Origin of the sequence: Lacrimispora amygdalina (assembly GCF_003432035.1) — a bacterium.
In the GTDB taxonomy this organism is placed as follows: domain Bacteria; phylum Bacillota; class Clostridia; order Lachnospirales; family Lachnospiraceae; genus Lacrimispora; species Lacrimispora amygdalina.
In genome coordinates this window covers 1-46,263 of the sequence record NZ_QOHO01000006.1, presented here as the reverse complement: position 1 = coordinate 46,263, position 46,263 = coordinate 1, and the positions used below count along the sequence as shown (strand labels likewise).

The 46,263-nt window shown below is 40.6% G+C and carries 44 protein-coding genes and 1 pseudogene; 40 read left to right on the top strand and 5 right to left on the bottom strand.

Annotated elements, in window-relative coordinates; genetic code table 11:
* Window positions 1-50 precede the first annotated feature (50 nt).
* Window positions 51-626, bottom strand: coding sequence for a TetR/AcrR family transcriptional regulator (locus tag DS742_RS01760; RefSeq protein WP_170313333.1), 576 nt, complete (start codon window positions 624-626; stop codon window positions 51-53).
* A 186-nt stretch (window positions 627-812) separates the two neighbouring features.
* On the opposite strand from DS742_RS01760, the gene DS742_RS01755 reads away from it, so the two are divergent.
* The 10 genes from DS742_RS01755 (at window position 813) to DS742_RS01710 (ending at window position 8,880) form a co-directional block, all read left to right on the top strand.
* Window positions 813-2,810 (top strand): oxidoreductase, encoded by a 1,998-nt coding sequence (locus DS742_RS01755; RefSeq protein WP_117415323.1) that lies wholly within the window; start codon window positions 813-815, stop codon window positions 2,808-2,810.
* Window positions 2,811-3,019: 209 nt separating this feature from the next.
* Window positions 3,020-3,790 (top strand): 4,5-DOPA-extradiol-dioxygenase, encoded by a 771-nt coding sequence (gene ygiD / locus DS742_RS01750; RefSeq protein WP_117415322.1) that lies wholly within the window; start codon window positions 3,020-3,022, stop codon window positions 3,788-3,790.
* 67 nt (window positions 3,791-3,857) lie between these two features.
* The gene (locus DS742_RS01745) at window positions 3,858-4,751 is read left to right on the top strand and encodes an EamA family transporter (protein ID WP_117415321.1); all 894 of its coding nucleotides are present in this window, start codon (window positions 3,858-3,860) and stop codon (window positions 4,749-4,751) included.
* A gap of 38 nt (window positions 4,752-4,789) precedes the next feature.
* A complete protein-coding gene (locus DS742_RS01740; protein ID WP_117415320.1) occupies window positions 4,790-5,053 on the top strand; it encodes a hypothetical protein in 264 nt (87 codons plus the stop codon).
* 132 nt (window positions 5,054-5,185) lie between these two features.
* Window positions 5,186-5,956: a flavodoxin family protein gene (locus DS742_RS01735; RefSeq protein ID WP_117415319.1), complete on the top strand. Its 771-nt coding sequence runs from the start codon at window positions 5,186-5,188 to the stop codon at window positions 5,954-5,956.
* Between the two features lie 44 nt (window positions 5,957-6,000).
* The gene (locus DS742_RS01730; RefSeq protein WP_117415318.1) at window positions 6,001-6,579 is read left to right on the top strand and encodes a TetR/AcrR family transcriptional regulator; all 579 of its coding nucleotides are present in this window, start codon (window positions 6,001-6,003) and stop codon (window positions 6,577-6,579) included.
* A gap of 58 nt (window positions 6,580-6,637) precedes the next feature.
* Complete coding sequence (locus DS742_RS01725; protein WP_170313332.1) at window positions 6,638-7,108, top strand: flavodoxin domain-containing protein; 471 nt, start codon at window positions 6,638-6,640, stop codon at window positions 7,106-7,108.
* Window positions 7,109-7,118: 10 nt separating this feature from the next.
* On the top strand, window positions 7,119-7,586 hold the full coding sequence (locus DS742_RS01720; protein WP_117415316.1) for a metallophosphoesterase family protein: 468 nt from the start codon (window positions 7,119-7,121) through the stop codon (window positions 7,584-7,586).
* Between the two features lie 80 nt (window positions 7,587-7,666).
* The gene (locus DS742_RS01715; RefSeq protein WP_117415315.1) at window positions 7,667-8,155 is read left to right on the top strand and encodes a MarR family transcriptional regulator; all 489 of its coding nucleotides are present in this window, start codon (window positions 7,667-7,669) and stop codon (window positions 8,153-8,155) included.
* 140 nt (window positions 8,156-8,295) lie between these two features.
* Window positions 8,296-8,880 (top strand): flavodoxin family protein, encoded by a 585-nt coding sequence (locus DS742_RS01710; protein ID WP_117415314.1) that lies wholly within the window; start codon window positions 8,296-8,298, stop codon window positions 8,878-8,880.
* Between the two features lie 32 nt (window positions 8,881-8,912).
* Here DS742_RS01710 and DS742_RS01705 read toward each other — a convergent pair whose 3' ends face one another.
* Complete coding sequence (locus DS742_RS01705) at window positions 8,913-9,932, bottom strand: LacI family DNA-binding transcriptional regulator (protein WP_117415313.1); 1,020 nt, start codon at window positions 9,930-9,932, stop codon at window positions 8,913-8,915.
* Window positions 9,933-10,307: 375 nt separating this feature from the next.
* On the opposite strand from DS742_RS01705, the gene DS742_RS01700 reads away from it, so the two are divergent.
* The 8 genes from DS742_RS01700 to DS742_RS01665 all read left to right on the top strand — a co-directional run bounded on the left by DS742_RS01700 (window position 10,308) and on the right by DS742_RS01665 (window position 20,978).
* A complete protein-coding gene (locus DS742_RS01700) occupies window positions 10,308-12,713 on the top strand; it encodes a glycyl radical protein (protein ID WP_117415312.1) in 2,406 nt (801 codons plus the stop codon).
* Window positions 12,714-12,739: 26 nt separating this feature from the next.
* Complete coding sequence (locus tag DS742_RS01695; RefSeq protein ID WP_117415325.1) at window positions 12,740-13,648, top strand: glycyl-radical enzyme activating protein; 909 nt, start codon at window positions 12,740-12,742, stop codon at window positions 13,646-13,648.
* Window positions 13,649-13,661: 13 nt separating this feature from the next.
* The gene (locus DS742_RS01690) at window positions 13,662-15,143 is read left to right on the top strand and encodes a rhamnulokinase (protein WP_117415311.1); all 1,482 of its coding nucleotides are present in this window, start codon (window positions 13,662-13,664) and stop codon (window positions 15,141-15,143) included.
* A gap of 6 nt (window positions 15,144-15,149) precedes the next feature.
* Window positions 15,150-16,643, top strand: a complete 1,494-nt coding sequence (locus tag DS742_RS01685) for a sugar ABC transporter ATP-binding protein (RefSeq protein WP_117415310.1) — start codon at window positions 15,150-15,152, stop codon at window positions 16,641-16,643.
* A gap of 1 nt (window position 16,644) precedes the next feature.
* Window positions 16,645-17,607, top strand: coding sequence for an ABC transporter permease (locus tag DS742_RS01680; protein WP_117415309.1), 963 nt, complete (start codon window positions 16,645-16,647; stop codon window positions 17,605-17,607).
* 69 nt (window positions 17,608-17,676) lie between these two features.
* Window positions 17,677-18,729, top strand: coding sequence for a sugar ABC transporter substrate-binding protein (locus DS742_RS01675; protein WP_117415308.1), 1,053 nt, complete (start codon window positions 17,677-17,679; stop codon window positions 18,727-18,729).
* 25 nt (window positions 18,730-18,754) lie between these two features.
* The gene (locus DS742_RS01670; RefSeq protein WP_117415307.1) at window positions 18,755-19,402 is read left to right on the top strand and encodes a class II aldolase/adducin family protein; all 648 of its coding nucleotides are present in this window, start codon (window positions 18,755-18,757) and stop codon (window positions 19,400-19,402) included.
* A 139-nt stretch (window positions 19,403-19,541) separates the two neighbouring features.
* On the top strand, window positions 19,542-20,978 hold the full coding sequence (locus tag DS742_RS01665; RefSeq protein WP_117415306.1) for a serine hydrolase domain-containing protein: 1,437 nt from the start codon (window positions 19,542-19,544) through the stop codon (window positions 20,976-20,978).
* On the opposite strand, the gene DS742_RS01660 is transcribed toward DS742_RS01665, so the two are convergent.
* The gene (locus DS742_RS01660) at window positions 20,975-21,574 is read right to left on the bottom strand and encodes a DUF421 domain-containing protein (protein ID WP_117415305.1); all 600 of its coding nucleotides are present in this window, start codon (window positions 21,572-21,574) and stop codon (window positions 20,975-20,977) included. The two genes, DS742_RS01665 and DS742_RS01660, sit on opposite strands and share 4 nt — an antisense overlap.
* A gap of 129 nt (window positions 21,575-21,703) precedes the next feature.
* Between DS742_RS01660 and DS742_RS01655 the strand changes: the two genes are divergently transcribed.
* From DS742_RS01655 to DS742_RS01615, 9 genes are all read left to right on the top strand, one after another.
* The gene (locus DS742_RS01655; protein WP_117415304.1) at window positions 21,704-21,904 is read left to right on the top strand and encodes a YwbE family protein; all 201 of its coding nucleotides are present in this window, start codon (window positions 21,704-21,706) and stop codon (window positions 21,902-21,904) included.
* Window positions 21,905-21,913: 9 nt separating this feature from the next.
* Window positions 21,914-23,146, top strand: coding sequence for an MFS transporter (locus DS742_RS01650; protein WP_117415303.1), 1,233 nt, complete (start codon window positions 21,914-21,916; stop codon window positions 23,144-23,146).
* A gap of 23 nt (window positions 23,147-23,169) precedes the next feature.
* A complete protein-coding gene (locus tag DS742_RS01645; RefSeq protein ID WP_117415302.1) occupies window positions 23,170-24,459 on the top strand; it encodes an alkaline phosphatase family protein in 1,290 nt (429 codons plus the stop codon).
* A gap of 152 nt (window positions 24,460-24,611) precedes the next feature.
* Window positions 24,612-25,118: a hypothetical protein gene (locus DS742_RS01640; RefSeq protein ID WP_117415301.1), complete on the top strand. Its 507-nt coding sequence runs from the start codon at window positions 24,612-24,614 to the stop codon at window positions 25,116-25,118.
* Between the two features lie 101 nt (window positions 25,119-25,219).
* Window positions 25,220-25,816, top strand: a complete 597-nt coding sequence (locus DS742_RS01635) for a hypothetical protein (protein ID WP_117415300.1) — start codon at window positions 25,220-25,222, stop codon at window positions 25,814-25,816.
* 5 nt (window positions 25,817-25,821) lie between these two features.
* On the top strand, window positions 25,822-26,694 hold the full coding sequence (locus DS742_RS01630) for a phosphotransferase (RefSeq protein ID WP_117415299.1): 873 nt from the start codon (window positions 25,822-25,824) through the stop codon (window positions 26,692-26,694).
* 128 nt (window positions 26,695-26,822) lie between these two features.
* Window positions 26,823-27,422 carry an acetate uptake transporter gene (locus DS742_RS01625; protein ID WP_117415298.1) on the top strand — a complete coding sequence of 200 codons (600 nt, stop codon included), beginning with the start codon at window positions 26,823-26,825 and terminating at the stop codon, window positions 27,420-27,422.
* Window positions 27,423-27,508: 86 nt separating this feature from the next.
* A complete protein-coding gene (locus DS742_RS01620) occupies window positions 27,509-27,961 on the top strand; it encodes a YaiI/YqxD family protein (RefSeq protein ID WP_117415297.1) in 453 nt (150 codons plus the stop codon).
* 75 nt (window positions 27,962-28,036) lie between these two features.
* The gene (locus DS742_RS01615; protein ID WP_117415296.1) at window positions 28,037-29,887 is read left to right on the top strand and encodes a glycoside hydrolase family 3 protein; all 1,851 of its coding nucleotides are present in this window, start codon (window positions 28,037-28,039) and stop codon (window positions 29,885-29,887) included.
* Window positions 29,888-30,073: 186 nt separating this feature from the next.
* Here DS742_RS01615 and DS742_RS01605 read toward each other — a convergent pair whose 3' ends face one another.
* Together DS742_RS01605 and DS742_RS01600 are read right to left on the bottom strand one after the other, a co-directional pair.
* The gene (locus tag DS742_RS01605; RefSeq protein WP_117415295.1) at window positions 30,074-31,813 is read right to left on the bottom strand and encodes an ABC-F family ATP-binding cassette domain-containing protein; all 1,740 of its coding nucleotides are present in this window, start codon (window positions 31,811-31,813) and stop codon (window positions 30,074-30,076) included.
* A 52-nt stretch (window positions 31,814-31,865) separates the two neighbouring features.
* Window positions 31,866-31,979 (bottom strand): annotated as a pseudogene (locus DS742_RS01600) (winged helix-turn-helix transcriptional regulator); the annotation flags it as partial.
* 146 nt (window positions 31,980-32,125) lie between these two features.
* Between DS742_RS01600 and DS742_RS01595 the strand changes: the two are divergent.
* The 13 genes from DS742_RS01595 (at window position 32,126) to DS742_RS01530 (ending at window position 46,204) form a co-directional block, all read left to right on the top strand.
* Complete coding sequence (locus DS742_RS01595; protein WP_117415294.1) at window positions 32,126-33,064, top strand: ABC transporter ATP-binding protein; 939 nt, start codon at window positions 32,126-32,128, stop codon at window positions 33,062-33,064.
* Window positions 33,065-33,080: 16 nt separating this feature from the next.
* Entirely contained in the window at window positions 33,081-33,821 is a 741-nt protein-coding gene (locus tag DS742_RS01590) for an ABC transporter permease (RefSeq protein ID WP_117415293.1), read from the top strand.
* Window positions 33,818-34,798 carry an ABC transporter permease gene (locus DS742_RS01585; RefSeq protein WP_117415292.1) on the top strand — a complete coding sequence of 327 codons (981 nt, stop codon included), beginning with the start codon at window positions 33,818-33,820 and terminating at the stop codon, window positions 34,796-34,798. The genes DS742_RS01590 and DS742_RS01585 overlap by 4 nt, the downstream gene beginning before the upstream one ends.
* Before the next feature lie 76 nt (window positions 34,799-34,874).
* Entirely contained in the window at window positions 34,875-37,496 is a 2,622-nt protein-coding gene (locus DS742_RS01580; RefSeq protein ID WP_117415291.1) for a winged helix-turn-helix domain-containing protein, read from the top strand.
* Window positions 37,497-37,534: 38 nt separating this feature from the next.
* On the top strand, window positions 37,535-38,797 hold the full coding sequence (locus tag DS742_RS01575) for a hypothetical protein (protein WP_117415290.1): 1,263 nt from the start codon (window positions 37,535-37,537) through the stop codon (window positions 38,795-38,797).
* A gap of 51 nt (window positions 38,798-38,848) precedes the next feature.
* Window positions 38,849-39,322 carry a MarR family winged helix-turn-helix transcriptional regulator gene (locus tag DS742_RS01570; protein ID WP_117415289.1) on the top strand — a complete coding sequence of 158 codons (474 nt, stop codon included), beginning with the start codon at window positions 38,849-38,851 and terminating at the stop codon, window positions 39,320-39,322.
* A 343-nt stretch (window positions 39,323-39,665) separates the two neighbouring features.
* Window positions 39,666-40,067 (top strand): metal-dependent transcriptional regulator, encoded by a 402-nt coding sequence (locus DS742_RS01560; protein ID WP_117415287.1) that lies wholly within the window; start codon window positions 39,666-39,668, stop codon window positions 40,065-40,067.
* 86 nt (window positions 40,068-40,153) lie between these two features.
* Entirely contained in the window at window positions 40,154-41,890 is a 1,737-nt protein-coding gene (locus DS742_RS01555; RefSeq protein WP_117415286.1) for an RICIN domain-containing protein, read from the top strand.
* Window positions 41,891-42,041: 151 nt separating this feature from the next.
* Window positions 42,042-42,482, top strand: coding sequence for a LytTR family DNA-binding domain-containing protein (locus DS742_RS01550; RefSeq protein WP_117415285.1), 441 nt, complete (start codon window positions 42,042-42,044; stop codon window positions 42,480-42,482).
* Window positions 42,483-42,959, top strand: coding sequence for a cation diffusion facilitator family transporter (locus DS742_RS01545; protein WP_117415284.1), 477 nt, complete (start codon window positions 42,483-42,485; stop codon window positions 42,957-42,959). It begins immediately after the preceding gene.
* A 129-nt stretch (window positions 42,960-43,088) separates the two neighbouring features.
* The gene (locus DS742_RS01540; RefSeq protein ID WP_117415283.1) at window positions 43,089-44,540 is read left to right on the top strand and encodes a DEAD/DEAH box helicase; all 1,452 of its coding nucleotides are present in this window, start codon (window positions 43,089-43,091) and stop codon (window positions 44,538-44,540) included.
* Between the two features lie 50 nt (window positions 44,541-44,590).
* Window positions 44,591-45,112 carry a YehS family protein gene (locus DS742_RS01535; protein ID WP_117415282.1) on the top strand — a complete coding sequence of 174 codons (522 nt, stop codon included), beginning with the start codon at window positions 44,591-44,593 and terminating at the stop codon, window positions 45,110-45,112.
* 45 nt (window positions 45,113-45,157) lie between these two features.
* Entirely contained in the window at window positions 45,158-46,204 is a 1,047-nt protein-coding gene (locus DS742_RS01530; RefSeq protein ID WP_117415281.1) for a LacI family DNA-binding transcriptional regulator, read from the top strand.
* Window positions 46,205-46,263: the final 59 nt, after the last annotated feature.

Here is a 46,263-nt window from a genome sequence, read left to right as displayed (position 1 = left end):
ATTACTGTTTTTTTCTACCATTATCCGTACCCTGATTTAAGATTTGTAAATTATTTATATATTTGATAAAAGTATTTTTTTGCCGCTTCTACCAGGTCATATTGTCCTCCTGTTGAACTCCAGTTTACAGCAAGACCTAAGAATGCAGAAGCAAAACAATAAGATAATTCTTCAGCTGAAGCATTGGTGTCAATCTCCCCTGCTTCCTGTGCCTTATGTGTATATTCGATAACCATCTGGCGCAATCTGGTCAAATTAGGATCAAAATTATTTAACTGAAAGCTGAACATTTCATTTTGCTGTTCCATATCAATTTTAATCAAATTTTTTAGTATATCGGTATTCAAATTTGCAATACCTTTTACAAAAATTTCTTTGACTTTCCAACATTTTTCAAGCCATGTTGTTTCTTGATCCATATCCTTTAGTGAAGTTTCTATATTCTCATCGACTAAAGAGAAGTAATCTAAAAGCAGAGTATTCTTTGAATGATAATGATAATAAAATGTTCTCTTCGTAATATTGCAGGCTTCACAAATTTCATTGATAGTCACGTTATCAAATCCATTATTCATGAAAAGATTAATAGCATTAACTAAAATTGTATGTTTTATATTTTCTATCAAATTTATCCCTCCGGTATATATAAGCCATTGCAGCAATCTATTCCTTACGCAAAGCATTATATCATACTTTTAAAAATAAATAAAATTATCTTTGTCAAAATATTGACACAAAGTATACTGCGGTATACAATGGAGGTATACCACGGTAACAAAACAATTATTACTTATAAGAGAGAGGTGTTTTTTATGAAAGGTGACATTAATGCATTATTCCAGCCTATGAAAATAGGCACTATGGAAGTGAAAAACAGAATAGCAATGGCTCCCATGGGGTTACATTCAAAAAATCCGGACGGAAGTTTTAATCAGGATGCCATTGATTTATACGTTGCACGAGCAAAAGGGGGAGTCGGGCTGATTGTAACAACGGGTATCGCATGCCAGAACAAGCTGGATGCAATGCGTGCTACATTAGCAACAGCTGGTGATTCTTATATAGAATCCAACAAAAAGCTTACCGATGAAGTACATAAGTATGGTGCTAAAATTGTACTTCAAATAGCAAACGGTGCCGGCAGAAATCGTAAAGATGGTTTTTTTATGGATAATGATCCTATTTCCTCCTCAGAAAATCCCAATGTTTGGCATCCGGAAGTTATGCATCGTGCGTTAACAACAGAGGAAGTTCAATTTCTTATACAATCTTATGCCGATGGTGCTTATGTTGCAAAACAGGCAGGCTTTGACGGTGTGGAAGTTCATGCGCTTCATGAAGGGTACTTAATGGATCAGTTTTCTATGGAATGTACCAATCGTCGTACAGACCAATATGGCGGAAGCTTAGAGAACAGGCTTCGATATGCTACAGAAACAGTACAGGCTATAAAGGATAAATGCGGAAAAGATTTCCCGGTTTTAATAAGATACAGTGTTAAAAGCTATATGAAAGGATTTGGCCTTGATAAAGGTGCCCTTCCCGGGGAGGACTTTGAGGAATTTGGCCGTGATTTGGAAGAGAGTGCTAAAATAGCGAAAATTCTTCAGGATGCTGGCTATGATGCTTTAGATTCAGACAATGGAACATATGAATCCTGGTATTTTGCACATCCTCCGGTATATATGCCAAAAGCCTGTAACCTGGCAGATGCTCAGTATATAAAGAAATTTGTTAATATTCCTGTAATATGTGCAGGTAAAATGGATGATCCTGAAATATCAGCGGAAGCGGTTGCCAGTGGAAGTATTGATGCTATTTCAGTTGGGCGGGCACTTCTTGCTGACCCGGAATGGGCAAATAAAGTAAAAACCCGGCATTATGATGATATAAGACCCTGTATAGGATGTCATGCGGGCTGTCTGGAGAGATTTTTCTCTGGTAAAAATACGTCATGTGCAATTAATCCCCAGGTTGGGCAGGAAAGAAAATGTGAAATAAAACCTGCTGATGTGAAAAAGAATATCATGGTCATTGGCGGCGGTATCAGCGGTATGGAAGCTGCGAGAATCAGCGCACTGAGAGGGCATAACGTGGATTTATATGAACGCACAAATAGTCTTGGCGGTGTTTTCATTCCTGCTTCTTCTATGAGTTTTAAAGAAGAGGATAAAAAGTTAATACAATGGTATGTGAAACAGCTGAAAGATACTGGTGTAACTGTTCATATGAACACAGAAGTGGATGAAAACACGATTCAAGCTTCTAAACCGGATTTCATTTTTGCAGCAACCGGTTCTGCTGCAAGAAATCTTAATGTAGAAGGAGCAAATTCAGAAAAAGTTATCACCGCAGTGGAAGCTTTATTGGAGACAAAACCCATTGGTGATAAAGTGGTGGTTATAGGTGGAGGACTTACTGGCGTTGAAATTGGCTATAGTCTGACAAAAGATAAAGGAAAACAGGTTGAAATACTGGAGATGCTACCTGAAATTTTAACTGTACAGGGCTTAAATGCTGCTAATAAAACGATGCTTCAAAATCTTGTATCAGCTCATAACATAGGTATTCATACCAATGCAAAAGTTACCGCAATCACATCGAAAGGTGTTCAGTTTGAGGAAAACGGCTGCATTGTCGAACTGGAAGCCGACACAATTATCACAAGTATTGGATACGTCAGTGATAAATCTTTATATCAGGCAATAAAAGATTGTGGTGCAGATGTACATTTAATTGGTGATGCCTCAAAGGTATCTAATCTGATGGGAGCAATTTGGGATGCATATGAAATTGCACAGTCAATCTAAAATAAAAAATATAAGTTGAAATAATCACCCTGTGTTTTTGAAGAAAGACAAAGCATAGGGTGATTTTTGATAATTGCTAAAGCCCGCCGGTGCAGCAGGGATTGAAAGGAACGAAGGAAAAATCGCTTGACTATCTGAAAAGGAGTGGATATATTTAAACAAAAAGCAGAATATGGAAAATTCTAATATATTAGAAAGGAGTTAACGATATGTCTAAAATGCCCATGATATTTGCAGGTCATGGTTCACCAATGAACGCAATAGAAGACAACCGCTATACCAGGGGCTGGAGGGAAATGGCGAAGGAAATCCCCAGACCTGAATCAATCGTTTCAATCTCGGCTCATTGGTATACGGAAGGCACAAGGATCATGAATGAGGAAAATCCAAATACAGTTTATGATATGTACGGTTTTCCCGAAGAATTATATAAGATTTCATATAATGTCCCTGGCAATCCCAGACTTGCAGGCAATGTGAAAGATTTAATCAGCAGACCGGGTGTATATGATAATACCTGGGGGATTGACCACGGCACATGGTCTGTTCTGACTCATATGTATCCGGAACGGAATATCCCTGTTTTTCAGATCAGTATCGATGCTTTTGCGCCGCCGCAGGTTCATTATCAGATAGGCAGGGAGTTGAAATCTTTAAGGAATCAAGGCGTTCTTTTATTTGGTACCGGAAATATTGTCCACAACTTAAGAATGGTTGACTGGGGGATGGAAGACGAGGGGTTTGACTGGGCATATCAGTTTGATGATTTTATAAAAGAGAATATTGAAAATAGAAATTATGAGAATGTTATTCACTATATGAGTCAGGGAGAAGCAGCAAAATCAGCAGTTCCTGCGCCCGACCATTTTAACCCCATCTTATATATACTTGGAGCAGCCGATGAAGAGGATAAAATAACGGTATATAACAATAGCTGCATGCTGGGTTCCTTATCCATGACAAGCTATTTATTTGTATAATTGAAATGCATAAAATTTATACAATAGTCAGGCGGAAATTAGTAATGCTAAAGACAGGAGAAATACGATGTGGTTTATACTTTCGCTGACAGCAATCTTATTTTGGAGTGGTTCTGACCTTTTTTCCAAGATAGGTTCAAAGCCAGATGATAAATACAGCCATTGGAAAATGGTCATGGCAGTAGGTACTGTCATGGGAATTCACGCAGTGATTGAACTTTGCAGTGGAGCTGAGTTTCAGCTTTCGGACATCCTTACATATCTGCCGGTATCATTTCTATATATTTTAGCAATGATACTTGGTTATGCCGGTCTGCGGTATGTGGTTCTTTCCATTTCCACCCCCATCTGTAATTCATCAGGTGCAGTTGCCGCGCTTTTGTGTTTCTTTATTCTGAAGGAGACAATGAGCGGGTTACAGTTTTTTGCAGTGGGACTGGTATGTATCGGTATTTTCCTTCTTTCTGTTTTCGAAAAGAGACAGGAGGATGCAGAACGTATACAGTCCGGCATAGTTCCGGACAGGAAATATACCCACAGCTTTATCGCGATTTTCTTTCCGATTTTTTATTGTATCATTGACGGACTTGGTACTTTTGCAGATGCATTGGTTCTTGACCGGTATATTGGAGAGGAATCAGCCAACATTGCATACGAATTTACATTTTTGCTGATGGCGGTTTTTGCTTTTATCTATGTTGTAATTGTAAAAAAACAGAAAATCAGACTGTCCGCAGAAAAACCAAAGGTACTGGCAGGTGTGTTTGAAACTGCAGGACAATTCGCTTATATTTACGCATTAGGGGATAATGCTATTGTTGCTGCTCCATTAATTTCGTCTTACTGCATTTTTTCCCTTGTCTGGGCAAGAATTATATTGAAGGAAAAGCTGTCATGGAAACAGTATCTTGTCATTGCCATAGCAGCTATTGGTATAGTAATTCTTGGTATGGAAGGATAAGAGTCAGGTAATCCGGGAAAGGACAAGGTGAATGGAATATGTGGCAATGCCCAAAATGTGGACGGGAATTTAAAAATCAGGATCAAAATCATTTTTGCATTGAGACGCCAGATACAATTGGCGCCTATATTGAAGCTCAGGCGAAGGAGGTTCAGCCGCTTTTGCATCAGGTTCGGGATACGCTCCGAACTGCATTGCCGGATGCCGAGGAGCGTATTTCATGGAGGATGCCTTATGACAGGCAGCTTCCGCTGGATTTGATCGCGGAAATTGCGAAATGGTGTTATGAATCATTGTGCTGAAATAACCATAACAGTCAGAGTTACGCACTGAAATGCGAGAAATCAAACTTGACGAACGGGAGTGAAAATGCTAGAATGTGAATGAATAATAAAAATTTCATTCACATTTTGTAAATTTCGGAAAGGCCCCATATGAAAAAGGTTACCGCATTTATAGGAAGTGCCCAGAAAAAGGCTACTTACGAAGCAGTCCGTGAATTTGAGAGAAATTTGAAATCGCATACGGAGATTGAATTTGAATATGTTTTTTTAAAGGATTATCGAATTGAGTTTTGCAGGGGCTGCAAGCTGTGTTTCAATAAAGGGAAAAAATTCTGCCCCATACACGACGACCGGGATCTGCTGATTGATAAGATGATCCATTCTGACGGGGTAATATTTGCTTCCCCCAATTATGCCTTTCATGTTTCGGCATCCATGAAGAATCTATTGGACCGGACAGCTTTCTTCCTGCATCGGCCTTGTTTTTTTGGGAAAGCATTTACGTCGATTGTTACTCAGGGAATTTACGGGGGAAACTCTATTATAAAGTACCTCGGAAATATGGGAGAGAATTTGGGATATAGTACTGCAAAAGGCTGTGTATTAAAGACTCTGGAGCCGGTCACAAAAGATGTACAGAAAAAGAACTCACTCGAAATAAAAAAGGCCGCTGTAAGGTTTAACCGGGTGCTGATGCGTCAAACTGCTCCAGCCCCATCTTTATTCAGGCTGATGATGTTTAGAATGTCAAGAACAAGCATGAAAGAAATGCTGAACGATGAGTATTATGACTATCGGTACTATAGCACAAATGGCTGGTTTGAATCGGATTATTATTACGATGTATCCTTAAATCCAATTAAAAAGCTGATGGGTCGGATTTTTGATTACATAGGGCATCGAATGGCTGGGGTGGATTAGAAATTAGTCGTTATTTGAGAAAGGATATTCTGGAGGTCAGTATATTGAAAGATACAAAAACAATTTTATTTAATTGCGGAAAGGAACTGTTCAGCCGGAAAGGGTTTAAGGATACCAATATTTCCGATATTACGAAAACTGCGGAAATAGGAACAGGTACATTCTATAATTATTATTCCTCAAAAGAAGAACTTTTCATGGAAATATATCTGGAAGAGAATGAAAAGCTTAAGAAAAAAATACTGAGATCAGTTAATATGGAACAGGATCCCGAGAGTGTGGTTAAGGAATTGATGCTGTTAAATTTAAAAGGTATGAAATCAAATCCGATTCTGAAAGAATGGTATAACAAGGAGGTATCCATTAAAATAGAGAAGTATTTTCGTGAACAGAAGGGGCTGGACCGGCTTGACTTCATGTATCGGGATTTTTTTGAGATCATAAAAAAATGGCAGGAAGACGGGAAAATAAGGAACGATATTGACAGCGCAATGATTATGGCCATTTTTACATCAATCATTACGATTGAGATCCATAAGGAGGAAATTGGACTTCAGTATTTTCCGGAGATTTTGGATTATCTCACGGATTTTACGATGAAAGGTTTAGCGGCTGGCGTGTAAAAATGCAGTTTATGAAATGGAAACCGATGACGATTTAATTATATGGGAGGTATTAAAAATGAGTACATTAATAGCATATGCAACCAAATACGGATTTACTAAAACGTGCGCTGAGATTCTCGCAAAAAAGCTGGGTGAAAAGGTGGATATCTGTGATTTAAACAGGAATCTTCCTGATCTGATGAAATATGATAAAGTCATCATAGGCGGATCGGTCTATGCAGGGAAGATAAGAAAGCCGGTAATGCATTTTTGCTCAGACAATATTAATATCCTTAAAGGGAAAAAACTGGGGCTTTTTATCTGTGGAATGGCAAAGGAAGATGATGCACAAAAGCAACTTGACTCCTCTTTTCCTAAGGAACTTTTGGCGGCGGCTGCAGCCAAGGGATTTTTCGGTGGAGAATGCAATTATGACAAAATGAATTTTATGGAGAAATTTATTATGAAAAAGATAACTGGCTGCAAGCAGAGTCAGTCGAGAATCGATGAGAATAATATAACACGCTTTGCTGATCTGATGAGGTGAGATTAAGCTTATGAAACGCATTGCAATCATATCGGATACTCATGGCATCCTGAGAGAACAGGTTATAGCTGAACTGGATGCAGCTGATTGCATCTTCCACGCCGGTGATATCAATACCCCTTCCGTCGCTGATACTGTCCAAATGTTGGGAGAGACCTATATGGTTCGCGGTAATAACGATATGGATTGGGCAAAAGATCTGCCGGCCAGTATTTCTACAACCATTGAAGGTGTTAGATTCTTTATCGTTCATAACAGGACAGATGTCCCAAAACGTTTGCCGCAAGTGGACGTAGTGATCTATGGGCATTCCCATAAATACTTCTCTGAAGTTATAGATGGTGTTTTGTATCTTAATCCTGGCAGCTGTGGTAAAAGGCGCTTTAATTTGGAGATCTCGATGTGCCGAATGACGGTGGATGCGGGGCATTTTCAATATGAAAAGGTGATAATCCCCCATAACAGTCCATTAGAATAGATGATATAGGTGCTTGACATATGTATGAATGAGTATGCTTCCGGAAATTGGGAAATTTAGGGAAATCGGAGGAACAGGCTGTGAACAAAGAAGAACAGGTTATGTCAGAACTTTGGGATCTGTTTAATAAGAAGATGTGGCTTGACAGCTTCAAAATGAAAACCAGACTAAAAGGGTATAATCCTTCAGAAGTGCATTGTATCGAATACATTGGCGGGAATGAAGATTCTAATGTGACAAAACTTGCTGAGGCATTTTATATGACAAGAAGCGCAATCAGTAAGCTGACAAAGAAGCTCATTGAGAAAGAACTTATTGAAAGTTATCAGAAACCAGACAACAGGAAAGAAGTTTATTTCAGGCTTACAAAACAGGGAGATAAGATATACCGAGTGCATGAGGAATTGCATAGAGAATATAAAGAGCGGGATAAAGCGGTATTTGATGAAATAACAGAGGAACAGTATGACAATATGCTTGGTTTTGCGGAAAAGTTTAACCAACATTTAGATGCAGAGATAAAAAAGCTGGGGGTAGATATTACGTCTGGCTGGTGTGATAAATTATAATGGATGAGAGGCAGCCCCAATTAAAAATAAGAGGCTGCTTTTTATTTTGTAAATTATTGTTGACAAGGACACAAAAAGATACTATGATAACAATATGGGTCCTAGGACACAAAATGACCCGATAAAAAGGAGAAAACTATATGAATATTATGGGAATCATTGCAAGTCAGCAAAGAGAGGGCAATACTGCCTTTATAGTAAATAAATTGCTGGAGGGCGCAAGAGAAAATGGCGCCCAGACCCAGTCGTTTCGTTTCAGCGACCTTGATATAAAACCATGCAGAGGCTGTTGGGCCTGCCATAAGAATGATCAGGGTTGCGTTATCAAGGATGACATGCAGAAAATTTATAATGCAATGGAGTACACAGATATTATCATTTTAGGCTTGCCGATCTACATGGGCCAGATGAGCGCTCAGGGAAAGATATTTACCGACAGGCTGTTCGCACAGCGTTCACCTCGGTTCTCTCCCTTTTTTAAAGACAATGCTGTTAAAAGACAAATAGTTCTTTCTTTTAACCAGGGCAATCCCAATGCAGATCTGTTTAAGCCGTATATTGATTATACCAGTCAAATGTTTAAAACTCTCGAATTTGAAGTGAAAGAGATTCCCGTTGTCACGGGTCTTCGCAGCGGTTCCATATACGACAGAAAAGACTTGTGCAGGGACTTAAAAAAAATAGGTTCCGGTTTAGTTGTTCCCGATAAAAACCCGGCAGCATAATGAATGCTGCCGGGCGGATTCTTAAATGATGCTTATGTTGCATCGATCTGCATACATGTATAGCCATGTATAAAAGTGGCTTCAATCGTTCTTACAACGGGCACTTCCGGCGGGTTTACAGCCAGCTCAAAGAGTTCTTTTGCCAGAACCGGAATATTCTGCTTTACTGTAGTAATCTGAGGATAGTGGATTTTATTCAGCACGCCGTCAAAACCCACCAGCGAGAAGGTATCGGGAATACGTATATTTTTGATGGCTGCCTCGTTGATCACACCTAAGGCAACTAAATCACAGCTGCAGACAATTGCAGTAGGCGGCTCTGAAAGAGACATAAAATAACCGAGAGCGGTCTGGCCTGTTTCAAAGTCCAGTCCGTTTTTATCCGGAAGATAAATGTATTCATTCCTGATCTGCAGGTTCTTGTTTCCCAGTGCTTCTTTATACCCCCGGAACCGGGATTCAATAGAATCGAACTTCTTCCCGCTGCCTATAAACCCTATTTTTCTATGATTGAGATTATATAAGTAGTCGATAATTTTATGAATCATTTCTCTGTTATTAGACCGTACCGTAGAGTATAACCCCTTGGTTCGTCTGTCCATTGATACAATCGGTATCTGATTTTTGTACGGTTCAAATATGTTGTAATTAAGGCCTTCTGTCAGTATAATGCCGGCACATCTGTTTGATATACAATATTCCAGGTAGTCTTTCTCGCGTTCAGGCTGGTTTTCTGTATCCATGATTAATAAAGTATATTTATTGTCAAGACATATCTGATTTAATTCCTTTATTAAAGTAATGAAAAATGGATTATCCATATCGTATATAAAAATTGCTATGGAATTTGAAGTTTTTGAAAAAACATTTTTAATTGTCTGATTAGGAATATAATTATACTCCTTTATAAGCTCCTCAACTCGTTCCCTCACTTTTGGTGAGGTTTTATCTGGCGTATTAATGACTCTGGATACGGTTGCTGTAGATACACCAGCAAGCCTGGCGATTTCTCTTATGCCAATGAAGCCATTATGATTTTCCGGGTTCTGCATTTCTTACTCTCCTCGCATGATTATATCCTGAATATTTTAAAATTCCACTGAACTTTTATCTGACTGACAATTTCTGGAATTTATATTACCATAAAACGTTTTGAAAGTCAGTAAAATGAATGGTTCAAAAGTGTGATCAGCTGTTACTGAGTCAATTATAATCTTTAATGTAACAAGTGTAAAGCTATTAATTAAAAAAAGTGACTATATACATGGGAATAGTATGAATTACACAATAAAACAGTAAAATGACACATAAATATTTAAAAAAATAATATTAAAATATACATAAACCATAAAATGTATATTGACAAATAAAAAATATATGTATAAAATGTAAATGTAACAAGTTACATCAGAAAAGGAGGGGAATATATGAATACAAGAATTCTAAGGTTGAGAAACAGGTTATTTGACCAGAAACCAAGAATCTGTTCGGAACGTTGTGTTATCTTCACACAATCCATGAAAAAATCAGAAGGCAGGCCAATTGCGTTAAGAAGAGCGCAGGCGTTTTATGATGTTCTGGATAAAATGACAGTTTGCGTAAATGAAGATGAGCTGATTGTAGGGAATCAGGCAAAGTGGCCGAAAGCATCTCCTGTTTATCCGGAATATTCTACAGAATGGCTTGAAGCAGAATTAAACGGCAAACCGTATTATCCATACGACAGGCCCGGTGATAAGTTCTATTATGATGAAGAAGATAAAAATAAAATAATGGATTGTGTATGTTACTGGAAGGGGAAATCACTTTATGAAAGCCTGCGCAAGACTCTGCCCGATTATATCAATGCAGCATGGGATGCCAATGTAATTGATGATACCTGGGTATCTGCGGCTGGTCTGGGCAATGAGGTGGTAGATTATGAGCTGGTAATTAATAAAGGTCTTGAGGATGTTATGAGGCGGATCGTGGATAAGAGAAACTCTCTGGATCCGAAGGAACCTGGTAATGTAAGAAAACGCTGGTTTTTAGAAGCGGCACTAAAGGGAAACCAGGCGGTTGTTAATTTCGCTTACCGGATTGCTGATGAGTGCGAAAAACAGGCACAGGCGGCAACGGATGAAAAACGCAGGAAGGAACTGACTGATTTAACGGAAGTCTGCAGACATGTACCCTACCATCCTGCGAGAAACTTTCATGAAGCGGTTCAGTCTGTTTATTTAATTTTACTGGCAGTGCACCTGGAATCCAATGGTCATGCAATTTCACTGGGAAGATTCGATCAGTATGTATATCCATTTTATCAGAAAGATCTTTTTAAAGGAAGGATAACAAGACAGGAAGCTCTTGAGATTATTGAAGCGTTTTTTATCAAATGCAATGAGCTGAATAAGCTTCGAAGCTGGCCTGACACAGAATTTTTCCTTGGTTACCAGATGTTTATTAATCTGGCTGTTGCCGGTCAGCGGGCAGATGGCAGTAATGCGGTCAATACCGTATCGGAACTTTGCATTGAGGCATGTGAGGATCTGAAATTATTTACTCCATCTATCTCAGTTAAATGCTGTGATGATACTCCCGATGAATTCCTTATGAAAGCCCTTAATGCCATGGAAAACCATAAAGGAGGGCAGCCTGCATTTTATAACGACAAGGCATTTATCAGAACACTGGAGAATATGGGAATTGCAAAAGAAGACAGATATAACTGGGTGCCCGATGGCTGCATTGAGGCATCGATTCCGGGTAAATGGGATTTTGCAGCAAAGGGACCATGGCTGAACGTGGAAAAGGTGTTGGAGATTACACTGAATAATGGCACCGATCCCCGGACAAAGGTTCATTTCTTTGACGTTGATAAAAAAATAGAAGCATGTACCAGTACACAGGAAATTTATGAAGAATATAAGAAGGCACTGAAGTATTTTATCGATTTACAGGTTGAAACAGAGCATATCAACGATGAACTGCATGTGGAGATGGATATCAATGCATTTCGGGCATCACTGGTGGAGGACTGTATTGGACGGGGGTTAGATCTGGTGGAAGGCGGCTCGGTCTATTCCGCTGACGGAGGTCCCACAGCAGGAAGCATCAGTGCAGGTGATGCTCTGGCAGCAATTAATTATATTGTCTTTGATCAGAAGATTATTACAATGAATCAGCTGCTGCATGCATTAAAAACAAATTTTGAGGATGAAACAACAGTGCCAGCCGGATCGGAGATCAGAGCAATATTACTTAACAAAGCGCCTAAGTTCGGCAATGATGATGATGAAGCAGACCGGTGGGTGGTAGCGGTGGAGGAGTTCATCGGACATACCTACAGGTATGAATGCAAAAGTTCAAAATATGGCAAGGGACCGGTACCCTGCTGCTATTCTTACAGCCAGAGTCCGGTTACTGGAAATATTGCATTCGGTTCAAGCATTGGTGCAACCCCCGATGGCCGGAAGAACGGGGCACCTGTAAATAACGGCGTCTCTCCTGCTAACGGATCAGAAAAAAACGGGGCAACAGCAGCCTGCAATTCCGTTATGAAGCTTCCCACAATTTACATCCAAAAAGGCGGTATTTTTAACATGAGACTGAGTAAAGCTGCGCTGGAGACAGAGGAAAACAAGAAGAAAATTATTGATATGATACGTGTTTTCTTTGACAATTACGGCGAGCAGATCCAGTTTAATGTAGTTGATACGGAGGTTTATAAAGACGCTATGATACATCCGGAAAATTATAAAGATTTAATGGTTCGGGTATCCGGCTACAGCGCATTGTTTACATCATTATCTCCGGCATGTCAGGCTGATGTAATCAGCAGGACAGAATTTTAAACGGGTTAAGAAAGCGGATGGGTAAGATGCTTGAGGCAAATGTATTTAATATTGAACGGTATGCTACAGAAGATGGGTATGGCATCCGTACCGTTATTTTTCTGAAAGGATGCCAGTTAAGGTGCAGATGGTGTGCAAATCCGGAATCCCAGGAATTTAAGCCTCAGGTACTTGTCAATGTGAATTCCTGTATTTCCTGTGGTAAATGCATGAACGTATGTCCTAATAAGGCTGTTTTCTATAAGAAAGGCTTTGGATATTTATCAGACAGGCTTTTGTGTACAGCATGCGGGGACTGTATCACACAATGCTATGTGGATGCCAGGAAGCTTATGGGAACTGTTATGAACCGGGAAGAACTGCTGGATATCATATTAAGGGATGAAAAATATTATGCAAAATCAGGAGGCGGAGTAACGTTCAGCGGAGGAGAACCATTCTTTTATGCAGAAATGATCCGTGAGATTGGAAAGGAGATGAAACAAAGGGGATATAATTCACTGGTTGAAACCTGCGGACAGGTTCCCCTTGAGCGGATTAAACAGGCATCACAGGAGGTGGATTATATCTATTTTGATTTTAAACACTACAATCCTGTAAAGCATAAGGAATTGACAGGTTTTGATAATTCTCTTATTTTAAGTAATTTAGAATGGCTGGACAAAGAATACACCGGACATCTGGCAGTGAGATATCCGTATATCCCCGGCTGTAACAGTGATGACGATGCCATAAGAGGATTCTTTCAATACATAAAACAATTGACAAATATCAAAGAAATCGTATTTCTGCCTTATCACAGACTTGGTCTTCCCAAGTATCAGGGGCTGGGAAGAACCTATGAAATGGGAGAATTAAGATCCTTAAAAAAGGTGGAGATGGTGCATTTGTATGATACTGCAAAGGAATACGGACTGGATATAAAAATACAGTAATTGGGGTGTTGGTATGGCAAAAAAAACAATCGTGGGTTTTGACTGCGGGAACTCCTCTTATCGGGTTGTATTGGGGACATATGATGGAGTGCGGATTCTGACTGAGGTCATTGATCAGATACCAAATAGCATGGTGAAAGCGGGAAACTATTATTATTGGGATATTCTTCGGATGTTTTCCGATTTTAAAAACATCCTGAAGCGGCTGGTCAGCCGGGGAGAAACAATTGATTCCATTGGAATCTGCACATGGGGAGTGGATTTTTCGTTGTTTGACCGGAAGGGGAATATGCTGAATAATCCGCTGGCGTACAGAAATGCACTGGGTGAACAGCAATTGTCAGAGATGACTGATTCAGAACGAAAACAGATGTTTCTGAATACAGGGATTCTTTGCGATAAAATTAATTCCGTGTACTTATTGAAAGGTATGAAAGAGGAGATGCCGGATGTGTATCAGGCGGCTGACAGGCTTTTAATGATTCCTGATATTTTAAATTATCTGCTGACTGGAAAAATGCTGAATGAACCAAGTGAATTCAGTACGACCCAGCTTATGGATGTGAATACAAAATCAATCAGTGATTTTGTGTGCAGGAAAATGGAGATCAGCAGAAATTTGTTTCATGATTTTGGAAAACACGGTGAAGCAATCGGATATTTGTCAGATGATATAAAGGCAGAAATAGGAGCCGGTTATGATATTCCGGTTGTATGCGTTCCTTCCCATGATACGGCGGCGGCAGTCCTTGCGGTGCCTGCACGGCAGACGCATTTCGCATTTATCAGTTCCGGGACATGGGCTTTAGTAGGAACTGAGCTTTTAAAGCCGCTGCTGTCAAAGGAAGTATATGAAGCCGGGCTTACAAATGAGCTGGGAGCATTTGGTACAATTACACTTCTTAAAAACGGAGCAGGAATGTTCCTGATACAGAGAATTAAGAAAGAGTATGAAACAGATGCAAAGAGAGAAGTCACCTGGGAGGAAATTGTTAAACTTTCTGATGAAGAAAGGGGGAAAAAAATTCCGCTTATTGATATGAACGATATAAGATTTTTTAATCCGGTGCATATGGGAAAAGAAATCTGGAACTATCTGAAAGAAACCAAACAGGCTGAGGGCGGCTTTTCCTGGAATACGATTGTTAAATCAGTATATGAATCCATGGCATGCAGTTATGCGGTTACCATTGAGCATTTACAGAGAGTTACAAAGGAATATTTTGACTGTATCTATATTGTCGGAGGCGGCGCAAAAAATGAACTTGTAAATCAGATGACAGCCAATTGTACAGGAAAGAACGTAATTGCATGTTTTGGAGAAAGCACAGCCATGGGGAATATAGCCGCACAGCTGAACTATTTCGAACCATATCTGGAGCTTAAAACCATACGTGAAATTGTCTGCAATTCCGTAGAAACCAAGAGCTATATGCCGGACACTGACACTTCGTATCTGATTGACAGTTATAAAAAATTACAGAAAAGGAGCTGAGAAATTATGAACGATATTATCCTGAAAATGACAGGGATATCAAAGAAATTTTTTGGAGTTCCGGTTTTAAAAGATACCATGCTTGAGGTCAGAAAGGGAGAAGTGCATGTTCTGCTGGGTGAAAATGGCGCAGGAAAATCAACACTGATAAAAATACTTTCGGGTGCATACCGGCGCGAGACCGGGAGCGTTGTTTTAAATGGCGAAGAGCTTCCTGCCATGTCTCCCAAAGAGGTGATTGATAAAGGAATCAGTGTGATTTACCAGGAATTCAATTTAAATCCTCATGTATCAATCTGGGAAAATATATTTATGGGCAAAGAATATACAAGCAGAGGAATCATAGATCAGCGAAAAAGCAGAGCGGAAGCCCAAAAATATATGGATCTGATTGGTCTTGGCTGTGATCCGGATACACTTGTGGGGAACTTAAGCGTTGCCCAGAAGCAGATGGTGGAAATATCAAAAGCAATCTCCATGGATGTAAAAATACTTGTTTTGGATGAACCTACGGCGTCGATTACAGATAAGGAAACGGAACGGTTATTTAAGATCATAAGAGAACTGAAAGCAAAGGGCATTGGAATCATTTATATATCACACCGTATGGGTGAACTGTTTGAAATCGGTGACAGATGCACCGTCATGAGAGACGGGGAGTATGTGGATACGGTGGAACTTAAGGAAACCTCTGTGGAAGAACTGACCAGAATGATGGTCGGCCGGAGTGTAAATTTCAACAGATTTGAAAACACCTTTCTAGATGTTCATAAGCAGGTATTGAAGGTGGAAGATTTATGTTACAAAAATCTGCTGAAAAACATCAGTTTCAGCTTGAATAAAGGAGAAATACTGGGAATGTCCGGTCTGGTGGGTTCCGGAAGGACAGAACTGGCAAAATGTATTATTGGTGCATATACGAAGAGTTCCGGCAGAGTTTTTTTAAATGAGAAAGACATTTCCAGAACAGATATCTGCAGATCAATTGAGGAAGGGATTGTTTATTTAAGCGAAGACAGAAAAGATGAGGGTCTTGTGCTGATGCACTCACTCAAAGATAACATATCACTTCCCAATCTGAAGCTTTTTGGAAAATTCGCTCTCAGCAAAACAAAAATAGATGATACGGCGAATCAATCGGTTGAAAAATTGCTGATAAAAACACATTCGATCAACACAGCAGTAAAAAATTTATCCGGCGGTAATCAGCAAAAGGTCGTGATTGCAAAATGGCTTTTAACAAATGCCCAGATATTTATATTTGATGAGCCAACCAGGGGAATTGATGTAGGTGCCAGAGACGAGATCTATCAGATCATGGGGAAGCTGGTTGGGGAAGGCAAATCAATTATTATGATTTCATCAGATATTCCGGAAATACAAAAAATGTGCGATAGGGTTTTGGTTCTGAATAATGGAGAAATAACAGCAGATGTAAAAAACACCACGGATTTAACACAGGAGAAGATATTATCCTATGCACTAATGGGAGGAAAATAAAATGTGGAAGTTATGTAAAAGCAAAAAGATAGATGTACATGCATGTTCTCTTTATCTGGGAGGGTTTGTCATATTACTGGCATTTTCAATCCTGTGCCGGCTGAACGGAAAAAACTTCTTTTCCATGCAGAATATCATGAACATTATCCAGCAGTCGGCCATTATTGGAATCACAGGAATAGGAGCGTCCTTTGTTATATTAACGGGAGGAATTGATTTATCGGTTGGATCCATAATCGCATTTGTCGGAATTGCCGGAGGCATGATGTTAAAGGGCGGGGTACCTTTGGCAGTCACTATTATTTTATGTATCGTAATCGGTTTTCTGATCGGGATATTTAATGGGTATTTTATCAGTTTTGGTAAGGTTCCGGCGTTTATCGTGACATTGGGATCCATGCAGATATTCCGTGGATTTACAAAGGTTTTAACAGATGGAAAGCCCATTTCCGGTTTTGATGATAGTCTGGCAGCTTTTACCGGCAGCAAGCTGTTTGGAATAACGGCACTGGTTTACTACGTTTTTATTCTTTATGTCATTATGGTATTTGTAACGACTAAAACGAAATTCGGAAGGAGAGTCTATGCGTTTGGCGGCAACCCCAATGCGGCAAAGCTTTCCGGTGTGAAGATTCGTAAGATTGAAATTTTAACGTATGCCATTGCAGGCATGTTTTCAGCTATCGGAGGAGTCTGCCTGCTATCCAGACTTGCATATGCAGATCCCAATGCAGGTGCAGGATATGAAATGGATGCCATAGCAGCAACCGTATTGGGCGGCATTGCGTTATCAGGAGGAAAAGGCAATGTTGGAAATACACTGATCGGGGCTTTGGTATTAGGAATTCTAAAATGCGGTCTGCAGATATTAAATGTAGCTACCTACTGGCAGACAGTCATAATCGGCGTTGTGATTATTCTCGCTGTTTATGTTGATAAGGCTAATGAAAGAAAGGCGGAGTAATAAGAGTATAGGCATTGGGTACAAGCGTTTTTAAACGCATAAAAATAAAAAAACCAAGGAGGATAAGAAATGAAAAAAAGAGCGCTGACTGTGGTATTAGGTATTGTTATGGCAATGACTGTGTTAACGGGTTGTGCTAAGAAGGGAGAAGCAAATGATGTAAAAACTGAGACAAAAGCGGAAACAAAAACAGAGACAGAAACAAAAGCAGAATCAAAGGCGGAGGCAAAAGCCAATAACTATACCATTGGTTTTGTTCCTATGACGCTGAACAATGAATATTTTATCGCAATGTGTAATGGTGCGAAGGAAAAGGCAAAGGAACTGGGGGTTAAACTGGAGGTTCAGGCGGCAGATTCTCATGCCAGTGCAGCGGATCAGCTGGCAATTGTGGAAAATATGATCACATCCGGAGTAAATGCCATTTGTATTGTTCCTTCATCTTCGGAAGGGCTGGAGACTGCGCTTAAAAAATGTGAGAGTGCGGGAATATTGGTATTTAACATTGATACAAAGCTGGATGATTCTGTGACAAGTAAAGTATCGATGAAGATTCCATTTTACGGAACGGATAATAAAACCGGCGGTATCAAAGCAGGAGAATACGTAAAACAAAATTTTGACAAAGGAATTAAAACAGCGATTCTTACTGGCATTGAAACCCAGCAAAATTCATGGGACAGGCATGATGGCTTTGTTGAAGGAGCTGGAGACACAATTAAGATAGTTGCAGAGCAGTCAGCAAACTGGGAGGTTGACCAGGGCTATAATGCAGCTCAGAATATCATTACGGCAAATCCGGACTTACAACTGTTCTATTGCTGCAATGACAGTATGGCAATTGGCGCAAGAAGAGCGGTGGAAGAAGCAGGATTACAGGATCAGATTAAGATTATTGGATTTGATGGCGCTTCTGAAGCATTAAATATGGTAAAATCCGGTAAGTTTTTCGGAACGGTAGCCCAGGATCCGGTTCAGATGGGGAAACTTGGTGTTGAAAATGCAGTGAAAGCATTGAATGGAGAAACGGTAGAGCAGAATATCGATACCGGTTCCAAGCTTATTTTTACAGACAATGTTGATGCACAGTTAAAGTATATTACACCATACATAGGAAAATAGTGCATACAAAAAGGAGAGAAAAAATATGAATTACCGTAAGCTGATTGTTGACAGCGGAATTAAATTACTGGGTTCCGGATTAACGGTGGAAACCTGGGGAAACATAAGCTGCCGTGATCCTGAAACAGGCCTGGTTTATATGACGCCAAGTGCAATGAGTTATAACACAATTACAGAAGAAGACGTGGTAGTCTCCGCTTTGGATGGCACGGTTGTGCAGGGCAGCAGAAAGCCTACGATAGAAAAGGATCTGCATTTATCAATTTACAGGGCGAGGAATGAGGTAAATGCCGTTGTACATACCCATCCCATCTATTCCATGATCTATTCATGCCAGGGAAAGATGATTCCGTTGATTATTGATGAGGCTGCGCAGGCTCTTGGCGATGTGTGCAGATGCACGAAGTACGCGCTGCCAGGTTCCATGCAGCTGGCTGAGGAATGTGCAAAAGCGCTGGGAACAGAAGCGAATTCCTGTCTTCTTAATTCCCATGGGGCTGTATGCATTGGTGCTGATATGGATGCTGCATTTAAGGTTGCCACTGTATTGGAGGTAACTGCACAGATTTATTATATGGTAGAGGCAACCGGCGGGAGACCGATGATGATATCCGATGAGAATATTGCAGCCATGAAGAATTTTGTTAAGAATCACTACGGGCAGGGGAAATAAATTTATACGAAACGATAACTTGATGAAAGAATACCTCCAGATAAATTTTTGGAGGTATTCTTTCATTGTATTATTTGATAATTTGTCATACAATGATGTTAAATGCAAAAGGATCTGATTAAAATTTGGGAGGTAGCGTATGAGACTTGAAAAAGCAACACCAGAATCACAGGGAATCCATTCCCAGGCGATTCTGGAATTTTTAAACAAGGTAAATGAACAGGGATTAGAACTTCATTCATTTATGCTTCTTAAGAATGGCAAAAATATTGCTGACTGCTGGTGGAAGCCCTATGAGCCCCAGTACAGACATCAGCTGTTTTCCTTAAGTAAAAGCTTTACATCCATGGCAATTGGCCTGGCAGTTGAGGAAGGCCTTCTGACAACAGATACCCCGATTGCTGATATTTTTGCAGCTGAAATGAACGAACTGGGGGAAAAGGTTGATGAGAAAATTAAGAAAATGACCGTGAAAAACCTCCTGACAATGGGAACCGGTATGACATATGAAAACTGGAACTGGGATGATGAGAATTTTAATAACATTCTGGGATTCTTAAGCTCCCATGTAAAGAATGAGCCTGGAAGCGCGTTTTTTTACAATACCATGGCTACCTATATGTGTTCTGCAATTATTACAAGATTAACCGGACAGAAGCTTGCAGACTATCTTATGCCCAGGCTGTTTGAGCCGCTGGGAATTGACCCCGTCTGGGAGGAAGATAATCTGGGTATCAGCTTTGGAGGCTTTGGACTGAACATCAAAACAGAGGATATCGCCGTTTTTGGGCAGATGCTTCTGCAAAAAGGAGAATACAATGGACGGCAGCTCGTACCTGCAGCATGGATAGAGGAAGCAACCTCCAAACAGATTAATAACGGAGATGAAGCGGATAACGATTGGTGCCAGGGCTATGGATATCAGTTCTGGAGATGCGTACCCAAAGGAGTATACCGCGGAGACGGCATGTATGGACAATACTGTATCGTTATGCCTGAATATAACTGTGTACTTGCTGTAACAAGCAATGCGGACATGGGTAAATTTATGAAACTGATCTGGAGTGACCTTCTTCCGGCACTTGGAGGGGAAGCGGCTCTGCCTCAAAGTGATGATTACAGCAAATTGGTTGAGTTTGGGGCAGGCCAGACACATCTGAAGGTGAACGAAAATGCACAATCCTATCCCGTATTTCGAGCAACCTACCTGCTATCTTCGGATACTGCAGCGGAGAAAGATTTCAAAATAAAAAAGATCAGATTTGATTTTGAAAATGGCGAATGTCTGCTTGCTCTGTATAACGGGGAAAACTCTCAGCCCTTATATGTGGTCCGTTTTAAAGAGAAAAAATGGGTGGAGAACACGAAGGCATTCTGGGAAGAAGAATCCTTTTACAGAGCGGTCTGCTATGGGGAGTGGAGTCATGAGGAGTTTTCCGCCTGCATCTGGCATTATGAGACACCACTGAATACAAAACTTAAGTTTACGTTCGGTGAGGAAAGGAACAGGGTGGTTTTGCAATTGACTGCGCAGCAGGAAATGACACTTAACTATGTTAAAATAAAAGTAAGTTAAGGTTCATTTTTACCCTCTTTGTTTTTAGCGGTAACCTCCCGGAATATATTGTCTGAATCGCTTTTTTGTGTTTTCTGGGAGCCTGCCATTAATTGATTTTTCTGTGATATCTCCGCCATTATAGTAATAAAATCTTCCTTTGTCAGAGGCTTTTTATCATCCTTTAGTTCGTAGCCTATTTGACCGCTTACCTCAATGGTAGCTGTTTTTACATCTTTTATGGAGTTTACACCGTTTTGGCGCAGGCGTGTTTCAAGTCTGTCGACAGTAAGCCGTAATTTTTTCAGGTTTTTCAGAATGATCTCACCATTATCAATAACAATGACAGCTTTGCCTGAAAAAAGAGATTCGAAGATGTCAAATTTTATTTCCAGATATTCCGAAATAACCATGAGCATAGTGAATATAAATGCAATCAGCAATGTGCCCCAGATTTCTTCTTCAGCAATCGGCTGTATTAAAAGAGAACCGATGCCAACCATAACAATGGTCTGAGTGATTGTCATCTGTGAGATTGATTTACGCCCTCCCAACCGCAGTATAAATTTACCTGCGAGAAAAATAACAATTGTTTTCCATATTAAACTATAATCCATCACAAAATCTCCTCTACGAATTTTTAAGTTATTGCTTATTATTAATTCATTTAGACATTATTATGTAACAGCTATTAAATTAGGGGGTATGAGGAGCCCCGGCAAATTTCAGCAATGAAAGGAACATAAATGGACGGAACAGTAAGAAAAGATATTAAAATCGGTGACCGCGTTATGGTGGTGCAAAAACAGGATCAGAGAACAGGCAAGCTGACAGAAGGTGTGGTCCAGAGAATACTGACTAATTCTCCCAATCATCCAAGAGGCATTAAAGTAATGCTGGAAGGAGGAATAGTAGGGAGAGTACAGGGAGGAATGGACCGGAAATAGGAGGGTTCAATGATAAAATTAAGCAGGGAAGAGAAGTCATGGATACTGGTTGACTGCGGTAATTCAGCTTATTCCATGGCTGTCACCACCGCATTACTGCCAATTATGTTTGGAATGTTTGACAATGTGAAACGCAGCATGGACCTGGGATACTTCAATTCTATTGCCAGTATACTGGTTGCTGCCTTAAGTCCCGTTTTAGGTGCTGCTGCTGATTATAAAGACAAAAAGAAGCGCTTTTTTGTATTCTTTACCTGTCTGGGTGTTCTTTCCACAGCGTCGCTGGCGTTGATACCTCCGTCCAGCGGGCAATGGCAGCTTTTAATTTTGTTTTTTATCTTATCAGCAATTGGATTTGCAGGATCCAATATTTTTTACGATGCATTTATTGTGGATGTTGCAAGTGATGAAAGAATGGATAAGATATCCTCCCTTGGCTTTGCATTTGGATATATATCCAGTGTGATACCCTTTGGCATCAGTCTTGTGCTTATATTTCTTCTTGGAATGGAAAAATCAATCGGATATCAGATTGGATTTATCATTACTGCTTTATGGTGGGGACTCTTTACCATACCCATGATCAGAGATGTAAAACAGGTACATTATGTAGAACCCCCGCAGGATATGGTAAAGAATAGTTTTAAAAGACTGGCGGAAACATTTAAACAGATGAAACAGTATAAAACAGTTTTCTGCTTTCTGGGTGCATATTTTTTTTACATTGATGGTGTGGATACCATAATTAAGATGGTAATTCCCTATGCCACCGCTGTTATGGGAAATAATGCGCTGGATACCTTTTCACTGCTGGCAATTTTACTGATTATACAGATAATCGCCTTTCCCTGTGCTATTTTTTATGGAACTATGGCGAAACGTTATTCAGCAAGAACCATGATTATTGCAGGGATATTTACTTATATTATTTCCTGTGTTGCTGCATTTTTTGTAACCTCTGTATGGCATATTTTTATTCTTGGTGCCATGATCGGTTCTGCACAGGGCGGGATTCAGGCGCTGAGCCGGTCTTATTTTGCGAAGATTATTCCAAAGGATAAATCCAATGAATTCTTTGGGTTTTACAATATATTTGGTAAATTCTCAGCGATTATGGGACCAACGCTGATGTCCCTTACAACAGTAGTTACCGGCAATGCGAGGTGGAGTATTCTGGGGATTATTCCTCTCTTTCTGGTGGGATTCCTGATTTTTATAAGACTTCCGAAGGAACAAAATTAAGGTAAAGGATGGTGAAATAGAAAATGAACAAGGGAAAAGCAAAGCATTTAATCGTGGTCTCTTATGATGCATTTTCTGAAGATAACTGGGAAAAAGCAAGCCGCCTTCCCAATCTTTCCCGATTAATAAAAAACGGAGCTTCCAGCACAAAATTAAAAAGCGTGTATCCAACGCTTACCTATGTCGTACATACAACCATGGTCACCGGAGTATATCCGGATAAGCACGGAATCTATCATAATAACCCGTTTCAGCCATTTGTTGACGAAGAAGATCAGGCGTGGTTCTGGTTTAGAAAAGATATCAGGGTGCCTGCTGTGTATGACGCATTAAAGAAGCAGAAGATGAAATCAGCTGGGATTCTGTGGCCTGTTACCGGTAAAGCAGCGATTCGTTATAATATGCCGGAGATTAAGGCGATTGGACAGGAGAACCAGGCTTTGAAGATATTGAAAAACGGAAATCCGTTTTTTTGTATGGGGCTTGAGCTTAAATACGGAAAAATAAGAAAAGGGATTGAACAGCCTTATCTGGATGATTTTACAGTCATGTGTGGAAGAGATACCATATTAAGAAAAAAACCGGAGCTATTGATGATTCATTTTATTGATCTGGATGATGCAAAACATCACCATGGGACAGACAGCCCGGAGATTGACAAGGTTTTAATCCGCATGGATGAAAGGATCGGCAAGCTGATGGAAGCAGTTGCTGAGGCAGGTATTTCAGAGGAAACGGTTTTCATGGTGCTGGGTGACCATGGTCAGAAAAATGTCAGGTATAAAGTGAGGCTGAATCAATTACTCAAAGAAGACGGTCTTATTTATGAAGGTAATGGGAGCATGCATTGGAGGGCGTATCTGCAGTCCACAGGCGGGTCAGCCTATTTGCATGTAAAGGATAATGATGAGGAGGCGAAGCAGCGTGCGCTGCGGATTCTTCAAAAAGCGGCAGGAGAGGAAACCTTAGGTATTGAAAAAATCTATACCGGAGAAGAACTGAAACGGTTCCATGCCTTCCCGGTTTCCGGCTGTATGCTGGAAGCAAAATCAGGTTATAGTTTTGATGACAGAATTACGGGACCCCTTGTGACGGATTTAAAAAAAGAGAATAAAACATATGCGACTCATGGATATTCTCCGGAGAAACCAGAATATGGCTGCTGCTTTGTCGTGTCAGGAAAAGGGATTAAGAAAGGATACCAGCTGGGTGAAATCCATATGGTAGATATTGCTCCAACAATGGCCGCCATCCTTGGCGTTGAGATTGGACCTTGTGACGGAAGAGTTCGGGAAGAGATGTTCATAGGCTAACCTCTGGGCTTTATTGACAGTTATGCCGAAATGGAATATTAAAAATTTCAAATAATCTTAGAAATACCCCAAAGAATCCGATAAACATACTAAGAGATGCAGCAGGCTGGTTGCTGACAGTCTCTGAAAAATTCAGAACAGGGGGTATTTCTATGAGTAAAAACAAATTTTTAAAAATTCTTTTCAGCGCTTTATTAATTATGACAATGGCATTTACAACAACAACTTCTGCATATGCTGCAACAGGAACTAAGAAGGTAACTTCTTCCGGTAAAATGAGCATCGTGTTAAATAAGGGACAGACCGGCAATTCCAGTGAAGTTACATTCCGGGTTTCCGGTCTGCCTGCAAATGCTGTAATTACAAAGCTTGAGGTAAATCCGGGTTCGCTGAAAAGCTATTCAGGAGCCATGCTGACCAATTACCTTACCATAGCGAGCAGCAACAGGAGCTCAGCAGAGAAGGTGAGCTGGAACGGTAAGGAAAATACAACATTGACAACTAGCGGGTTTTTAGCTTCAAGAGCTAATGGAACGTATACAATTTCATTTAACTGCACTTGCTTAAGCGGTGCAATCTCTCACGGAATGATACTGGATATTGGTTCTAAGACTTACTCCAATCCATACATTACAATTTATTGGGACGACTCTTTTTAATTTTCTGTTATCGAAATAAAAAGACATTACATGGAAGATTTTCATATGACCAGCCCATATGGAAGTCTTTCGTCAGATAAAAAAGATAAGGAGTACATAAGATGCGAATTGGAAATGACCAATCCATAGCACAGAGCCGTCCGCTTAGCGGAACAGGGAAGCGGGGGAATGTGCCGTCACCAGATTATAACGATTTTCATTTTAACACAAAAACAGCACCGGCAATGAGTGATGATAAATATCATACAGCTATAATAGAACAGGCCAAAAAGGATCAGGCAGCCGGGAAATTCCAGTCAGAGTCCGCCGGGTTCCGAAACCTGGTAAAAAGCTATGTTTCCGCTGTTTCACCTGATCGGAAAAGTATTATTTCAGAGGGTTTAAGGGCGGTATATAAAAATATCAGAAAGGAGCCTAAAACCTTTAATTTGCTGGATTATATGTTTGGTTCTGTAAAATACAGCAAGGAAGCAAACGATGATGTGTCTTATGCCGAATTTTATGACAGCAACGGAGAAATGGTAGCTTCTTACTCCAATGGCAGATGGATTTCCTATGGAACAAAAGCGGAAAATGCCCGTGAAACTGAGCTTTGGGGGATATATAATCATGCATGGAATAGTGCGGCGAAAGCAAGCCGGGAAAATCAGGGGGCAGCGAATGGAAGCGCAGCGGCTTCCATTGATGTTACAGGTTGATATGTATGACAGTGGATATAAATGTAAATTGGGGAATTAATGGAGATCCGGTTGCCACTACGCCAACAACCTGGGAATTGGCAGGAAAATATATACTAAAATTGGTGAACACGCAGAAATCTGCAATAAGTAATATAAAGCTTACTGCAGTACTTCGTGCTCATGGAGTTCCTGTGCCGCATATCCTGAAAACAAAAGATGGTACAGATTTTATAGTGGAAGAAGAGGGGTGCTATCTGTTAATGGAGAAGCTGGCTGGCAGCCATATTAAAGATGTGTTTAAACAGGATTATGAGGCCATTGCTTATGAGACTGGCATCATTGCTGCGAAAATCCACAGTGCACTTATGACAGTTACTGATAACCGGACAGATTTCCCGTTATTTTATGAGGAACTGCAGGGCTGGATTAGCAGTGGGCTTTCCGCCAGCAGTTTGTTGACAAAAGAAGAATGGTCCGGGCCAATGGAAGCATTATGCTGTATTTATCCCAATTTACCGAAGCAGCAGATTCACCGGGATCTGCATTATGGTAATTTGCTGTTTGAAGGAACAACATTAACCGGTGTTCTGGATTTTGACTTAGGTAAACAGGATGCCCGACTATTTGACATAGCTTATTTCCTGTTGGGACAATTATTAGGTCAGAAGGATTTTTTGGCAATAAAGGATAACTGGCTTATATTTATCAGCCAGTTTCTCAGTGGTTATGAAACTATTATTGTTTTAGAAAAAGAGGAAAAAAATGCACTTCCGCTTATGATGCAGTGCATTGAACTTTTATTTATAGTCTTTTGGCAGCAGCAGGAGAATCAGGAAGCAGCTAAAGAGACAGTGGAAATATATAAATTTATCAGTATGTGTCAGGTGTCAGTTTAATTGCTGGAAAAATGAATGGGTATGACTAGAGGAAGACAAAACAGATTTCTGTTGAATTTTGTTAAAATAGATGATATTATATGCCAGGTGCGTTTTCGCATATAACACTCGAAAGGATTTTTTTAACAATGTCAACCAAAACAGCTTCATCAATTCAGTCAACACCAACAGCTCCATCAACCCCTTCTGCCATTGCCAATCCGGCTCCTCTTGGACTTTTAGGATTCGGAATGACTACCTGCCTGCTGAATATCCACAATGCAGGATTTATTCCTTTATCCATTGTAATCGTTGCAATGGGATTTGGATTAGGTGGTGCCGCTCAGATCATAGCTGGTATTATGGAATTCAGGAAAAACAACACATTTGGAGCAACAGCATTTACAGCCTATGGTTTTTTCTGGTGGTCTTTGATTTTAATCTGGATCAACCCGTTTAAAGGAATCGAAGCTGCTGACCCAATTAGCATGGGATATTACCTGGGTCTATGGTGTGTGTTCACCCTGTTCATGTTTATCGGAACTTTAAAACATAACCGCGCCAGCCAGGTGGTTTTTGGCTCTCTTACCGTTTTATTCTTCCTGTTGTCACTGGCTGACTTTACCGGAAAAGAATCCATACATACAATTGCCGGATATGTGGGAATGTTCTGCGGAGCGTCCGCTATCTATAATTCTATGGGACAGGTTCTGAACCAGGAATTTAAAAAGACTGTTTTTCCTTTATAAATGAGGAACAAAAGAGGATTTGAAGCGCAATGTTTCAAATCCTTTTTCAGTATAAATACTTATCATTAAGAAAGAGGTGGAAATAAATGACGATTTACGTAGATGCAGATGCCTGCCCGGTAGTTCGTATTGTAGAAAAAACAGCAAAGGAACATAAAATAAATGTTTGCCTCCTATGTGATACCAATCATGTGCTGCAGTCTGATTACAGTGAGATCAGAATTATAGGCGCAGGAGCTGATGCTGTGGACTTTGCATTGATAAACTTATGCAAATCCGGCGATATTGTGGTAACACAGGATTATGGAGTAGCGGCGATGGCGCTGGGAAAAGGCGCGTATGGAATTCATCAGTCAGGAAAGTGGTATACCAACGATAATATCAATCAGCTCCTTATGGAACGGCACATCGCAAAAGCGGCAAGAAGAGCGAAATCTAAAAATCATCTGAAGGGGCCTGGAAAAAGAACAAAAGAAGATGATGAACGTTTTGAAGAATCGTTTCGAAAGTTAATTATTTATGCGGCCGGAAAAGAGTGACTGGTTCTTGCATATCACTGTTAACGGGAGTAAACTAATTGGAAAGATTATATCATTATAAGGGGGAATTTAGTGATGAGAGGTGGCGTGACAGGGGTATGTCTGACTTTCATGCTGGCATTAACGGGATGTATGGGAGTACAGACGAATAATGTTGGTCAGACGGAGGTAAGTACGTCTGCTGAATCCGACAGTAAGATTAGCAGTACATCGGTGGAGGATATTCTTGGGAGACTGACTCTTGATCAAAAGGCAGCTCAGATGGTACAGGGAGCAGTATACAATATACCGGATAATATGATGAAGGAGAACTGCTATGGAAGTATTCTGTCCACATTTGGTGAAAATTCCTTAAACGCATCAGAATGGAAGGAAATGATCTTGAAATATCAAAAAGAAGCCATGAGTTCAGAGGCAGGTGTTCCTTATATATACGGGAATGATGCGGTTCATGGCGTGGCCACCTGTGAAGGAACTGTTATATATCCCCATAACATAGGAATCGGTGCTGCCAATGATAAAGAATTAACCTATCAGATGGGATTAGCAGTAGCAGATGAAGCAAAACTGACGGGTATGCTCTGGAGCTTTTCTCCATGCTTGTCTGCGGCACAGGACCCCAGATGGGGGCGCACCTATGAAAGTTATTCCTCTGAAACCAGCATGGTTACAGAACTAGGAACATCCTTTACCAAGGGGTTAATTGATGGGGGGATTCTCCCCTGTGCAAAGCATTTTTTTGCAGACGGTAATGTTTTGTATGGAACAGGTGAAACATCAGATGGAGAAAAGCGATTGATTGATCGTGGTGATGCGAAACTCTCAGATGGAGAAATTCAGGATTTATTAAAGGTTTATCAGGCACAAATCGATGCTGGTGTTAAGACGATCATGATCAGTCACAGCAGTGTAAACGGTACAAAGATGCATGCCAATGAAAAATATATATCAATGTTAAAAAATGATATGGGCTTTAAAGGTTTTATCGTTAGCGACTGGGATTCCATACATAATATACCAGGTGACAATTTAAAAGATCAGACAATAACTGCAATCAATGCAGGTATTGATATGCTGATGGAAGATTGCAAATTCGAGGAGTGCCGCAAATATATCGTTGAAGCGGTAAATGAAGGCAAAATTCCAATGGACCGTGTGAATGATGCTGTCAGCCGGATACTAACGGTGAAAAAGGAAATGGGAATTTTAGATGATCCGATGATGGAGAAGGTGACGTCTAAGGAGAAGAGTGCCGGTTCGCAGCAATACAGGGATTTAGCCAGATCGTTGGTAGAAGAGAGCCTTGTATTATTAAAGAATGACAACGCCATACTGCCAATTAAAAAAGGAACTAAACTATTTGTTACAGGACCTGCCGCAAATGACGTGGGAGTACAGTGCGGGGGCTGGACCGTTACCTGGCTTGGCAGTTTGGATGCAGAAAATCACGGTCACAAATGGATACCGGAAGGAAAGACCATATTGGATGGTCTGAATGAACTTGCCAATGAATATGATCTGACGATTATCACTGACCAGGAAAAAGCCGCTGATGCCGATATGACCTTATTGTGTCTGGGAGAAAAGACTTACACGGAATGGAAGGGTGACAGTGCGGACATCAGTATAACCGGCAGTCTCGGCCTTGCTGGCAATACCAAAGCCATCGATCTTGCCAAAAGTATAGGTCACCCTACCGTTGCACTAATTGTAGCTGGAAGAAATGTTATTATCAGCGATTACATGAAGCAATGGGACGGTATAGTAATGTGCTATCTGCCAGGAAGTGAAGGGGATGGGATAGCTAATGTGCTTACTGGAAAGAAAATTTTTAAAGGAACCCTGCCTATGCCATATTACTCAAGAGTTGAGGATATCAGAACAGATCAAGTCCTGTTTCCAGTGGGATATGGGTTAAAATATTAGATGCGGAAAAACGCTGCCCCATATCATATGCCTTGAGACAGTCCTCTGGATGGGACCATCCTTTCTCTTACAGACAAAACAGCTGGTACAGCCTTTGTAGTTTATATCATACAAATGGATAAGCTCTGTTTCCGCACCACAGGGAGCAATACAATGAAGTACCGCCCCGTGTGGTATTACAGAAATTCAGAGCCGCTGAATAATAGTTTCCAATTCTTCGGATAAAACTTTTGCCAGCTCAAAATCGGTATTTTTTAAAGCCAGTTCTATTTTGGTTTCGACTGCCTTTTTCTTTTGTTCTAATTCTAAATAATCTTTATCGAAATGTCTGGCGTAGGTCATTTGTCTGAATTTGCGCATGCTCATTTTCCGGATTGTCTTATCATCAATGATTAAGACATGATCTGCACAGTTTACGATAGAATAAAAATCATGAGATATCATCAGAACTGCTCCTTTGTAATCTCCAATCGCTTTTTCCAATGCTATTTGAGAATAAGTATCTAAATGGCTGGTCGGTTCATCAAGGAGCAGTAAATCTGCTTTGCCTGCAGAAATTTTGGCTAATTGAAGAATATTTTTTTCGCCGCCGGACAGAGCACCTATTTTCTGATGAAGGACTGATTCATCAAATGCAAAATTTGAGAGATAGGAGCTGATTTCATCGCACGTTTTGAAGCCCAGACCAAAAAATTCATCCAATACTGTTTCAGACTCGTTTAACATTTCACCCTGAAGCTGGGACAAAAAGGCTGTCTTAACGTTTTTCGCTATCTCTATGGAGTCCTGGTTATTTTTAAAAATATCCCGGAGTAGTGTGGTTTTTCCCGTTCCGTTTGGACCGATCAGGGCAACTTTTTCTTGGGATTTGATCTCAAAATTAACGTTTTCTAAAAGCATTTCATCAAATGCAACACTGTAGTCGCTGACTTTTAACACGGTTTCATCATTCCGTTCACTGGCAGTTGTGAAGTGGATTTCCGGCTGTTTGATATCCACAAATGGAGCCTGGATTCTTCGGGCTATTAACCGTTCCTGGATTTTCTTTCTTGCTTTTAAGGATTTTCCTCTGGCTGCTTCCGTATGTGTGGTTGCCAGTGATCTTAAATTATTGATTATAATCTCATTTCTCTGGATCTCTTCTGTATCAGCGGCAGCCAGTTCCTGTAATTCAATTTTATTTTGAAGTAAGGAAAAGTTATAATCAATATACCGGCCTTCAAATTCCTGGAGAAGTTTGTTTTCCAGGTGGATGATTTTGTTAAAACAGTGGTTTAATAAATACCGGTTGTGTGTGATAACCAGCATGGTTCCTTTGTGTGAATTAATCAGATTCTTAAGAGAATTCAGATTCTCAAAATCCAGGAACACATCGGGTTCGTCCATTATAATTAAGTCAGGCTGGGTCAGCATTTCCTTTATTACCTGAACCAGCTTGAATTCTCCGCCGCTGAGCTGGGAGACAGGCAGATTTTCCTGTTTGCCTAAGTCTGCCATGCTTAACTGCTTATTCATGTTGCTTTCGAAATTGTCTCCGTCAATCGCCTGAAAGGCATCCAGGGCCTGCTGATATTTTTCCAGAAGAGTATCGATGTCCGATGAAGTTTCCATTTCAGTGCAGATCGATGTGATTTCATTCTGCAGTTTCATAAATTCCTTACCGATATATTCGGATACGGTTATTTCCTTTGCATCATCCACTTGAGAGAACTGGCTGACATATCCAATTCTGCAATTGGGATATATCTCCAGTTTTCCCTCAAACATGTATTTTTCAGGATCCATAAGGATATCGGCCAGCGTACTTTTCCCGCTGCCGCTTGTGCCGATAAACGCACAATGCTGACCTTCTTCTAAAGTGAACGAAATGTTATGATACAAATCCTTCTGTGGAAATGAGAAGGATAGATTTTCTATTTTTATCATGCAATTCCTCCGTATATTAATTTGCCATTGGTAGCATACCATCTTTCATACATTATTTCAATTCATTCATTTGTTTGGTTATATTTTCTTTTCCCCATTCGCACATAGCGAGGACAATGGGAATAAGGCTTTCGCCTTTCTGCGTCAGATAATATTCAACCTTGGGTGGAACCCATTGGCTTAGACTTGCAGGAAACTAAGACTTATACGACAATAAAAGATCAACCATTACAATCAGCCAAACGGTTGATTTTTTTATTTATAAAATCCAGTATGATATCCATAGCAAACAAATAAGGAGAGATAAAATCGATGGATAATCTAATGACAGTCAGCAATTTAAAAAAGAGTTTTAAAGAAAATATTGTCCTGAAAGGAATCAGCTTTGAGATACGCCGGGGAGAAGTGTTATGCATTCTGGGCCCTAATGGTGCAGGAAAGAGTACCACCATTCATATTCTCACCGCTGTACTGGGGAGTGATGAGGGGGATATCCGTTTTAAAGGCACAAAAATCAGTAAGATACTTCGTACCTATAAACAGTCCATCGGCATTGTTCCCCAGGATATAGCTCTATATGAAGAGTTAAGCGCAGAATGCAATCTGAGATTTTTCGCTTCTCTGTACGGACTTTACGGCAGCAGACTTAATGAAGCGGTAGAGGAGGCACTTGCATTTGCAGGCTTAAAAGACCGCAGAAAAGATAAGGTGAAAACTTTTTCAGGCGGGATGAAGAGGCGTCTTAATATTGCATGTGCCATTGCCCACCATCCGGAACTGGTCATCATGGATGAGCCCACGGTGGGAATTGATCCCCAGAGCCGTAATCATATTCTTTCTTCCATTAAAAAGCTGCAGAATCAGGGCATGACAGTTATTTATACGACTCATTACATGGAAGAGGTGGAAGTGATCTCATCCCGTATTATTATAATGGACCACGGCGCTGTTCTCGCAGAAGGAACTAAGGAAAGTTTAAAAGAAGATATTCAGAATGAAAAGAGGTATATCATAGAGGTAGAGGAAAATGGCACCATCGGGCACGATGACTTTTTTGCGGTGGAAGGTGTTAAGTCAGTAAAAATAGATGGTAATACCTTTGAGATCACGTCGCTGAAAGGGATAGAAAATCTTGACCGGATCATCTCCCTGTTAAGCGATCATGGTGAAAAAATACGGAATATTACAAGCGAGGCTGCAAGTCTTGAGATGGTTTTCTTAAAGCTGACAGGACGCAAGCTGCGTGACTGAGAAAGGAGAGTTGGATATGCGTCGTTTTATAACAATTTTTAAAATGGATTTCAGCAATTTGTTTAAAAATCCGGTTCTTGTAGGATACAATTCAGCATTTGCAGGTTTATTAATATTGATTCTGGGTTATTTATGCGGAGGGGATTATGCTGACAGTAACACTGCATATCAGTATTATACAGTATCTCTTATCATTTATGGGATGTTAAATGGAGCCATGACTGCCTCCAACTGTTTTATGGAACGGGATATCAAACGGGCAAATCTTCGGATTATTTATTCCCCGGCGGGAGGTTTTTCAGTTTATTTTTCCAAAATGACCGCGTCGTTTCTTTTTAATTATATCCTGCATTCACTACTGCTTGTAATTTTGTGCCCGCTGCTCCATGTCAGTCTTGGGAGCAGTCCGGTCTTCTTTCTTCTTTTGATGGCACCGGTAGAATTTGCGTCAGCAGCTCTTGGAATATTCTTCTGCTGTGTGTTCCACTGTGAAGAAACCACCAGTACATTGCTTAGTACGGTAATCAGTCTGCTTTGTGTTCTGGGGGGGACCTTCTTTTCTCTTGATGGAATGGGCAGTGTGATGGCCTATGCCACGAAGATATCACCTGTAAAATGGCTGAATGAAGCTTTCTTTACTCTGTCCTGTGACAACAGTTACCAGTATTTCTGGCCGGTATTTATCACTGCGGCGGTTCTTTCTGTGCTGCTGACATTGGGCTGTGGATTATTTTTCAGAACGGAGGATTATATATGAGGACCTTTACAACCACTATTACTAACATATATGAGCGGACCATTCCCCGCATTATTACGCTGATTTTGTTAACAGCATTTACCCTTGCCTCTATGGTACTGGCAGTTCATTTGACGGAGGTACAGCAGGTAAAAGGCCGGATTGTTCTGGTAACGGACAAATCTGCTGAGACTTTACCTCAAAGCTCAGCAAGACTTAATATCACGGTATCCCCGGAAAAACCGCCTCATTCTGCACTTGTGGAACAAAAATATGATGCTTATGCGACAATCGGCGAAAACGGTGAATATCAGATTGAGACCCTTCGCAGTGACAGTTATAAAAACATGGTGCTGGCACTTCTTAAAAACCCGGATGCCATTCTTAAAGATAGTAAAACAGCCCGGGGCGTTGGCGCAAATATTATAGGTTTCATGATGATGTTTCTTCTCATGGAGGTTTTCGCCAATTTGTTCGCCTTTGCAGATGACAAGGAGCAGGGACAATTGCGGCGGATTACGGCAGCACCGGTTTCTTTTTTGGGTTATCTTGCGGCGCATTGCGTCTACTGCCTGTCCATGTTTCTGCCGGAATATATTCTGCTTATTATTTTAAAATACTGTGGATTTGATATTGGCTTCACACTTTTGCAGTATGCCGGTTTACTTGCAGTCATGGGATTATTCGGTATTTCATTTGCACTGCTGTTAAATACACTGATTAATAAACCGGATAATGCTTCCATGCTTGGCAGATCCATCATCGTTTTAACATCAATGCTTGCAGGCAGCTTTTACTTATTCACCAAAAAAAATATTCTGCTGGATCTGATTATTAAGGTGCTGCCGCAAAAACAGCTCATGAATTTTGTTGAGTATATGGAACGGGGAGAGGCGTGGCAGCACAGCCTCAGCATTATTTATGTAATTGCGCTTTCCATTGTTATGTTTGCAGTTTCCTGCTGCGTATTACAAATGAAATATATTAAAAGGGTATAAAAGCGATACACTTCTTGTAAAAGCCGGCTGCCTGCATTACAATGAAAGTAATAAATAAACGACAGGTGAATAAACGATGGAGCATTCCTCAGATATATTACTTCTTACTACAAAATTAAAAATACCGGCACCCCGTAAAAATTATATTGTACGCCATGGATTGTTTGAACAGCTGTCCCAATGCAGGGATATGAGTATTATCTTTCTAAGCGGCGGTGCCGGTACTGGCAAAACAACGCTACTTTCATCATTTATTCATGAAAAGGAACTTAAAAATGTATGCTGGCTGTCGCTGGATTATTCAAATACCAATGTGTATTCCTTCTGGCTTTATTTCACTGCGTCAGTCAGCGCTCTCTTACAGGATGAAGGAAGTCTTCTAAATCTGATGAGAACCAATCCGGACACCAAATATCTGGAGAATCTGCTGATTACGCTGATTAACCGGTTATGGGGAGACGAAGAATATTACATGGTGTTAGATGATGTCCATTGCATCCGTGATGAAGCTCTCATACGAACCTTTGAATTTTTTATTGAATCAATGCCATCCAACTTCCATTTTTTTATGCTTTCACGGGAAGACCCGCCTGTATATTTAGGCCCGATGGCAGTATCCGGCCGTTTGCTGTTTATTGATGGAAAACAAATGCAGCTGACTGAAGAAGAGGGGATTGCCTTTCTTAAAGAAACGATGAAGCTGGGGGGCAGCGATGAAGAACTGAATCAATTAAACCACTTTGCGGAAGGATGGATTGGAGGCCTGCAGCTTGCGGCGGCAGCCAAAGCGGCGGGAAAGTATTCAGGCCAGCTTCTGCGTGCCGGGGGCGGAATTGCTTCCCAATACCTGACCCGTGAAATTATTGATGCTCTCACAGAAAAAGAACAGGATTTTCTGATAAAAACAGGATATCTTTCATATTTCGATGCGGACATCTGCAATAAGTTATTCCAGGGCTTTACAAAACAGGAATTCGATCAGATGATGGAACGGTTCATGGAAAAAAATCTGTTTCTGATCTGCCTGGACGAACAAAACGGAATATACCGCTATCACAATATTTTGTCGGAATATTTAAAGCAGCAGTTTAGCTGTCTCCCTGAGGAGCAAAAAGCAGAATACTGCAAAATAACAGCAGGAGCATTTGAAGAAAAAGGGGATTTTGAGGAAGCCCTACAGGAGTATTGTGAGGCAGGCAATTATAAAGAGGTTCTGCGTGTGGCAAAAGCAATGGAAGGCAGGATAGAGGCGTGGAATTATCTTGATAAGGTTCCGATTGAGTTTTTATTTCAGGATACGGATCTGGCCGCCCAATGCTTTATATATAATCTGGGAAATCTAAATATGGAACGCTGCCGCGTTATTTATGAAAAGTTTAAGGAATTGTATGAAGATTCAGATTTGCTTAGTATTGTTGACTTTGCTCAGATCTATTTTACCAATGAGAATGGGATTTTGCCTCAATATCCTGCGTTGACAGATAAACAGATTGATCAGATTCCTTATGGACCAGTGGTAAAAGCTGTGCTGCTGATTGAAAATGCCGGCGCATTATTGGAAAAGATGCAGTATGAGGAAGCGGAAAACTGCATTATAAAAGGGATTAAGATAGCTTCCGGTTTAAATCCTTTTATCGACTTTTTTGCTTATAATCAGTTGGGGCAGGTTTATGAAGAAATGGGACGGTTTAATGACAGCTTTTCCTGTTATGACAAATCAAAAGAAGTACTGAAACCGATTAATGGATTAATGGGAATAGAAACCAATTATTATTTCGGTCTGGCTGGAGTTTATATGCGCAGAATGGAACTGGAGCAGGCGGAAGATGTGCTGGAGCAATCAAGGAAGCTGTTGGAGGAACGTCATATTCATGTGGATATTACTGACATGACGCTGGCTTACCATCTGGCTGAGATGAAGTTCCTCCGGGGAGATAACGATACAGCGGTCTCTTATGTTGAAGGGATTTTGTCTGAGTATCCGAATTACAGCGTGCTCACTCTGGGACGTCTGCTCTATGAACTTGCCTGTATTGACAGACTCTCAGAAAATCTTTCTGATAAGTTTTTAAAAGAACTGGAAGATGCGAAGAAATATAACCAGCAGCCCCTTATGAAAATGCTGCGTGCACGGATTCTGTTTAAGCTTGGCAGTACGGCTGAGGCATTGAAAGAAACCGAAGACATACTGATTTCATCCCGTCTTAAACATAATAAGCTTCGTCTTGTAGAAGCCGGTATTTTGAAAATATATATGCTTTCGCATGTGCAGGTGAAGGCAGCCGGCCAGCGGGAAATCAACAATTTGCTGGTTGAAGCGATTCATTATGCGCAGGAAGACCGCATTCTTATGCCGTTTTATCTTGATCGGAATACACTGCTGCCTATACTGAAGGAATTGCATCAAAAATTATCTGGCAGTCAGTTAATGAGCGCCGCGGAAACAGCATTTTTAGGTGAAACCATTGTGATTTGCGGAGGCCAGACTGTTAAGGAGAGTAAGACCGAGATGCTGTCAGCCCGTGAATATGAGGTATTAAGCCAGTTGTCTCTGGGCATTACCAATCGGGAGATTGCTAAAAAGCTTTGCATATCCCAGGCTACGGTGAAAACCCATGTACTCAGTATTTTTGGTAAACTTGGAGTATCATCCAGGATGCTTGCTGTGGAAAAGGCGAGGAAAGAAGGACTTATATAAGTCCGGATTCTGGAAGCATAAATTATGAGGTGACATCAATGAGGAATTCATATATCCGGTATAAAGTTGAAGCATGGGACAGCTTACAGCATTTATTTAAAGTGAAAAAGATCAATGATCATACATTACATTTTCTTGCAGCATTTGAAAGTAAGTTGGATTATAGCCGTTTGAAGAAATCTATTGCCGTGTCAGCTGAGGCTTTTCCTTTACTCAAATGCCGCTTTAATGAAAACGGAAGACGGCCATACTGGGAGAACTGCAGCTTTACGGCAGATGAAATACTGACTTTGATTGAGACGGAAGATGTTGATAATGCTGTGAAACGGTTCCTTGTTTCAGAGGTAGATGCATTTACAGGACCTCAGATAAAACTGGGTGTGATTCGTAATACAAAGGCAGATACTCTTGTAATATTAATGAATCACATGCTGTGTGATGCTGCCGGGTATAAAGATTATCTGTATCTGCTTAGCAGCATCTACAACAATATCGGGAAAAATGCCAATTTCCATCCTCCGGTCTCAGGAAGCCGGAGATTATCTCAGATCAATCAGATGTTTTCCTTAAAAGACAGAATGAAAATTCTGTTTAGTAAGAATGACATGTCTGCCCATGATCCGGCCAGGTTTCAGCTGGAAGGAGATTTAAACAATCCATTGATAGAGATCAGAAGCATCCCGGAAGATGTTTTCCTGGGACTGAAAGAATATGCAAAGCGTCATAATGCTACGATAAACGATATGATACTTACCGCATATATCCGTACTCTTTATAAAACTTTTGGTTATGTTTTTGCAATTCCCAGCACGGTTGATTTAAGAAAGTATTTACCCGGTCATAAAGCAGAGGGTATTTGTAATTTATGCACCAATCTTACCTGCGGCATCGGATCAGACATCGGAATAACCTTTGAAGAAACCCTTCTGAAGGTCAGGGATAGCATGAATAAAGAAAAATCCAGTATATCCTGTTTGAAAAGTATATCTATGCTTGAAAAAGTATTTGATGTATTGCCTTATAAACTGGCAGAAAGTATTGTGAAAAAAAGTTTTAAGAATGCACCAATTGCTTTTACCAATATTGGAATAATTGAAAAAAACCGTTTTTATTTTGATAAGCTGAAAATTAAAAATGCATACATGACCGGTTCCGTGAAATACAGCCCTTATTTTCAACTGGCGGTTTCTACCTTTGATAATAAACCTGTACTGAGTGTTAATCTTTTTGGGTCAGAGACTGATCGGAATAATATTTCTGCTTTTCTGGATCAGGTTGTTTTGGAATTGTATGGAGTATGAAGGCATAGATTATGACTTGACAAAAGCGTATAGTAACCATATACTTGTGGTATGGATAAAATCACAACAAATAAACATCAAATTGCATACGATTCGCTTCATTTTGCTTCTGCTTTGATTGAACTGGATAAGAAGACCCGTTACTACGGAACAGATGTGCCGATTTTTCATTCTGAGATACATGTAATAATGGCTATTGCGGAGCATCCGGGTGTCCATGTAGGTGGATTAGCCGATATCCTGGGAGTGACGAAAGGAGCTGTTTCTGAAATTCTCAAAAAGCTGGAGAGAAAGGCTCTGGTTATAAAGGAAGTCGATGATCTTAACTTGTCCAGGTATTCGTTGTATCTGACTGAAAAGGGCAAAAAGGCTCATGGCAATCATATGCATTACCATACGATCTTAAACAGTATGGTTGAAGAACAGCTGGAAGATGCTTCAGAGCACGATTTAAAATTTTTATCAGACTTTTTTTCATCTATGATCAGTAAAGTAAAACGTTTTAATGATAATTTTGGGGAATAAAATTTTGACAATGTGTATGGTACCCATACACATTTTGCGTGATTGAGTTAGGAGGTACTAACATTAAAAGGAAAAAAATATCAAAACCATATAGCATACCTGGAGCCAGTGAAGTTGATGAGCGGGGGTATAAACAAAAATTAGCAGCAGACGAAAGAGCTTTACGAACTATTTATCAGGCATTTACTTCATATGGAACTTTTTGCTTTAATCCATATGAATTCCCCCTTTTTCCCCCGATGAATTTATTTGATATTGAATGGGAACCAAAAAAACGTGATAAATAAATTTGTATGAAAGTGTATGGCAACTATACTCATTTTTGCACTAAGGAGGATTTGTGATGTATCAAAATATGCATTATAGTTCAGAGAAAAAACTCAGCCCATCAAAGGAGGAATATTTAAAGGCCATATTCCTGTTATCAGAGAAGGAGGAGGCAGTACGTTCCATTGATCTTGCTGTTTATTTAGGAGTTTCCAAGCCAAGTGTAAATAATGCCATAACAATATTGCAGGAGAAAGGACTGGTAGTGAAACCGTTAGGCGGTGAAATCTGTCTCACTGATGAAGGGCGTACACAGGGTAAAAGGATTACAGCCAAATATCAGCTGCTGAAACAATTTTTGGTTGCATGCTGTAAGGTTAATGAGGAGACAGCCAGTAAAGATGCCTGTAAAATAGAGCATTTTATCAGTGACGAGGCTGTTTTGGCCTTAGAAAAATATTGTAGTGAGATTAAATAAAATATCCGGTATCTGTTTACATATTCAGGCCATATTACTTTTTATTAATTGAATGCATTCAAACAAAATTATTGAGGAGGATATGTATGCTAAAAATTAAAAGAGTGCTGGCCTTTGTACTCAGCTTTATGTTGGGGTTTTCCATGGTGCCTGAGATTCCGGCACTGGCGGCAAATGTAATGACAGTAGATTGTGCCAATGTACTCAGAGAAGTGACACATTGTGCCAATGGCTCTCTGTACGGAATGACAGAAAGTATTCCGGCTGATATAAACGGCCTTGTAGCACCCTTAAAGCCCTATGTTATGAGAAATCCTGCCAGGGGCGGCGGAGGAAATCAGCATCCGTTTGGAGATGCGATTCTGGTATCACAGAAGCTTGCGTCTGTTCCCAGTGCAAGAGTATCCATTGATTTAGCTGATATGCTGCCTGGCTGGCCGTACCGCTGGCCGGGAATGACCAGCTGGCTGAATCAGGTGAAATCTTTTATTAACGATAAGAAAGCATCGGGCCGTAATAATTATTATGGTTATGAAATCTGGAACGAGCCAGGGGGAACCTGGAATTCGTCCAACGGAAGTTTTAATGACATGTGGAAACAGACCTATGATGTGATCCGTGCCAATGACCCAGGCGCCAAAATTATAGGACCCTGTGAGAGCTATTACAACAATTCCCGCATGAAAGATTTCCTGACTTTTTGCAAAGCCAATCACTGTCTTCCGGATATTATGAGCTGGCATGAGTTGTCAGGCGGACCGAAGACAATTGCCCCCAACCTTAGAACTTACCGGGCTCTGGAGGTTTCACTGGGAATTAACCCGCTGCCAATCAGTATCAATGAATACTGCGATCCAAATCACGATCTGGAAGGCCAGCCGGGATCATCCGCCCGCTTTATTGCAAAGTTTGAACGCCATAAGGTGGAAAGCGCCTGTATCACCTGGTGGTTTGTACCCACTCCCGGAAGGCTTGGCAGTCTTCTTGCAACCAATACGGAAAAAGGTGCAGGATGGTATTTTTATAAATGGTATGGAGATATGACGGGAAACATGGTTTTCGTTACTCCGCCAGGCGATGACAGCGATCTTGTAGATGGTGCAGCATGCGTTGATTCCAGTGCGAGATACGTAAGCTTTATTTTTGGAGGTCCCAATGACGGGACTGTGAATACAACCTTCAAAAACCTGCCTTCCTTTATCGGTTCCACTGCATCTGTTAAAGTGGAAAAGATAGACTGGGTGAGCAAAGATACCGTATCCAGAGGGCCGGTTGTACTGTCTTCTTCCAATTATCCTGTTGTAAACGGGCAGATTTCCGTAAATTTATCCGGCTGCAACAATAGTTCCGGTTACCGGATCTATATTACTCCCGGAACTGGAACAGATACGGGGATTGTTTCCGGAGAGACTTATAAACTGATTAACAGGGGCAGCGGAAAAGCGCTGGATGTTGCCAACGGATCCACCGCAGACGGAGCTGACGTGATTCAGTGGGGTTATAGCGGTCAGAATAATCAGAAATGGATCCTGACAGATACAGGGAATGGGTATAAACTGAGCAATACAAAGAGCGGTAAGGTTCTGGATGTTTATAAGAATTCAAAAGAGGACGGAGCCGACGTAATCCAGTGGATGGACAACGGACAGAATAATCAGAGATGGAACTTAATTGATCTGGGAAATGGCTATTACAATCTTGTAAATGTAAACAGCGGCAAGCTTCTGGATGTAGAAAAGGGCTCCGGGGCTGATGGCGGAAATGTAATCCAGTGGAGCAGCAACAACGGGTATAACCAGCAGTGGCAGATTACTGCGCCATAATAGGAGCAGCAGCATGAATAGGGCACCCTGTCAGATATTGGACAGGGTGCCCTGTCTGGCATGATGGTTTTAAAAACCGGCAACTTGCTTCCTGCCATATTGTACCTCTCATTTAAATTTGATATATTGAATTTGAAAGGGGGGAGCAGCCTTGAAAATTACAATCCAGACAAATGAAACGGTAAAGGATACGGAAATTACGATTGTGTGCAGTGCAATAACACCTGAGGTCGAAAAAATTATTTCAAGATTAAAGGTATTAGAGAACCAGCTGGCAGCGGTAAATGGAAATGAAACATTTTTTCTTGATATTTTAGAGCTGCTTTATATTGAAACGGTTGATAAAAAAACGTTTGTATACACGGCAGATAATGTATATGAAACGGAGATGAAACTTTACGAGTTGGAAGAACAATTTGAACAATTTGGATTTTTCAGGGCAGGAAAGTCATGTATCGTGAATCTAAAACACATTAAGTCGCTGAAAGCAGAATTTGACAGAAGAATAAAAGTGACGATGGAGAATGGAGAACAGTTAATTGTATCCAGACAGTATGCGGATGAATTTAAGAAGAGACTGGGGGTTAAATAAATGCAGAATAAGAAAACTATTTTTGATTTTTTGGCGCAGGGGTTCTGCCTGTTCGGAGTTACAGTGGTTATTTTAAATCTGATATGTGTTATGATTGGGGATAGTGCGAAAGAAATTTCCAGTATGTTTTCCCTGGGGGGCAAAGGGCTTTCAGCAGATACCATGTTACAGTTTCTTATTGTATCATTGCTGATAACAGGAGCGAGATTTCTCTATTTTAATGATGTGATTGTAAAAAGGGCTTCCATTGCGGTCCGCACGGCTATGCTGCTGATCACGGTTATTGCAGTAATTGCTGTATTTATTTATAGCTTTGGGTGGTTTCCGGTGAATATGTGGCAGCCCTGGGCGCTGTTTTTAGCTGGATTTGGAATTTTATTTTTATCAGGAACAGCAATAACGTATCTGAAAGAGAAAACAGATAACAGAAATATGGAAGAAGCCCTAAGGAAACTGAAGGAAAGACCGAATTTATAATCATAAAGTACGAAAAATGGCAGTAAAATCAAGTTACGGTTGTTAGTTGCCCAATGAGATGATAGAATGTTCACATGCAGTCCTGAAATTATATGACTGCACCGTATTAACGGAACGAGAGGAACAAAAATGATTCAGAATAAATTCGGCAGTTTTTCTTTGAGCAACGAAATCCAAAAGGCACTTCGTGTTTTGGATTATGAAATACCCACGGAAGTTCAGGAACGTGTCATTCCACTGGCATTAGAAAAAAAAGACCTTATTGTGAAAGCAAAGACAGGCAGCGGGAAAACCGCTGCCTATGCAATTCCCATCTGTGAGATGATTGACTGGCTGGAAAACAAACCCCAGGCACTGGTTCTTACTCCCACAAGAGAACTGGCGGTTCAGGTGAAAGAGGACTTTACCAACATCGGACGGTTCAAACGGATAAAAGCAGCAGCAATCTATGGCGGCCATCCGTTTGCTGTTGAGAAGACAGAGTTAAAGCAAAAAACGCATGTAGCAGTGGGCACTCCCGGGCGTGTGATGGATCATATAAGAAAAGGGACTCTGCCTTTAAGTATGATCAGCTGCCTGGTCATAGATGAGGCGGACCGGATGCTGGATATGGGATTTATTGACCAGGTAGAGGAAATTATAAAAGAGCTTCCTAAGCACAGGGTTACCATACTGTTTTCTGCCACGATGCCTCATAAAATAAAAGATCTGTCATTGAATGAGAGCAGGACGCCAGTCCAGATCGATATTCATGAGGAAAAGAATATGACAGCGGATATCGATCACTCCCTTTTTATTACGTCAGAGGAAGATAAATTTGAACTGCTTACTGATATTACGATTATGGAAAATCCGGACAGCTGTATCATCTTCTGCAGCACAAAGGACCGGGTGGATCTGGTATGGGAGCGGTTAAAACAGATGAATTACCACCCGCAAAAGCTGCACGGCGGCATGGAACAGGCAGACCGGAACTTAGCCATACGCCGGTTTAAAAGAGGGCAGTACCGGTATCTGGTTGCTACGGATGTGGCGGCAAGGGGCATTGATGTGGATCAGATATCCCTTGTTATTAACTATGATATTCCTCTGGAGGCGGAAACTTATGTGCACCGGACAGGAAGAACCGGGCGGGCAGGGCACAAAGGGAAGGCGTTTCTGCTGGCGACTCCATCCCAGGACCGGTTCGTCAGGCAGATTGAAGCATTCATTGGATTTGAGATTACCAAACGGGCAGTCTATGAGAAAGCCGAGGTATCAAAGGCCAGGCTCATTTTTGATAAAAAAATTAAAACAGCGCCTGAGATCAGACAGTTGAAAAGCGATCAGTTAAACAAAGGGATTATGAAACTGCGGTTTAACGGCGGTAAGAAAAAGAAACTCAGAGCAACGAACTTTGTGGGGGTCCTGTCCAATTTAGAAGGCATGTCAGCGGAAGATATCGGAATCATAACTATTCAGGATACACTTACCTATGTGGAAATATTAAACGGTAAAGGACCAATGGTGCTGGAAGCCATGAGCCATACCACGGTAAATGGAAAACAATTAAAGGTAACAAAAGCATTGGATAAATATTAATGGCGTGTTATAGTAAAGCATGAATATAAATTAAATACAAAGGGGTTTTTATGGAAAATATCGATATATTGAAGAGATTAAGATATGCACTGGATATCAAAGACAGTGATATGGCGGAGATTTTTAAAATGGGAGGAGTTACGCTTACAAAAGCGGATGTGCAGGAACTGTTAAAGTCCAGTGACAGCAGTGATGCCGCTGCGTTAAAAAAAGAAAGCCAATCCCCGGTGAATCATATATGTAATAATCATATGCTGGAATCATTTTTAAATGGTTTTATCATCTTTAAAAGAGGAAAAAAGGAACCAAAACCAGGGGAATCCGAGGACTCAAATTTTATGATAAAAGACGACCGGAATGTGAACAACGTTTTTCTTAAAAAGGTTAAAATAGCACTGGCCTTTACCGGAGATGATATGCTTGCAGTTTTTAAAGCCGGAGGAGCGGAACTGTCAAACGGGGAATTAAGTGCCCTGTTAAGAAGAGAAGGCCAGCGCAATTACAAGGTCTGCGGGGATCGTTATGTCAGAGTTTTCTTAAAGGGGCTTGCAGAGCGATGCAGGAAAAAATAACAGGATAATTTAAGTGCCAGCTTTTGTTAAAAGGGGTAACGAGCCATGGTGACATTAAAGGAAATTGCAAAAAGATGTGACGTATCCGTATCGACGGTATCCAATATTTTAAACGGGATACCAAAAGTGAGCGAGGAGACCAGGCAGAAGGTATTACAGGTAATAAGGGAAACCGGTTATCAGCCCAACTATATAGCCCAGGGACTGCGTAAAAAGAAGACTAAATTAATCGGAATTATAGCCGAGGACATTTCACTTTTTTCCACGCCCATAATTATTGAAAGCATTATGTCTTATTGCGAAGCCAAAAACTACAGAACAATTATGGTGAATCTCCGGTTGTATGCCAGATGGAATGAACAATGGTATCATGATGAAGAGGAATATAATTCTGTTTTAAATCCGGCGATTCAGGAACTCCTGTCAATTAAAGTAGACGGGATCATCTATGTACCCGGCCATGCCAGAAATATGCGCTGTTTTGCCCGGGATTTTAAAATCCCTGCAGTCATGACATACGGCTATACCCATACGCCTGAGTTCCCTTCCGTTGTCATCGATGATGAGAAGGGGGGATATGATATGACGGAATATCTTCTGAAAATGGGACACAGGCGGATTGGTATTATCGGAGGCAGGAAAGACAACATCCATATGGATAAGCGGCTTCTCGGTTATCAGAGAGCTTTGTTTGACAGGCAGATCTTTTACAATCCGGACCTGGTATGCTATGGAAACTGGGACCGGGAATGCGGTTATGAGGGTGCAAAAATACTGATAAAAAAGAACGTTACGGCGATTTTCTGCTTATCAGATGTGATTGCAGGGGGAGTTTATGATTATCTGGAAGAGAATGAACTGGAAGCCCCGGAGGATATCTCCGTGGTGGGATTTGACGATCAGGTGATTGCACAGTATTTCCGTCCTTCGCTGACCACTGCAGCACTCCCTTTAAAAGAGATTGGAAAAAAGGCGGCAGAGTTACTGATCCGGTCATTAGACGGGGACGAAGAACAGACAGAAAACCAGTCTGGTGAAGTTGCACTGCCATGTTCCGTTATTATCAGAAAATCAGTAAAGAAATTGTTGTAGTAAATAATACAGGGATAAATTTAAAAACAGATGCTAAGTGAACTGACCCCCATAAGTTA

Excerpts from the sequence above, each read along its gene's own strand:
- DS742_RS01755 (WP_117415323.1), top strand. The coding sequence starts at position 813 with ATGAAAGGTGACATTAATGCATTATTCCAGCCTATGAAAATAGGCACT.
- ygiD (WP_117415322.1), top strand. The coding sequence starts at position 3,020 with ATGTCTAAAATGCCCATGATATTTGCAGGTCATGGTTCACCAATGAAC.
- DS742_RS01745 (WP_117415321.1), top strand. The coding sequence starts at position 3,858 with ATGTGGTTTATACTTTCGCTGACAGCAATCTTATTTTGGAGTGGTTCT.
- DS742_RS01740 (WP_117415320.1), top strand. The coding sequence starts at position 4,790 with ATGTGGCAATGCCCAAAATGTGGACGGGAATTTAAAAATCAGGATCAA.
- DS742_RS01735 (WP_117415319.1), top strand. The coding sequence starts at position 5,186 with ATGAAAAAGGTTACCGCATTTATAGGAAGTGCCCAGAAAAAGGCTACT.
- DS742_RS01725 (WP_170313332.1), top strand. The coding sequence starts at position 6,638 with ATGAGTACATTAATAGCATATGCAACCAAATACGGATTTACTAAAACG.
- DS742_RS01720 (WP_117415316.1), top strand. The coding sequence starts at position 7,119 with ATGAAACGCATTGCAATCATATCGGATACTCATGGCATCCTGAGAGAA.
- DS742_RS01710 (WP_117415314.1), top strand. The coding sequence starts at position 8,296 with ATGAATATTATGGGAATCATTGCAAGTCAGCAAAGAGAGGGCAATACT.
- DS742_RS01705 (WP_117415313.1), bottom strand. The coding sequence starts at position 9,932 with ATGCAGAACCCGGAAAATCATAATGGCTTCATTGGCATAAGAGAAATC.
- DS742_RS01700 (WP_117415312.1), top strand. The coding sequence starts at position 10,308 with ATGAATACAAGAATTCTAAGGTTGAGAAACAGGTTATTTGACCAGAAA.
- DS742_RS01695 (WP_117415325.1), top strand. The coding sequence starts at position 12,740 with ATGCTTGAGGCAAATGTATTTAATATTGAACGGTATGCTACAGAAGAT.
- DS742_RS01690 (WP_117415311.1), top strand. The coding sequence starts at position 13,662 with ATGGCAAAAAAAACAATCGTGGGTTTTGACTGCGGGAACTCCTCTTAT.
- DS742_RS01685 (WP_117415310.1), top strand. The coding sequence starts at position 15,150 with ATGAACGATATTATCCTGAAAATGACAGGGATATCAAAGAAATTTTTT.
- DS742_RS01680 (WP_117415309.1), top strand. The coding sequence starts at position 16,645 with ATGTGGAAGTTATGTAAAAGCAAAAAGATAGATGTACATGCATGTTCT.
- DS742_RS01675 (WP_117415308.1), top strand. The coding sequence starts at position 17,677 with ATGAAAAAAAGAGCGCTGACTGTGGTATTAGGTATTGTTATGGCAATG.
- DS742_RS01670 (WP_117415307.1), top strand. The coding sequence starts at position 18,755 with ATGAATTACCGTAAGCTGATTGTTGACAGCGGAATTAAATTACTGGGT.
- DS742_RS01665 (WP_117415306.1), top strand. The coding sequence starts at position 19,542 with ATGAGACTTGAAAAAGCAACACCAGAATCACAGGGAATCCATTCCCAG.
- DS742_RS01660 (WP_117415305.1), bottom strand. The coding sequence starts at position 21,574 with ATGGATTATAGTTTAATATGGAAAACAATTGTTATTTTTCTCGCAGGT.
- DS742_RS01655 (WP_117415304.1), top strand. The coding sequence starts at position 21,704 with ATGGACGGAACAGTAAGAAAAGATATTAAAATCGGTGACCGCGTTATG.
- DS742_RS01650 (WP_117415303.1), top strand. The coding sequence starts at position 21,914 with ATGATAAAATTAAGCAGGGAAGAGAAGTCATGGATACTGGTTGACTGC.
- DS742_RS01645 (WP_117415302.1), top strand. The coding sequence starts at position 23,170 with ATGAACAAGGGAAAAGCAAAGCATTTAATCGTGGTCTCTTATGATGCA.
- DS742_RS01640 (WP_117415301.1), top strand. The coding sequence starts at position 24,612 with ATGAGTAAAAACAAATTTTTAAAAATTCTTTTCAGCGCTTTATTAATT.
- DS742_RS01635 (WP_117415300.1), top strand. The coding sequence starts at position 25,220 with ATGCGAATTGGAAATGACCAATCCATAGCACAGAGCCGTCCGCTTAGC.
- DS742_RS01630 (WP_117415299.1), top strand. The coding sequence starts at position 25,822 with ATGACAGTGGATATAAATGTAAATTGGGGAATTAATGGAGATCCGGTT.
- DS742_RS01625 (WP_117415298.1), top strand. The coding sequence starts at position 26,823 with ATGTCAACCAAAACAGCTTCATCAATTCAGTCAACACCAACAGCTCCA.
- DS742_RS01620 (WP_117415297.1), top strand. The coding sequence starts at position 27,509 with ATGACGATTTACGTAGATGCAGATGCCTGCCCGGTAGTTCGTATTGTA.
- DS742_RS01615 (WP_117415296.1), top strand. The coding sequence starts at position 28,037 with ATGAGAGGTGGCGTGACAGGGGTATGTCTGACTTTCATGCTGGCATTA.
- DS742_RS01605 (WP_117415295.1), bottom strand. The coding sequence starts at position 31,813 with ATGATAAAAATAGAAAATCTATCCTTCTCATTTCCACAGAAGGATTTG.
- DS742_RS01595 (WP_117415294.1), top strand. The coding sequence starts at position 32,126 with ATGGATAATCTAATGACAGTCAGCAATTTAAAAAAGAGTTTTAAAGAA.
- DS742_RS01590 (WP_117415293.1), top strand. The coding sequence starts at position 33,081 with ATGCGTCGTTTTATAACAATTTTTAAAATGGATTTCAGCAATTTGTTT.
- DS742_RS01585 (WP_117415292.1), top strand. The coding sequence starts at position 33,818 with ATGAGGACCTTTACAACCACTATTACTAACATATATGAGCGGACCATT.
- DS742_RS01580 (WP_117415291.1), top strand. The coding sequence starts at position 34,875 with ATGGAGCATTCCTCAGATATATTACTTCTTACTACAAAATTAAAAATA.
- DS742_RS01575 (WP_117415290.1), top strand. The coding sequence starts at position 37,535 with ATGAGGAATTCATATATCCGGTATAAAGTTGAAGCATGGGACAGCTTA.
- DS742_RS01570 (WP_117415289.1), top strand. The coding sequence starts at position 38,849 with ATGGATAAAATCACAACAAATAAACATCAAATTGCATACGATTCGCTT.
- DS742_RS01560 (WP_117415287.1), top strand. The coding sequence starts at position 39,666 with ATGTATCAAAATATGCATTATAGTTCAGAGAAAAAACTCAGCCCATCA.
- DS742_RS01555 (WP_117415286.1), top strand. The coding sequence starts at position 40,154 with ATGCTAAAAATTAAAAGAGTGCTGGCCTTTGTACTCAGCTTTATGTTG.
- DS742_RS01545 (WP_117415284.1), top strand. The coding sequence starts at position 42,483 with ATGCAGAATAAGAAAACTATTTTTGATTTTTTGGCGCAGGGGTTCTGC.
- DS742_RS01540 (WP_117415283.1), top strand. The coding sequence starts at position 43,089 with ATGATTCAGAATAAATTCGGCAGTTTTTCTTTGAGCAACGAAATCCAA.
- DS742_RS01535 (WP_117415282.1), top strand. The coding sequence starts at position 44,591 with ATGGAAAATATCGATATATTGAAGAGATTAAGATATGCACTGGATATC.
- DS742_RS01530 (WP_117415281.1), top strand. The coding sequence starts at position 45,158 with ATGGTGACATTAAAGGAAATTGCAAAAAGATGTGACGTATCCGTATCG.